Here is a 57,671-nt window from a genome sequence, read left to right on the forward strand (position 1 = left end):
TGCGTTCCGCCGAGTTCCTTGACCTCGTTGAAGTCGGCGGCATACTCGGCGCTGTCGAGCGCGGGCGGCGGTGGCGGGCGGAACTGGGCGATGGTCGTCAGCGTGAACGGGCGGATCGTCGGCCAGTGGCGGTTGATCGGGTCCTTGCCCCGGAACCGGCCCGGCGTTTCCCGCGCCGCGTAGCCGGGCAATGACGTCGCCCGGCCGTCAGCCGCGCGGCGTTCCAGGTGCGCCGCCGCCGACGCCTTGCCAAGCGCAATGCCGCGTGCCCTGGCGGCATCGTCGGGAAGCGCCGCCATGAAGCGTTCGTGGGCCTCGCGGTACTGGTCGGCACGACCGGGAAAGAGCGCGCGCAGCACCTCGTAGGCGGCACTGCCCGCGGCCGCGTCGGCGGAGGCGCTCCCGTCGGGCCGCTGCGGCGCATACTGGAACGGCCGGTAGCGCCGGTCAATCGCCATGACGGCGTCGTACATGGCCAGGTGCAGCGTCGCCATGTCGGCCGGGAACGCGGCATATTTTTCCGCCTCCGTCGTTGCCGCCGCGGCCTTCGCGGTGACGGTGGCGGCGCCGATATCGTGCCAGTGCGCGATCGCATTGGTCTTGTCGGCTGCCAGGATGACGCGCTGGCCGCCGGAGGGCTGGGCGTTGGCGGGGAAGGAGGCCGTGATCGCGACGAGGGCGGCGCACAGGCACGGGAGGATGGCATGCATGGTCGTTCCTTTCGATGGCAGGGCGGGGCAATTCGCGCGTGACTTCTCCGCGCAAGATCAATGGCGATAGTGCACCCGTTGCGCCATGCGCGGTGTCATCGGTTGTCGTCGATCTGTATCGAACTGTACGGGCGGATGGTGTGCGATGGCGTGCCGGCCGGATGGCGGCGATTCCCTGCATGAGTTCTCAGGCGGACACCGGAATGCATCGCTTCATTTCGACCGTATCGCGGCGGTGTCCCCGGCGTCCGCGCACCGCCCCGATGGCGGCATCAGCGGCACTATGACGGTGAAGCTGCTGCCCTTGCCGGGGCCCGGGCTGTCCGCCGTGACGCTGCCGCCATGCAGTTCCGTCAGGCGCTTGACCAGCGACAGGCCGATACCAAGGCCGCCTTCGGTCCGGTCGGGCGTCAGCGCGGCCTGGGAGTAGGGGTCGAACACGCGGGCAAGCATGTCGCCGGCGATGCCGATGCCATTGTCGTCCACCGTCACGGAGGCCCAGGCGCCGTGGGTTGCCAGGCGCACGGCGATGGTCCCGCCGGGGGGGCGTGTACTTGGCCGAATTGTTCAGCAGGTTCGACAGGATCTGCACCAGCCGCTTGACGTCGCCGCAGATGTAGACCGGTTCCGGGGGCAGGTCGACCCGGCATGCGTGTTCCTTGCGTGCGATCAGCGGCTGCGCCTGTTCCAGCGCGCCGGCGACCGGCGTTCGCAGGTCGAGCATGTGCCGGTCGAGTGCGATGCGGCCGCTGCTCAGGCGCTCGATGTCGAGCAGGTCGTTGACGATGTCGACCAGATTGCCCGCCTGCGCCGCGACGATGCCGCCGATCCGCTGCCGGTCTTCCATCGTTTGACCGCCTCCGTGGCGCAGCACCTCGGCTGCGGCGGTGATGGGGGCGAGGGGATTGCGCAACTCGTGGGCGAGGGTCGCCAGGAAGATGTCCTTCCTGTCCTGCTCGGCGCGCAGGTCGCGCAGGGCGCCCTGCAATTCGCGCTCGGCGTTGAAGCGGGCCACGTCGGCGGACGAGAGCCGCAGCGCGAAGCGCCACATGATCAGCAGGAACAGCACGATCATCGTCCACACGAACAATGGCAGAGTCGTTTCCGTGTCATGCAAGCCATGGTCCGCAGCGATCACCGCGATCGTTCCCGCCGCGACGGGAACCACGAAGGCGGAAACGAGCAGGCGGCGCGAGATGGCGGCGCCCGGCAGGTTGCCCGTCACAGCCGCCATCAGGCCCCGGCGCGGATGGGCGAACAGGATGCCCAGCGCGAGCAGGATCGCCTGGGCCGTGGTCGGGATCGATGTGCCGCGGCCCGGCAGAAGCTGGAACAGCACGGTGTCACGGAACAGGTAGCCGCCGAGGTTCAGCACCGCCAGCATGCAGACCGCCAGGGCAATGCCCTGTGCCACCATGAGCCGTGTGCGCGTGGCCGACAGCAGCAGTGCGCTGCCCAGCAAGAAGAACATGAAGGCGGTCACCGGCGAAGGCAGGCTGGCGGGGAATTCATGGCCGCTTTGCGCGAGCCTGAACGGCCCGGGCGCGGCCCCGGCCACGTAGCAGATGCCGATCGCGACGCAAAGCGCGATCACGAGCGCTGGAAAGAAACGCGCCAGGCCAGTCCGCTTCGGCCAGCGCCAGTGCACCCACAATCCCGCGGCGGCCAGCAGCGCCAGTATCGTGGTGGCGGGCACCATCGCTGGCAGGCCCGATGCGATCGAAACAAGAATCCGCGCGCCGCTGATCCAGCCCGCCAGGTTCGCCAGGCCGATCAATGCGCAGAGCACCACCACGACGGGCGGCACGATCACGCGCGGCACGCCGGTCGCCCGCTCATCCTTGCGCTCATCCATGCTTTACCCGTGGCGCGGCGCATTGCCGGCCACGTGCTCCCCGATCAGCGTTCGTCATGCCAATGCCATGCCCTGCCAGGTCGAAACCGTCATGTTAGCGACGGCTGCCGGCACGTACTGTTCGCACGGCTACATAGGGAACGAAAAGGCGGGCACCCGCCCGGCGTTAAAGCCGATCAGTGCGCCGCTTCCGGCGCCATCACGGGCCCGGCCGGCAACGCGGCGATACCTTTCGGCTGGTTCACCGTCAGCGACGTGACATAGCTGGCCGACGCATACGCCTTGCCGGCACGCTCGCCGCCAGCCTTGTCCGTGTGCTTCGTCTCCAGCACATAGGTGCCGCGCCACGGCAGGTCGAACTGCACCGCACCCTGGGCATCGGTCGTTGCTTCCTTTGCCCAGCCGCTCGGCACGGTGGCGTTCACGGCCACCTTCGGCAGCGGCTGGCCCTTGTAGAACACCTTGAACTGGCCAGCTTTGCCGGTGGGAACGATATCCAGCGCCAGCTTGGGCTGCTGGGCCGCGAAGCTGGTCACCAGCCGGGCGGCGGGGATCCACACGTGCGTGCTGACAGTGCCATCCTTGGTGGTTTCCCACGACGGGTAATTGGCTTCCTCGGCCACGATCGATTCGCCGGCGGCCGGGGTGCCGGACAGCACGAAGCCCCTGGCGGTCTTCTCGGCGGCCAGTGCGCGCTCGCCCGAGGCGCCGATCAGCGTGGCGGTCGGGGCCACGAACTTGTCCAGCAGGCCGGGCGTGGTTTCCCGCTGGTTCAGGGCGAATTCGCCGAACTGCAGCTTGACGATCTTGCCATCCTGCTCGAGCCAGACATGGTGGGCCTGGGCGGCCGGAGCGGCCAGGATGGCGAGGGAAAGCAGCAGTTTGTTCATGGGTGAGGTTTGGCGGTTGATGATGAGCATTGCATTGTAATGCGAATCATTCGCATCCGCAAACCAGGGAGCTTGTGTTTGCCGGCATAGGGGATGCCGTTGCCGGAAAATGTTTGCTGTGCAGGCAAAAACCGGGGTCAGTCCCCTCGTGACGCCAGCGGTGAACGACACTGCCGACACTTACCGGGGACAGACCCCTGCGACGCTGACGATGTTTGGTGTCGGACATTTTTTCCGGGAGCTTCATCCGGAAAATGTGTCGGACACCGGTTCTCCGCAGGAAATCGGCAACATCACGCATTGGTGTCTGTCACCGATTTTGATCTGCAGGCAAAACGGCGATCGGGTCAGCAAGCGGTTGGCTTGACCCGTTCCACTTCGAGGCCGAACAGCGGGCGGAGCCGTGTGCCGACGACATTGCCCAGGAAGGCCACCACGAGCCACAGCCAGCCATGCAGGCTGCCGGAAACGATGCCGCTGAAATACGCGCCGATATTGCAGCCATAGGCCAGCCGCGCGCCGTAGCCGAGCAGCAGGCCGCCGACGATCGCCGCGACCAGCGAGCGCAGGGGGATGCGCCACACTGGCGCGTAGCGGCCGGCCAGCGCGGCGGCCAGCATCGCGCCGAGCACGATGCCGATGTCCATCACCGACGTCACGTCCCGCCACACGGGCGCGGCCAGCGCGGCGGCGTTCTTGCCGGTGGACCAGTAGGTCCAGCTGCCGACGTCCACGCCGAGTAGCGCGGCGCCCTTGGCGCCCCACAACGCGAAGGCGGACGTCACGCCCCACGGCCGGCCGGACAGCGCCAGCGTGGCGAAATTGAGCAGCACCAGCGCGACGGCTCCTGCGACCAGCGGCCAGGGGCCGTGCAGCCACGGCGATGTGTGCGCCGGTTGCGTGTGCGACGCAACGAGCTTGCCGTGGCGGCGCTTTTCAACGACGACCGTGATGGCCGCGATCAGCGCGAAGACGAGCCAGTTCAATGCCAGCGCCGGCGCCAGGCCCAGCGCCTTGACGGCGGAAATCGGTTCGAGCTGGGGCATCGACGTCCAGAACGGCATGTGCGCCGTGCCGATCAGCGAGCCGGCGATGAAGGCGACGAGCGTGACGATCATTCGCGTGCTGCCGCCGCCCACCGTGTACAGCGTGCCGGACGCGCAGCCGCCGCCCAGCTGCATCCCGATGCCGAAAATGAAAGCGCCCACGATCACGGACGTACCGGCCGGTGACACGAGGCCGGTCACGGGATTGCCGAACAGGGACCCTGCCGCGAGGGCGGGGAAGAATAGCGCCACGCCGATGGCGAGCATCAGCATCTGCGCGCGCAGGCCGGCGCCGCGGCCATCGGCGATGAACACGCGCCAGGCGGACGTGAAACCGAATGCCGCGTGGTACAGCGACACGCCGAGCAGCGCGCCGACCACGTACAGCGCGGCCTGGTTCGGACCCACCGCCTGGGCGAGGAACCAGGCGCCGAGCACGATCAGGAAGAGGGCAGCGCCAAGCGGTTTCGGATTGATGGCCGCGCGGCGGGAAAGGGGCATGGAAGCTGAATGGGTCATGGTAAAGCCATTGGGAAATCACATAACCCGTTATTTTCGCTGCTTTTTTTGTTTCGTGCAGCCCACCGCCGGAAGATGGAAATACCGGCAATGGCCGGAATGTCACTTCGAGAAGATGCGCACGTCCACGCAGCGGCGGCAGCAGATCCGGTTGCGCACGTGGGCACCGAACAGCAGCAGGGCGCCGGCGACGCTCACCGCCGCCTCCGCGCCGTGGCCATAGCGGGGTTCGACGACGAACATGGCAATGGCCAGGCAGGCCAGGCCCGCGCCGCCGAGCAGCGGCACGGCCAGGCGCCGGTGCGCCCGGTAGCCCGGCCCCAGCGACAGGACCGCCGCCCCCAGCGCGACCGCGAGCAGCACTTCGTGCGCGTGTTCGTCGCTGGCCCAGCTCATGGCGGGCAGCACGGCCAGCAGCACCGGCATGGCCAGGCAGTGGATCATGCAGAGGGTGGAGGCGAACAGGCCCGCGGCATCGGCCGCGCCGGTCAGTTTGTTCATGGCATTCCTTTCGTTGTCACGGGTCAGAAGAAGTAGCGCAGCGAGCCCTCGGCCTGCAGGCGCGGCACCGTCGACACCAGCAGGCCCGCGGCCGTGCCGTAGGCGATGTCGCTGGCGAACCTGTGCGGCTGCGCCACCAGCGACAGCGAAGCCTGCACTTTTCCGACGTCATAGCCGGACTTCAGCGTGTAGCGCACGTAGGTCGGCATGTCGCGCCGCATGGAGGGCGTGCCGGTGTAGTAGGGGTTCCCGGCCGTGACATACACGTCGCCATTCACCGTGAGCCTGCCGGGGCCGAGTGCACCGCGGTACTGCGCGCCGGCCTTCCACGTGTGTGCGGGCACGGACAGCAGCGCGCCCGCGCCCGGTGCGGGGTTGTCGATGCGGGCGCGCAGGATGCGACCGTAGCTGAGGTAGGCGCCGAGCGCGCGGCCCGGCTGCCAGTTCACGTCGAATTCGTAGCCACGGCGCGTGGTCCGGCCGGCGGGCAGGAACACGTCCGGCGCGGTGTTGACAATCTCGTCGTCATTGCCGATGTCATACACGGCGGCGCCCACGTTCCAGCCGGCGGCCGGGCGGGCGCGGATGCCCAGGTCACGCGAGCGTACCTTGCTCGGGTCGATGTCCGCATTGATCCGGCCGCCCGGCGCGCCCAGCGGGCCAAGGCTGCCGCTGGCGCTGATCTGTTCCGCGGCCGGCGAGCGGAAGCCCTGCGCCACGTTGGCGAACACGTCGAGTCCGGGCAGCGCGCTCCACGTCGCGCCGTACTTCGGCGTGAAGGCTCCGCCGCGGTAAGCAGTCGACGCGGCCGGCAGCTTGCGGTTGACCACGTCGTAGTCGAAACGGTCGTAGCGGGCGCCCGCGTGCAGTTTCAGCGCCGGCATCATGCGGTACTGGACCTGCGCGAACGCGCCATAGGTCAGCAGGTCGAGCTCCTGGTTGTTGACGTAGTTCGCGGTGGGCTGGCGGTCCCGGTACTGGCGGCGCAGCGCGTCGCCTTTGTCGCTGCGGGTCTCGGCGCCGACCGTCAGCACGGCCTTGTCGCCGAAGGTCCACGTGTTGCCCGCGCGGCCGCCATGGATCGTGCGGTCGTCGTAGCCGAAGGTGTGGAGCGTGGCGCTGTTGGCGATGGCGCGCCCCCGCCTGAAATCCTCGGCATACACGGTGGCGAACCAGCCGCCCGCGCCCGTCGGCTGGCGGTTGAAGACGAGCGTGCCGCGGTGGGCGTCGCCAAAGCCGGGCAGGCCGAACTGCGTGGCATGCGGGTCGAGTCCTGCTTCCAGCGCCGGCAACGACAGGTAGCCGGCGCCGGCGTAGTCCGACCGGTAATAGCTGGCGCGCACGCTGTAGATGCCGTCGCCGATCGTCGTCGACAGCTTCCAGAACAGGTTCGTGCGGTCGTTGCTCGCGCCGTGGCGGAACCCGTCGCTGCGATAGCGGTCCGCGACCAGCAGCGAGCGCACGGCGCCATGGTCGCTGGACAGCGTCAGCGAAGCGCGCCTGCCGCCGTAGCCGGCCAGCGTGATCGCCGCACTCGACGGCGTGGCGGCGCCGCCTTCGCGCGTGGCGATGGCGATGGCGCCGGCGCGGTTCTGGTCGCCGAACAGCGCGGAGACTGGGCCCTTGATCACGTCGATGGTGTCGATCATGTCGGCCGTCATCCATTCCAGGAAAGCCGGGCCGTGGCCGGCACCGCCCTGGCTGGACGGAATGTTCTGCGGCACACCGTCGATGGTGATCGCGGTGTCGGCGCCGTGCGTGCCCTGCGTGGCGAAGCCGCGCATGCGAAAGCCGTTGCCCGTGTCGCCCTGGTCGATATTGTTGGCCACCACGCCGGGGATGCGCTGGAACACGTTCGAGATGTCGCGGCCGATGGCCAGCGTGGCGATGTCGTCGGCCGTGATCGTGTCGACTGTGGCGGGCAGCGCGCTGGCTGCGACTGAAGGTTCCATGCGGCTTTCGCCTTCCTTGCTGCCGCGGATTTCCACGACCTGGGGCACGTCCAGTGGCTCCTCCGCTGCGCATGCGATGCCGTGGAAGGCGCAGGCGATGAACACGGCGCGTGGCAGGGCGTGGGTGGGCAGGCGGGTGGAGATGGCGCGGCGCGGCAGGGGAAGCAAGATGGGACTCCGGAGGGTGGCAGGCCTGTACTATACGATAATGAGAATGCATTATCAAGTTAACGAAAAGGGTGTCCACCAATGCAAACGGCGACCCGGAGGCCGCCGTTTTGTTCGTTCATCGTCTGGGTATGACTCGACGCTGGCCAAAACCGGGGTCAGTCCCCTTGATCAGGGGCAGCGACGCCGATCGTGCCACCGACTGGCGGGGACAGACCCCTGTAGTTCGGCCGCCGTTTGCAACATCATGCAAACGGCGGCCAGAGGAGAATATGCCGGTCAGATCGGTGCGAGGCGGCCCGTGCCCAGCAATGCCAGCAGCACGATGCCGAGCACGATGCGGTAGATCACGAACGGCATGAAGCCGCGGCTGCTGACGATCTTCAGGAAGCCGACGATCACGCCGTAGCCCACGAAGAATGCCACCACGGTCGCCAGCGCCGTCGGGCCGGGTGCCACCGGGCCGGCCACGCCCCACGTCTTGACCAGCTGGTAGCCGCCGGAGGCCATCACGGCCGGAATCGCCAGCAGGAAGGAGTAGCGCGCCGCCGCCTCGCGGGTATAGCCCATCAGCAGGCCGGCCGTGATCGTGCCGCCGGAGCGGGACACGCCGGGGATCAGCGCCATCGCCTGCGCGAAGCCGAACAGGATGCCATCGCGCCACGTCATGTCGCCAAGAGTCAGTCGCTGCTTGCCGATGCGGTCGGCAACGCCCAGCAGCACGCCGAATGCGATCAGCATCGTCGCCGTCAGGTACAGGTTGCGCAGGTAGGTTTCGATGGCATCCCGCAGCAGCAGGCCCAGGAATCCGATGGGGATCGAGCCGATGATGATCAGCCACCCCAGGCGCACGTCGGGATCCTTGCGGACGGTGGGGTCGGTGAGGCTGCGCAGCCAGGCGAGGGCGATGCGGGCGATGTCCTTGCGGAAGTAGAGCAGCACGGCGAGTTCGGTGCCGATCTGCGCGATGGCGGTGAAGGCGGCGCCCGGATCCGTGCCGGAAGGCAGGAACGGGCCGATGATGCGCAGGTGGGCGCTGGAGGAAATCGGGAGGAATTCGGTCAAGCCCTGTATGAGTCCCAGAAATGCGGCTTCGAGCCATCCGATCGATGTTGCGGTCATGCGATGTTCATCCTGTCATGTCAAAAGTTCATCATGATAAACAACATTGCCTTGATTGCAGCAAAAATAACACCGGAAACGAGCACGGCCGATACCGCGGCGGTCACAAGACCGGCCACGATCCACAATCCGTCGCGCTCCAGGATGCCCAGCGCCAGCATGCTGATGGCTGCCGCGGGCAGCATGTTGCCTAACGGAATCGGCAGCAGCACCACGATCGCCAGCAGCAGGCAGACCAGGCCGACGAGGTATTCCATCGGCGGCAGCGCCCAGGCGCTGCCGCGCGGGCGCAGCATGCGTTCGGCCCGCTGCAGCCACGGAATGATGCGGCCGATCAGCGCCTGGAAATCGGTGCGCGCCATCGACCGCGTGGCGATGAATGCGGGCAGCCAGGGCTTGCGGGCGAACGCCAGCTGGGCTGCCAGGATCACCAGCGGCGCACCCAGGATCGCCGACGTGCCGGGCAGCGTCGGCAGCACGTTGGGGCAGGCGAACACGAACAGCAGGGCGGCCAGCGCCCGGTCGGCCAATGCCGTCAGCAGGTCGCCGATCGAGACGCGTTCGCGCGCGACGTCGTCGGCGAGCTGGCGCAGGATCTCGGACAGGGCCGGACCACCGGAATGCTTCGTCATGCGAAGGCCTCCCCGGTGTCGGCGGTGGCGATCCTGCGGATCGACACCTTGACGATGCGCCGTTCCTCCGCTGCCAGGATCTCGTAGCGCAGGCCGTCGATCTCGAGCGCCTGGCCTGTTTCAGGGAAGCCCTCGAATCGGGCCAGCAGGAAGCCGGCCAGCGACGCATAGTCGTCGTCCTCGCTGACGAGCGCCGAGGTCTCCAGCACCTGTTCGAGCAGGTGCAGGTCCGCGGCACCATCGACTTCCCATTCGCCCGGCGCCTTCGCCCGGATGGCCAGCTCCTCGTCCTCGTCGGGGAATTCGCCGGCGATCGCTTCCAGGATGTCGACCGGCGTCAGCAGACCCTGCACCACGCCATATTCGTCCGTCACCAGCACCACCTGGCCGTGCGCGCGTTTCAGCGTTTCCATCGCCTTCAGCACGCCGGCCGTGTCGGGCAGCACGATCGGCGCGCGCATCTTGCCGGCGGCCGTTTCGTCGATCCGCCCGCGCAGCAGCAGGTCGCCGATCAGGTCCTTCGTGCGGGCGATCCCCGCCACCTCGTCGAGCTGGCCGCGGCTCACCGGCAGCCGGCTGTGCGGTGTCTGCTGCAACTGGCGCAGGATCGTGGCGGCATCGTCGTCGAGGTTCACCCACGACATCTCCGAGCGCGGCGTCATGATCGAACGCACCGAGCGGTCGCCCAATGTCAGCACGCCGCTGACCATGTTGCGCTCCTCGACCGCGAAGGCTTCGCGTTCCGCGGCGGGCTTGTCGCCCTGGTCGGCCGAGGCGGCGTCCGCGCGCTTGCGGCCGCCCATCAGGCGCAACACCGTGTCGGCGGTGCGGTCGCGGAACGGCAGGCGCGCCTCGTTCTTCAGGAAGTTACGGCGCGCGAACTGGTTCAGCGTTTCGATCACGATCGAGAAGCCGATGGCCGCGTACAGGTAGCCCTTCGGAATATGGAAGCCCAGGCCTTCGGCCATGAGGGACAGGCCGATCATCAGCAGGAACGACAGGCACAGCACCACCACGGTCGGATGCGCGTTCACGAAACGCGTCAGCGGCTTCGAGGCCAGGATCATCACGCCGATCGAGATGACCACGGCCGCCATCATCACGGCCAGGTTGTCGACCATGCCGACGGCCGTGATCACCGCGTCGAGCGAGAACACGGCATCGAGCACCACGATCTGCGCCACCACGGCGCCGAACCCGGCATACACCTTCGAGCCGGTCTGGACGTGCGTGATGCCTTCGAGCCGTTCATGCAGCTCGATCGTGGCCTTGAACAGCAGGAAGACGCCGCCGGCCAGCAGGATCAGGTCGCGCCCGGAAAAGTCCTGCGGGCCGACCGAGAACAGCGGCGTGGTCAAGGTGACGAGCCAGGACACGATCGTCAGCAGGCCAAGGCGCATCAGCATCGCCAGCGACAGGCCGATGAGCCGCGCCTTGTCGCGCTGGTGGGGCGGCAGCTTGTCGGCCAGGATGGCGATGAAAATCAGGTTGTCGATGCCCAGGACGATCTCCAGGACGACAAGCGTCAGCAAGCCCGCCCAGATCGCCGGGTCGAAAAGCCATTCCATTTGATAAAACCTCGTGTAGACAACATTGTTGAAGGCGCGCGGTCGCAACGGGCGACGGCGTGGCCGGAATCGGAAAAGTACAGCCGCGCGCATGGCGCAGCCACGCTCATGCGCTGGGCGGCGGTTTTATCGGGGGCAGGGGATCGAGTCCGCGTCGGGGTGGCAGGGGCAGGGTGGCCGCCCGCTCGAGCGGGAAGGCCGCAGGCTGGCGCACGGCGCCATGCACGGTATCGTGGAAATCCATGCCCGCGGGCGGTTCGTCCGGATCGATGTCGAAGACGATGTCATCGACGGCCAGGTCGGGCAATGCGGCAAGCGCATCGGGCGACGCGGCAACGCCAGGGTGCGCCGACGGGAACGAAGTCGACGGGAACGAAGTCGACGGGAACGTCATCGACGACACCGACATCGACAGCGCGAGGACATTCAGGGGGAACAGCAGGGCAAGGAAGATGACGAATAATCGTCTCATAAACATAACGTTACACGGAACGCGGCAAGTGTACCACGCATTCATCGGCCGGTTCGCCCGCACGGCTTCGGGTACGATAGCGCCGGGGCGCGCAACCGGCACGCCCTACCGGTCCAGAATCGTTACGCGTTTTTCAAGAGGCAGCATGGCAGTCATCCAACCCAGCGAAGTCGAGTTCACCGCCATCCGCGCCCAGGGGCCGGGCGGGCAGAACGTCAACAAGGTCTCGTGCGCCGTGCATGCGCGCTTCGACATCGCCGCGTCGTCGCTGCCGGAACGGGTGAAGGAGCGCCTGCTGGCGCTGCGCGATACGCGCATCACGCAGGAGGGCGTGCTGGTCATCAAGGCGCAGGCGTCGCGCAGCCTGGAACAGAACAAGGAAGACGCGCTGCGCCGCCTGCAGGAACTGGTGGACGCGGCCGCGCACGTTCCCGTGGTGCGCCGCGCCACGAAGCCGACGCGCGGCTCGCAGCTGCGGCGCGTCGATGCCAAGGTGCGCAGCGGTAAGATCAAGGCCCTGCGGGGCAAGGTCACCGACTGACCATCAGGAAAAGTCGGTGACCGGCGGTCAGCCCGCGTCGGCCTTGGTGGCCTTGGTGGCCTTGGGCGCCTTCACGGGCGCCACGAACGCCAGTGCTTCCTCGAACGATTGCAGCACCATGTCCACCCGTTCGGCCACCTGCGTGGCATCGGCCGCCACGCCATCCTCGCGCGGGCGGATCGTCACCAGCGGCACGTCGGGCAGGTTTTCGCGCAGCGCGGCGACGGCCTCGCTCCATTCCGTGAACGGCGTATCGACCGGATAGACGACGAACACCGTCGACACCAGGTGCTCGGCATCCGGCCGCGTTTCGTCGTCGTCGTCGTCCAGCATGATGCTGCGCGCGTCGATGCCCCCTTCGCGCAGCGCCAGTACCAGCAGCTCGGTGCGGAACTCCTCGCGGATGTTGGAGAAGCCCACGCTCAGCACGATCGAGCGCGCCGGTACGTCGAGCGAACCCTGCCACCGCCCCAGCCGTTCCTCGCGCAGGTGCCGCAAATGCGCGCCCACACTCTCGTTGAGCATCGACACGTTCAGGCGGCGCGCCCGTCCGGACGCCTTGCCGGCGCCCAGCGTGTCCGCCACCAGCGCGATGGTGGCGCGCAGGCGCTGTTCCTGCGCATTGTCCGTGTGCCCGCTGCGCAGGTCGCCGATGGCCATCGCCAGCCCGGGCAGCATGACCTGGTCGCAGTAGCGGGCCAGCGTGGACTTGCGCAGGAAAATGCGGGCATCGCCAATGATCGCGGCGGCGTCGCCGGACAGCGCGCGCAGGTAGAAACGCTGCGCCGCGCTGGCGTTCGGCATTTCGGCCAGCAGGATCGTGACCGGTTCGAGCACCTTGATGTAACGCCCGGCCACGACAAGGCACAGCGTCAGCGGCGTGGCCAGCAGCAGGCCCACCGGTCCCCACACGGCGCTCCAGAACAGCGCCGACACGATCACGGCCAGCGGCGACATGCCCGAGCTGTGGCCATACACGCGTGGCTCGATCACATAGGCCAGCACCACTTCCAGTGCGACGAACAGGCCGAGAGCCACGAGGGCGAGCGTCCAGCCCGGATCGACGGCCGCGGCGAACAGCGCGATCGCGCCGCCGGCGATCAGCGCGCCGATGTAGGGCACGAAGCGCAGCACGGCGCACAGCGCGGCCCACAGCACGGCATGGGGGATGCCCAGCAGCCAGAGGATCGCGCCGATGACGGCGCCGAACACGATGTTGACGACGAACTGGGAAAAGAAGAAGCTGGATACGCCCTGCGCCGCGTCCTCCAGGCCCTTCAACGTGCGACTCACTTCGCGATTCCCGGCCAGGCGAACGAGCCGGTCGCGCAGGTTTTCCTGGTCGAGCAGGACAAACACCAGCAGCACCAGCACGAGGCCCACCGCGCCGAGCGGCCCGGAAACCACGCCGATGGCCCGCGTCAGCGAATCCTGCGTGGACGTGGGCTCGCGGATCACCACCGGCACCGGCTGCGTGGTGCCGCGGCGCGCGCGCAGCGAGTTGTTGGACTGCGCCGTGCCGGGCACGCCTTCCAGCAGCTCCGTCGGCAGCCGCGCCAGAGGCCGTTCGGTGAGCACCTGCACTTCCTTCAGCTTGGCGCGGATTTCTGCCCGGTATTGCGGCAGGTCGGTCGTCAGCGCGAACAGCTGGGCCACCAGCACCACGCCCGCCCCGACCAGCGCCGAGATCGACAGGCCCAGCGTGACGAACGTGGCCGTGGTGCGCGGCACACCCAGCGCGACGATGGCGCGGATCAGCGGCGCCAGCGCCAGGCTGAGCACCAGGGCCAGCGTGATCGGTTGCAGCACTTCGCGGCCGAAGTGCAGCAGCGCGATCCCGCAGAGGATCGTCAACAGGAAATTGGAAGAGCGTTTCGGGAGCATGTGGAGCGGGGTCGGGAACGGGCTTTACACATCCGGCCGCGGGCGGTGCGGCCAAACGGACGAGTTGGACATTGCGGGATGATAGTGCACTTTCTCGCTGCCGGGCGCGTTTGCCCGCATCGACACGGCGGCGGGCGCCATTCTGTGCCCACGCGCCCGCCCGCCGGGCTTGCAAAACATGCAAGCAGGCTGCATTGATGACGACGGCCGACGGTGTGCGACGGGCTTTTGCATGCCAACCCAGCTTGGCCGCAAGCCGGGTGCTTCTCATACTTCCACTGCGCACTATCTGGTGCATGGCTGGCTGACCTAGACGGAAAAGCGCTATCGGCCCGCACGCGTGTCAGCCGCACGCACCTCCTGCGTGGGCGGAAACGAACGTGTGGCTAACCGCGCGCGCAAGCGCAAGCCAGGCCGTTCCACACCGAGGTACAGCACGCCGGCCACGAGGAGCGATGCCGCGCCGAACACCGCCAGGGCGAGCGCCGGTGGCCACGCGTCCAGCCCGGGGAGCAGGCCGCCGAGCCAGGCATACACGGCCTTGTGGGTCAGGTAAAGGCTGAACGCCAGCGTGGCCAGCAGGCCGCTGCCCGGCACCCGCATGGTGCCGAACCACGTTCGCTTGCCGGTTACGCCTCCGAGCAGGCACGCGCAGCCCAGCGCGACCAAAGGAAACAGGAATGGGGCGCCGAAGGCACCGGCGGGTTCGATAAGCGTGCAGGCCGCCAGGAGGACGGCGCCCGCCGCCAGCAGCAGCGGGGCCTGCGCCTGCAGGCGGTGCCACCATTCCGGACGGAAGGCGCGGACGGCGGCCAGCATCACGCCGGCCAGCAGGCCATCCAGGCGCGCATGCGTGGACATGTAGATCAACGTGATGTAGTTGCACATTGCCGTGGCGGCGTCGCCAGCCGCGAGCGGCGGTGCCACGCTGGCATGCCAGGACCACGCGCGCAGCACCATGCCGGCGACGATGATCCCGATCGCCGCGATGGCCAGCGCGCGCGGACGCCCCGCCAACAGCCATGCGCAAGCCGGCAGCAGCAGGTAGAAGTGTTCCTCCACGCACAGCGACCACGCATGCGAAAAGGCGGTCCCGCGCTCCCAGTCGGGTGCGAGGTTGACCGTAAAGGTGAGGAATTTCCACGGCGCCTGCAGGCCGCCGGCTTCGCGCCATTCCGGCAGCAGCACATATAACGCCAGCACCGCGTAGTAGGCCGGCAGGATCCGCAATGCCCGGTCGAGCAGGTACTTTCCCCAGCGCGGCATCTTTCCCTGCGCGAGTTCATGCAGGATCTTCCAGCCGATCAGGTAGCCGCTGAGCACGAAGAACAGGTCGACCCCCATCCAGCCATGTTCGACGAGCGCCGGCAGCGCGATGCCGTGGCTGCTGGCGTGGTACAGCATCACCGCGCCGATGGCGGCCGCGCGCAGCAGGTCGATGCCGGGTTCGCGCGGGTCGTGACGATGCCGGTACGGCAGGCTGTAAGGCACGGCTGATGGCATGGTTGATGACGGGTGAACCGGCCTGCAAACTTGGGAGACCGATTATAGTCAAACCGCCAGGGGCAAAGTCCACGTCAATCCAGGTAGTCCGCATACTCCCGCTGCGCATAGCCCTTCAGCTTCTGCCAGGGCAGCTCGCGCGTGAGGCCCGCCGCGACCTTCAGGTCCGTGCGATGGTAGAAGGTGCCCGCCTTGTCGCCGCTCTCGATCACGAGGGGGAGCTGCTTAGTGTCGTCCCACAGCACGCGCTCGTACAGGCCGTTGCGTTCGCGCTCGCGCCAGCGCGCGCCGGGCACGGCGGAAGCGCGCTTCGACACGGCCATCGATGCGAGCCCTTTGGTATCGAGCAGATGATAGGCGTGATCCCACGACCCGTCGAAGCCCACGTTGTCGAACTCGCCCGGCGGGATGGCGATCACTTCCTTCGAATGCGCGTCGACATAGGCGAGGCGCAGCTTGCCGCCTTCCATGGCCACGTGGCGCGGCAGCGTGACGGGATTGAAGTGCTTGTGCCCGACGCTCTTGCGCGCCGCCACCTTGTGCGCCCCGGCCTTGGCGCCATGGCCGTGGTCATCGCCTTGGCCATTGCCATGATGACCGTGGCCGTCGTCATGGCCCTGCATGGCCAAGGGCAGCACGCGCGCGGTCCACACGTGGCCGGCGCGGCGCAGCATCGTTTCCTCGTAGCGCGCTTCGCGCGTCACGCCCTCCGCGGTCACGACCTTGCTGTAGCGGCTGATGCGCAGGTCGACGTCGGCGCCGGCATGGGCGCAGCCGGCCGCGACCAGGGCGCCGGCGATCAAAAGAAGGTATTTCATCTGCTTTCCCGAAATGACAGGAAGCGGGCCATGCCCGCTTCCGAAGTTGCTGCGTGCCCGCAGGCCGCGATTGACAATTAGATTTACAGGCCGGAGGCGGCCTTCAGCAAGGTGAATACCTTCGTGTTGTCCAGCGTGCCCTTGAACGTCTTCGCGCCGGCGCCGGTGGCAAACAGCTTCACGTCGCCGCCGCCGTGCGTTTCGCTGGACAGGCGCACGCCGGTCTCCTGCAGGTAGTTGTCGGCCAGCACAGTGGTGCTGTCCAGGTTCGCGCGCACATTCGGCCGGTTCGGGCCGTTGCCGAACACGAGCGTGGTGTACGTGTTGCCGTCGGCATCGCGGTTCGGCTGGTTGTCCCGGTAGCCGCGGTTGATGTCCAGGATCGGGTTGCCGCGCTTGCCGTAGCCATTGATCGTCAGCGTGTGGTCATGGTCGGCGGTCACGACGATCAGCGTATTGGCCAGCGTGGGGTCGGTCTGCTTCGCCTTGGCCAGTGCCGCCTTGATGGCGTCGTCGAACGCGATCGTGTCGGTCAGCGCGCGCTTGGCATTGGTGCCGTGCAGCGCGTGGTCGATGCGGCCGCCTTCCACCATCAGGAAGTAGCCGTTGGTGTTCGATGCCAGCAGGTCCATTGCCTTGACCGTCATTTCGGCCAGGCTTGGCTGGTTCGCCCCTTCGCCGACGGGCGGCGTGGCGGTGCGGTCCAGCTCATATTCGAGGTGGCTGCGGCTGCTGTACAGGCCAATGAATTTCTTGCCGGGTGCCGCCGCGTTCATCTCGGTCTTGCTGGCCGCCACCGTGTAGCCCCTGGCGGCCAGTTCCGCCAGCAGGTTGCGGCCATCGGCCCGCCCGGCCGCGTTGGTGCCCGCCGCGAACGGCGTGAAGTGATTGCGCCCGCCGCCCATCAGCACGTCCACGCCGTCGCCCAGCGCCGTGTTGAAGCCGGCACCGCCCGGCACCAGCTGGGCCGCGATCGCATATTGCGCGTTGCGGTTGCAGATGTGCGACCAGGCGGAGGCCGGCGTGGCGTGCGTCAGTTCCGTGGTCGTGATCGTGCCCACGGCCTTGCCCCTGGCCTTGGCCAGTTCCAGGATCGTCACCGCCGGCGTGCCGTTGCCGGCGGCGCAGTTGTTGACGCCGAGGTTGCCGTTGGCATCGCGGCCCGGATTGGTGGCCACCGTGTTCGACGACATCGAGATGACCTCGTTGTTCATCTTCACACCGGTCATGTAGGCGGCCATCGATGGCGCGCTGTCGGTGGTCTGCGCATCGTTGGAGAAGGTCTTGATGCGCGCGGTGCGTTCCAGCGTGTCCATCGTGAGGCTGCCGTCTTCGCCATACTTGAAGATGCGGGCGGCGGTGATGGTGGACGGGCCCATGCCATCGCCCAGGAAGAAGATGATGTTCTTCGCCTCGCCGGCGGCGTGCGCGGCGGTGAAGGAGAGCGCCAGCGCGGCGCCCAGCAGGGTACGTTGCAGCAGGGTGGGGTTCAGCAAGGTTCGTTTCATGTTCGTGTCGTCGTATCGGTTGTTCTTGGCTTACAGGCCGGCGGCGGTCTTCACCAGGCTGAAGACCCTGGTGTTGTCGATGGTGCCGGTGAACGTGTCGGCGCCCTTGCCGATGGCGCCCAGGAACACGTCGGTACCGCCGTGCGTTTCGGCACCCACGCCCATGCGCACCGCCGCTTCCTGGTGGTAGGTGTTGGCGCTGGTGGCGTTGTCGTCCAGGGCCACCTGGCCGGCGCGGCTGGCCTGCATGCGGTTCTCGCCGTTGCCGAAGCCGATGATCGTGTAAGGCGCGCCATCGAGATCCTTGTCCACTTCGCCCGTCACGTAGTTCTTCACCACGCCCAGCACGCCGGCATTGCCGGCCGCCGTCTTGCCCGTGCGCTTCGCATAGCCGTTCAGCACGAGCGTGTGGTCATGGTCGGCCGTGACGACGATCAGCGTGTTCTTCAGGTCCGGGTCGGTGACCTTGGCCTTGGCGATCGCTGCCTTGATGGCGTTGTCGAAGGCCACCGTGTCCTGCAGCGCTTTTTTCGCCGTGGTTTCATGCAGGGCGTGGTCGATGCGGCCGCCTTCCACCATCAGGAAGTAACCCTTGCCGTTGCGGGCCAGCACGTCCATCGCCTTGGTCGTCATGTCGGCCAGGCTCGGTTCCTTGGCCGGGTCGCGATCCAGGTCGTAGCTCATGTGGCTGGACGTGAAGAGGCCCAGCAGCTTGTCGGTCTTCGTGCCGTCGATGGCAGCGAACTCGGTGGCGTTGCTGGCGTAGGCGTAGTTCTTCGCCTTCAGTTCCGCGGTCAGGTCGCGGCCGTCGGCACGCCTGCCGCCATCCTTGACAGGCTTGAAGAACTGGCTGCCGCCGCCCATGATCACGTCCAGGCCCGTGGTGCCCAGGGCGCTGTTGTAGCCGGCGGCGCCCGGCACGAGGGCCGCGGCGATGTCGTTTTCCAGGTCGCGGTGGCAGATGTGGCTGTACGTGGCGGCCGGCGTGGCATGCGTGACGCGCGCGGTCGACACGACGCCGGTGCCCAGGCCCTGCGCCTTGGCCAGTTCCAGCAGCGTGGTGGCCGGCTTGCCGTTGTTCGCGCCGCAGTTGTTGCCCAGCCGGTTGCCGGCGGCATCGGTCACGGGATCGACCGCGCGGGTGTCCTGCGACATGGAGATGACTTCGTTGTTCATCTTCACGCCGGTCATGTAGGCCGCCATCGACGGCGCGCTGTCGGTCACCTGCGCATCGTTCGAGAACGTCTTCACGAAGGCCGTTTCCGGCAGCGTGTCCATCGTCAGTTCGCCATCCTCGCCGACCGAGTAGATACGCGCCGCCGTCATCGTGGTCAGGCCCATGCCGTCGCCGAGGAAGAAGATCACGTTCTTCGGGGCGGGCACGTCGACGCCGGGCGCCGGCGTTGGCGTGAAGATGTCGGAGGTCTTGTCGTTGTCGCTGCCGCAGGCGGACAGCAGCGCCATGCTCAGGCCGGCGATGAAAATGGACTTGCGGTTCATGTGTTGGATCGGCTGTTGGAAAAGCCGCAACTTTAATCATGCAAGATGACCGCATGATGACGGAGCGATCATGCCGTGGTCCCGAACTGGCCATCGACGGCTGGATTCATGAACCGGGTTCATAAGCCCATCCAATTCCCGCCCCGTTTTTCCTCTGTCTTCGCCATTACCATGCAAGGCCCCGGCAACCAGACAAGGAACCCCATGACCGTCAAAGCCCATGCCGCGCGAGCCGCCGACCAGCCATTCGAAGCAAGGACGCAACACGGTGGCCCCGCGGTGGGCGCCGGCAGCGCTGCGGGCACCATGCCCGGCCAGCCCGTCGAGAAACCCGCCGCCTGGGGCGCGGTGTACGCGATGGCGCTCGGCGCCTTCGCCCTCATCGCTTCCGAATTCATGCCCGTCAGCCTGCTGAGCCCGATTGCCGCCGACCTGCGCATCACCGAAGGGCAGGCCGGCCAGGCGATCGCCATCTCCGGCGCGTTCGCGCTGCTGACCAGCCTGTGCATCGCGCCGCTGGCCGGGCGGCTCGACCGCAAGACCCTGCTGCTGGCACTGACCGCGCTGATGATCGCCTCGGGCACCATCGTCGCGCTGGCGCCGAATTATCCGGTGTTCATGGTTGGCCGGGCACTGATCGGCGTGGCGATCGGCGGCTTCTGGTCGATGTCCGCCGCCACCACGATGCGGCTGGTGCCGGACCGCGACGTGCCGCGCGCGCTGGCGATCCTGAACGGCGGCAACGCGCTGGCGGCGATCGTGGCCGCGCCGCTCGGTTCCTTCCTCGGTTCCCTCATCGGCTGGCGCGGCGCCTTTTTCTTCGTCGTGCCCCTCGCCGCGATCGCACTGGCGTGGAAGTTCGCCAGCCTGCCATCGATGCCCGCGCAGGGCGCGGCGCGCGGCAATGGCGTGCTGCGGCTGCTGAAGCAACCCGCCGTGGCGCTCGGCATGGCCGGTGTCAGCCTGTTCTTCATGGGGCAGTTCGCGCTGTTTACGTACCTGCGGCCGTTCCTGGAAACGGTCACCGGCACCAGCGTCTCGATGCTGTCGTTCATGCTGCTGCTGCTCGGTGCCGCCGGCTTCGTCGGCACGACGCTGATCGGCGGGATACTCAAGCGCAACCTGTTCCGCACGCTCGTCGCCATTCCCGCGATGATGGCGGCGATCGCCGTGGCGCTCGTTGCCTTCGGCGCTTCCACGGTCGCCACGTCGCTGCTGCTTGCCGCGTGGGGCCTCGTCGCCACCGCGGCACCGGTGGGCTGGTGGACGTGGCTGGCCAGGACGCTGCCGCACGACGCGGAAGCGGGCGGCGGCCTGATGGTGGCGGTGGTGCAACTGGCGATCATGCTGGGCGCCACCGTCGGCGGCCTGCTGTTCGACGCCAGCGGCTACCAGGCCACGTTTTACCTGAGCGCCGTGCTGCTGGTCATGGCCACCATCGTGGCGGCTCTCGCGGCACGCACCGCCAAGCGTTACCCCTTGTAGCGGATCGCGTCGATCACTAGCCCCAGCGCGCGCGACGAGTGGCGCCGGCTCGGGTAGTAGGCGTGCAGGCCAGGGAAGGCCGGGCAGCATTCGGGCATCACGCTGACGAGGGCTCCTTCCCGCACATGGCGGCCCACGAGGCTCGCCGGCAGGAACGCCAGGCCCACGCCGGCCAGCGCGGCATCGCGCATCGGGTAGACGTTCGTGAACACGGCCTGGCCGCGCACGCGCGCTTCGACCGGCTGTCCATCGTGCAGCAGTTCCCATGCATACAGGCCGCCGCTGCCGGACAGGCGCAGGTTGACGCAATTATGTTTCATCAGGTCCTGCACCGAGGCCGGCACGGGGCGCCGCGTGAAATAGGCGGGCGATCCCACGATCATCATCTGCTCGTCCGCGGCCAGGCGCACGGCGATCATGTCCTTTTCCACCTGGTCGCCGTGGCGCACGCCGATGTCGTAGCGCTCCGCCGCGATGTCGACCAGGCGGTAGTCGGAACTGATTTCCACGTGCAGGTCAGGGTAGAGCGGCAGCAGCGGCGCGATGCGCGGCCAGAGCAGCGAGTCCACCACATGGTCGATCGCGGTGATCCTCACAGTGCCGGACGGCTTGTCGCCCAGGTCGCTGATGGCCGCCAGTTCGGCCTCGATTTCTTCCAGCCGCGGCGCCACGTTCTGCAGCAGCCGCTCGCCGGCCTCGGTCGGTGACACGCTGCGCGTGGTGCGCGTCAGCAGGCGCACGCCCAGCCGGCCCTCCAGCGCGCGCACGATGTGGCTGAGCGCGGATTGCGTCATGCCGAGCTTGGCGGCGGCGCGCGTGAAGCTGCGTTCGCGGGCAACGGCCAGGAAGACAAGGATATCGTTGATGTTGTCGCGGGCCATGGGGGACGGTATCGGCAGGGCGGTTGCCGATGATACCAGTCCCTCAATGACGCTGCTTATTGATGATGTGCCGTCATGGAAGTGCCCGCCGGCCGGTCCTTCAGGAACGTCTGCCCGTTGACCAGCCATGCCACGCCGAACGCGGCCACGGCACACGTTTCGGGCCAGAACACGGATTGCCCTTCCAGCGCAAGGCCCATGAAGGCGATCGCCACGAACGACAGCAGCATGACGGCGCCGCAGATCTTGTACACGGCCCGCCGCCTGAGCGCTTGCCGGTTGGTCGGCGCCGCACCGGCGCCGAAGCGGAAGTACACGAGGTAGAACGACAGCACCGCGAACGTGATCGCGAAGGCCAGGTGGTAGCCGAGAATGCCGTGGTTCGAATAATGGGCCTGCGTGCCCAGGTCCGGATAGCGGGCCAGCAGTTCGGCCGCATACGTGGGGTCCATCGGGAACAGCGCCGCGCCGATCGCCGCGAGGCCGGCGATGGTGGCCACGATATTGTCGAGCAGGTGGGAAGTGCGGTAGCACGCCAGCAGCACCCCGGTCAGCACGGTCGTCGCCACGAAGATGTCGCGCATGCTGGTGTAGTAATAGGCGCTGATCGAATCGGTGGTGCGGATGCCTTCGAGCAGCAGGCCGCCGCCGCGCACGGCCAGCGGCATCAGCAGGCCGGCCCACCCGATGGTGTTGCGCAACGCCTTGTAGGAAACGATATAGTCAGTTTCTACATGATCATTCTTTACCGCATGCATGCTCTTCTCCGCAACGCTGAAATGCCGATAGCTCCATTGTAGGCAGCGTGACAAAGTGTGCATTTTTTTTCGTTCCTGCGGTGCCGCGCTGTGCCGGCAGCCAGCGATTCGCGGGGCGATTCCGGCCACCGCCGCAAATTCGGCCGATCGATCGGTTGATTGATCGGCCGATTGATCGGAGCGTGGCTCGCTTTCCTTTTAAAATCGGCGTTTTCACTACGGAAGGCTTGCCATGCTGAAATCCATCGCGGGCGCGCTTGCCCTTGCCACCGCCACCATCGCGCCGGCGGGCGCCGAACCGGCTGGAGCGGCTGAAGCGGCGGGGCCGGTGAAGATCCTGATCGTCAGCGGCGGCTGCTGCCACGACTACCCGCAGCAGCGCAAACTGCTGGAAGAGGGCCTGAAAAGCCGCATGGCCGCGCAGGTCAGCCACGTTTTCCACGATCCCAAGCCCGGCGAGAAAGCCACGCGCCCCGCGCTGCCGATCTATGGCAACCCGGACTATGCGCGAGGCTTCGACGTGGTGATCCACAACGAGTGCGCGGCGGACGAAGACAGCGCCGCGGCCCTGGACGCGGTACTGGCACCGCACCGCGCGGGCGTGCCCGCCGTGAACCTGCACTGCGCGATGCATTCCTACCGTTCGGGGGAGTGGAAGAAGCCGGTGATCGCCGGCGCCCCGAACGCGCGCTGGTTCGAATTCACCGGCATCCAGTCCAGCGGCCATGGCCCGCAATCGCCGATCCGGCTGACGGCGGCGAACACCGGCCACCCAGTCGCCGCCGGCTTCCGGCCCTATACCACCGCCAGCGATGAGCTGTACAACAACCTGGCCACGTTCGACGTCACGCCCGTGCTGCTTGGCGTGCAACCCCAATCGCAGGTAGCGGCGGACCGCGACAAGACATACACGGTGGCGTGGACGCACCTGTATGGCCCGAAGCGCACACGCGTCTTCAGTACCACGCTGGCCCACAACGAAGCCGTGATGGCCGACCCGCGCTACCTCGACCTCGTGGCCAGGGGCGTGCTGTGGGCGGTGGGGCGGTTGTAACGCATGCCATGCTCCCCGCCCAAGTTCTGGCCAGTGGCCGCGGAGCAGCAGGGGTCTGTCCCCGCCAGTTGTCGGCACTATCTAAGTCGCTAGTGCTGATCAAGGGGACTGGGAGGAGAGATGGCATGCATGCCATCTCCGCTGCGCAGGCGGGAGCAGTGCTCCCGAAACCCCTGCTACGCCCCCGGTTTTTCGCCAGCACTCCAGCAATGCAAGCAAAGACGGGCGGAGTAGTCGCAGCACCGTAAATCCCATCGTCGACCAAAAACAATTCTTCCCGCCTCCGTTGTGGAAACGCTACCACTATTGCCATGAAATCGCTTTCACAAAAACCAACTCTCCGCTACTATCGTCGTCGGTACGTAATTACATAACAACAACGATTGGAGACCCATGAATACCACCGAAGTATTCCTGCTGGCGATGCTGCTGATTTTCGTCGTGCCATTCCTGATCTGGCGCGTCGGCAGGACCGATTATTTCGCACCGCTGGCCATCGTGCAGATCATCATGGGGATCGTCCTGGGCCCGGGCGTGCTGGGCATGGCGATGCCCGAGTTCCATAGCTTTGTCTTCACGCCCGACGTGATCAAGACGCTCAACGGCATCGCGCTGTGGGGCGTAATGCTGTTTGTGATGCTGGCCGGCATCGAACTGGACCTGAAAAAGGTGTGGCAGTACCGCGGCGAAAGCGCCACCACGGCCGGCCTGTCGCTGGGCATGCCGCTGCTGTTCGGCTGCGGCGCGGCCTGCCTGCTGCTTGCCTATCCAGGCTGGGTCGGGCCGAAGGCGGCCACCTGGCAATTCCTGCTCGGCACCGGCATGTCCTGTGCGGTGACGGCGCTGCCGGTGCTCGTGCTGCTGATGGAAAAGCTCGACATCCTGCGCCAGCCGATGGGCCAGCGCATCCTGCGTTATGCCAGCCTGGACGACGTGGCCATCTGGGGCGTGCTGGCGCTGATCATGCTCGACTGGGAGCGCGTGGGCAGGCAGGTCGGCTTCCTCGTCGCATTCGCCGTGCTGACCATGCTGTACCGCCGCCTGATGGTGCGCCTGTCGCGCAGCGACCGCTGGTACGTGGCGCTGATCTGGCTGGTGGCGTGCGGCTTTGGCGCCGACTGGGCAGGCCTGCATTTCATGGTCGGCGCCTTCCTTGCCGGTGTGGTGATGGATGCCGACTGGTTCGGCCAGGAAGAACTCGACAACCTGTTCAAGAACGTGCTGCTGGTGATGATGCCGGTGTTCTTCCTCAGCACCGGCCTGAAGACGAAGTGGGACATGGGCGGCTACGCGGTGTTCTTCGTGGGCGGCGTGCTGCTGCTCGCATCGGTGGGCGGCAAGCTTGCCGGCGCCCACATCGCCGGGCGCATGCTGGGCTGGAAGCCGGGCGAAGCATCCATCATCGGGTGGCTGCTGCAAACCAAGGGCCTGATCGAGATCATCTTCGCCAACATCCTGCTCGACAAGGGCATCATCACCAGCGAAACGTTCACCGCGCTGCTGCTGATGGCGGTGGGCAGCACGATGCTGACGATTCCCGTGGTGCACCCCAAGCTGAACCGGGCGCAGAACCGCGACCTGGTCGGTCAGGCCAGTTCCTGAAGGAGACAACCATGGCACGCAACGGACTCACGAAACAACAGGTCAGGGCGGTGCGCGACCAGCTGCTGGCGGCGGGGCGTTATCCGTCGGCCGACGCGGTGCGGCATGCGCTGGGCGACACCGGTTCGAAGTCGACCATCCACAGGTACCTGAAGGAGCTGGCGGGGGAAGACCCGGCGGACGTCGCGCGGCGCGACGAGACCGAACACGCGCTGCTGGCGCTGGTCGGGCAACTGGCCGAGCGGCTGCATGCGGATGCCGAAGGCAGCGTGGGCGCGCTGCTGGCCGAACGAGATCGCGCCTTGCGCCGCAAGGACGAGGAGCTGGCGGAACTGCGCCGCACGGTGGCCGTGCTGGCCGCCCGCGTGGCCGCGCTGGAAGGCCAGGGTGCTGCCGGCGTCGCGGCAGGCGGCCAGCGCGCGCTGCATGAACGCGTGATACAGGAACGAACGACACAGCGCAGCAGCCGCATCGAAGGGTTCGGCGATTTCGGCACGCTGCTGTCGAACTCGCGCTGCGGGCACCGCGACAGTTCGCCGTTCAGCATCCTGCTGGCCGGCGGCCGCTCCGACGTGCTCGATCCCGGCAGCGACTGGCCGGAACCCCTCTGACAGCGGACGTCAGCGCGAAGGCGCGATGCGTTCCAGCTTGCGGTCGAGCGCATCGGAACGCACGTCCAGGTTGCGCTCCGCCTGCTGCAGCTTGCGCTCGCTGGCATCGTCGATGGCGATGCCGCCCGGCGGCACGATGCGCGGTGTGATCACGACGATCGTCTCCGTCGTCAGACCGCCATCGTCCGTGCTGGAAAACGCCTTGCCCACCACCGGCAGGTCGGCCAGGAACGGCACGCCCTGGCGGCGATACGTGCGGCTGCTCTTGATCAGGCCCCCGATCAGCACGGCCTGGCCATCGTTCGCCACCAGCTGCGTATTGACCTCGGTGGTCTTCTTCGACGGAATGCCGGCCGATACCGTGCCCGAACTGACTTCCGGGCGCACCTTCATCACGATGCGGCCATCGGCATCGACGGACGGCGTCACGCGCAGGATCACGCCCGTATCGAGGAACTGGATCGATTCCGACGTCACGTTGTTGATCGTCGTCGTCAGCCGGTAGCCCAGCTGGTCGCCCACATTGGTCGTGGCTTCCTGGTCTTCCAGCGCCAGCAGGCGCGGCGTGGCCAGCGTGTGGACGCGGCCCTTGTTGCTGAGGGCGCTCAGGTAGACTTCGATATTGTTGTTGATCACGCCCAGGTAGAAGAGCGGGCCGCCACGGGTGGCGAAGCCCGTCGTGCCCACCATGTCCGGTCCATTGCTGTTGAAGACGCGCGACCAGTCGATGCCGAAATTCTCGGCCTGGTCCAGCGTGATCTCGAGGATCTTCGCTTCGATGAGGATCTGCTGCGGCGCCACGTCGATGGCGCGCAGCGCCCGCGTGGCGCGCTCGATGCCGGCCGCGGTCGATTCGATCACCACGCTCTTCGTTTGCTCCAGCACCGTCACGGTGCCCAATGCACCCACCTGGCGCGCCAGGATTTCGCCCACCTTCTTCACGTCCGCATAACGCACTTTCAGCGATTTCACCTGCGTGCCGGCGGCATCCTTGCCGCCCGCCTTTGGATCGGCAATGAGGAAACCGCCGGGCCGTTCGCTGACCGTGTAGCCACCCGCCTCGGCGATTGCGTGGACGGCTTCGCGCACGGTCAGGTCATACAGGTTGATCGACACGTTGCCACCCACGCCGCGCCCCAGCACGATGTTGATGCGCGCCGTGCGCGAGATCATGTTGAACAGCTCGGCGATGGGCGTGTCGCGGAACGTGTACGACATCACCGCAGTGGCCGCGGTGTCGCCAGTTGCGGTGGCCGCGGGTGCCGAAGCCGCGGCGGTATGGCCGGCCAGCAGCGCGCACAGCATGGCCAGGACGATCGGTCGGTGCCGGAGTTTCATTCGGTTTCCTTGTCACGTGGGCGGTCCTGCCCGGGTTCGCCCATCACGAGCAGTTCTCGGCGGCCGCCACGGGCCACCAGCACGCCGCGCGCATCGATGCGCAGCACGGTGTAGCCGGGCGCTTCGTCGCCCACCGCCACCACGTCGCCATCGATGTTGGCCAGCGAGCGGGCGCCGTTCAGGATCAGCGCGCGCAGGCGCAATGGCGGCGGCGGTACCGCCGCTGCCGCCTGGGCTGCCAGTGCCGCCGCCGGCACGGCCGGGGCGGGGCGGGCGAACGGATCGCGCAGGTCCGCGCCCAGGGCGGGCAGCGCGGGCAATCCGGCAAGCAGCAGGAGCAATGTCGAAACGGATTTCATGGCGTGATTGGAAGGCCGTAGATGGCCAGTTGCAGCGTGACCTCGCGCTGTGCGCCGGCCTCGCCGGGTTGCATGTCCAGCTGCACGATGCCCACGGCGGGCTGCGTACGCTCGATGTCGTCCAGCCACAAATGGATGGCGGTGTAAGTGCCGGTGGCGGTGATGTCGACGGTCTGCTGGCGCAGGCCCGCCGCGGCCTGTTCGGCACCCTGCGACGCCGAGGATACATCCACGCCGGCCCGCTTCGCGCTGCCGCTCACCGCGCCGATCAAGGCGAGCGGCGTGGGCGTGGTCTGCATCATGGGCGTCGGGGCAGGCCTGCCGGCTGCCGCCAGCGGCGCGTTGGCTGCGCGCATGGTGGCCGTGGCGGCGTTTGATGCCTGCAACGCTGTCACGGCCGCGCGCTGCTGCCGCCATGCCGCGAGCGGCGCACGCAGGCCCGCGCTCCACGCCAGCATCGCCGCGATCGCCACCACGCCGATACACAGAAGGTTCAGCTGGCGCGCGGGCATCGCCGCCAGCGCGGCGCGAAGGCGCTCGTTCATGGCAGGTCCTCCCATTTGAGCGTGACGACGGCGTGGAATCCGACTTCCCCCGCGTCGGCGGCGCCGCTCGATTGCAGCTGTACGGTGGCCACGCCGGGCGCGCGGCCGAGCCGTGCGAGGAAGGTGGTGACGGCTTCGTAGTCCAGCGCCTGCCCCGCGAGTTCGACGGTGCTGCCGGGCGGCACAGGAACGGCCGGTGCAGCGGACGGTGCAGCGGCCGGCTGCGCGCTGCCCGAGCCAATGGCGGTGCCGCCGACCGCCTGCAGGTCGCGGCGCAGCACGATGCCGGTCAGCCAGGCATCTGGCGGTAGGGCACCGTCGATGGCTTGCGCGAAAGCGGCCAGTTCGCCCTGGCGCCGCAGCGTGCGCAGCAGCGCATCCTGCCGCGCATGGCGTTCATGTTCTTCGCGCAGGGCGGCCTCGCGCGCCTGGCCGGCCTGTGCCTGCGTGGCCGTGGCCCGCAACTGCGCGGCCTGCCGGTCGAGCGCCGCAACCTGCCAGCGCAGCCACCCGCTGCCCGCCGCGCCGGCGAGCACCACGATGGCCAGTGCGACCGCCGTGCGGCGCAGCGCGTGGCGCACGCGGATGCCGTCGCGCCAGCTGCGCGGGATCATGTCGATATCAGCCACGCAGCCCTCCGCGCAGGGCCAGCCCCGCCGCCAGCGCTAGCGGCGTGGCCAGTTCGGTGGCGCGGGCCTCCGGCAAGGCGTGCTCGAAGGCGCCCAGCGGATTGAGCAGGTGCACCGGCACGTCGATCAGTTCGCCGATGCGCGCATGGATGTCCGGATAGCGCGCCAGGCTGCCGTTCAGGTAGATGCGGCTGATCGAACTGCCGCGCGTGCGCGATGCCACATAGACCTGGGTGTGCGCCAGTTCGTCGGCCAGTGCCCGGCAATCGGCGTGCAGGATCTCGCGGATGGCCTGGCCCAGCTCGTCCTGGGCATTGGCGCGGCCGCCGATGCCATGTTCCCGCAACAGATGCGTGGCCGTGTCGGGCGGCAGGTCGAGCGCCGTCGCGAGGCTGCGCGCCAGGCGCTCTTCGCCGAAGTCGATCTCGCGGTCGAGCATCAGGCGGCGCCCCCAGATCACCGTGAGGTAGCTCTTGCGGGCGCCGAAATTGAGCAGCGCGACGGATTGCCCGACCTCGTTGCCGTGCATGGTGCCCAGCAGCCGGCTGATCGCGGTGGGGCCGATGTCGAGCGCCAGCGGTTCCAGCCGGGCCGTTTCCAGCGTGGCCAGGTAGGCCAGCACGCGCGTCTGCAACGCCGCCGCCACGAGCACCTGCCGTTCGGTGCCGTCGGCATCGGCGCCGCGCACCTGGTAGTAGTCGAGCACGTGATCGGTGGCGGTGCTGCCGAGTTGCTCGGCGGCCGCCTTTGCCACGGCCTGCGCTTCCGGCTGGCCCGCGGCGAGGTGCACGGTGAGCGGCAGGATGCGCACGTCCGCCGGCGGCAGCGCCGATACCACGCGGCGGCCCTGGAACGGCGCCGATGCCAGCGCGGCGTCGACGAAGCGGGCCAGCCGCTTCGGCGCGGCAAACAGTTCGCCGCGCGGCAGCGGGTAAGGCACCGAGGCCGCGGCTCGCAGGTGCCAGCGCCCGTCGCGCACGTCCGCCTGCACGAGGTTCAGACGGCGGGCCGCGAAGTCCGCGCCGATGGGGCGGACGGCGGGCCGCTGGGCAGGCCGGGAGAACAATGCGGTCAATCGGCTCATGGTGTCAGCAAGCCTTTGCGGTGACGACCCGCAGCACGGGGCGCTGCGCGGCGCCGGCATCGAAGCTGTAGAAATTGGCGGACTGCCCCGGATTGGCAAGGCGCAGCAGCATCCCATAGTTGGCCAGGCGACCCGCCACCCAGCCGTCGACAAGTGACGTGACGTCCCACGAATACCTGCTGGCGCCGGCAACCGTGGTCGCGGCGGCGGCGATATCGCCGAAGTCGCCACCCGTCCAGCCCACGCCGGGCCGCGCGATGCGCCAGGTTGCGTTGCTGTCCCAGCGCGTCGTCATGCGGTGGACGCCAACCGGGCGGGTAACGGCGCTCGAACCATTCTGCGTCAGTGTCAGTGTCGCGGCCACAACGCGCATGTCGGCCGAGATTTCGCTGATGGGCCAGTAAAGCAGTGCATAGGCGCGGTCCGAAACAAGTGACAGGGTGTCATTCGCACCGTCGGCCATGAGGCGCGACGCGTCGATCGTTATATCCAATGCCGCCGCGGTCAGGTCCCGCGTTTCCGTTTTCGTGAAATCGACGATGTCGACTTCCTTGCGCTCGATCGTGCGGATCGTGTCGCCGCCAATAGTGCCGGTCGCCACGATATTCAGACGCTTGGAGGAGGCCTTGGCGACAGTTGCCCGGATGGTGCCCAGCCCGAATGCGGTCAGTGGAACGTCTTCGCTCATGCAGCCCGCCGCCTGGTTGCCCCACCTTGCCGCTGCCACCGCCGCTTCGGCGAGATAGCCAGCGGCCCGGCTCTCATAGTCGCCCTGCACGGCGATCGCATCCATGCTTGCGGCGCGGTTGACGCCGAAGGCCAAGGCGGCCATCGTGGCAAGCAGCAGCGCCACGATTAGCAGCAAGGCGCCGGACTGGCGGTTGTGTCGCGGGCTTGCCCTCATGGCTGCTCTCCGTCGGGCGTGCGGGGTCCCACGCGAACGGTGCGCGTGCGCGTTACCGTGGTGCCCTCGGCGCTCAGTGTCAATGCGATGGCCAACAGCGGCCGACCATCTACCACCTCGGGCGCCGATAGCTCGAAAGCCGCGACGTTGGAGGCGATGACGCTGCTGATGCCCGCTTTCCTTTCCACCAAGTCGGTACCTGTCAGCGTGTAGGTCACGGGGGCCAGCCAGCTTGCCGGTGCCACGTCGGTAACGGCTTTCGCCTCGGGCGTATCGGCTGCCGTGCGTGCGATGCGGCCCAAGGCAAGGCGGGCATTCTCGTTGAGATCGAGCGCCGCGCGCGTGATGCGCGCGCTGTCCGCGCCAGTGCGCAGCAGGTCGGCCAGCGGCAGCACGAGGATCGCTGCGATGGCCAGTCCGGCCAGCAGTTCCACCAGCGTGAAGCCGGTCTGCGCCTGTCGTTCGCTCATCGCGCCACCAGCGTAGTCAGGGGAAACTGGTTGCCGGCGTTCGTGTCCGCCAGTCGCACACCCACGTAAAGCAGATTGTCGCCGGCGTTACGAGTGCCCAGCGTGATCGTACTGTCATTCCCATAGCGTGCGATGAACACGCTGACCGCCGGGCATGCGGTGGTGGCATCCGTGGAATAGCTGGACGCCGTCGTCAGCGTGCGCGCCGCCGCCAGCAGCCGGTGATAGGGTTCGGCCAGCACCGTTTCCATCCGCGCGCTCACGCAATCGAGGTCGCGGCCCGCCTGCGCCGTGTTGCCAGGGGCGGCAAGGGCGTCGCGCAAGGCGTTCGCGGCCGGCACGAGGCAGACGGACAGCAGCAGCAGGGCCACGACGGCTTCCACCAGCGTCATGCCGGCGGCTGCCCGCTGCATGGGGCTGGAAGGAAACGATACGGACATGTTTTTTGGAGACTGGGTTCAGGATGCTGTCACGCGGCCAGCCGCGTTGACCGCGACCGTGCGGGTGGCGTTGCCCGTGCCGAGCACGATCGTGCCGGATTGCAGCGGCTGCGCCCGCACGGTGGCGCTGCCGGTGCCGCGCACCGGATTGCCGGCGCCATCGAAGGCAACCGACATTGCGGTCCCGCCGGCGGCAAAGACAAAGCTGCACCGGGCGAGGGCGACATGACCGCCCGCCGGCGCGGCAGCCAGCGCTACCGCATACGGCTGCCGGTTGCCCGGATGGGGAACCATCTGTTCGGCCAGGCTTGCGCCATCGGCACCGAGGCCGAACACGCGCACCTGGTTCCGTTGCGGTTCGCAGGTGAACATCCGCCATTCGCCGGTGCGCAACGCTTCATCGCGGGCGAACCGCAATGCCAGCACGACTTCGCCGGCGGCGGCATCGGCACGCGATTCGTCGACCGGCTGGGCTGACGGAATCGCCACCATTGCGGCGATCGACAGCACCGCGCAGACGGCGAGCATCTCAGCCAGCGTGTAGCCGCGAGGTGCCGGCCTGCTCACAATGGCGATTATCAGTGTGCCGAGTATGCGCGGCCATTCGGGTCATTGGCGGAGTTGTTCACGATGAACTGGCCCGTACCGGCGTTGTAAGCCCAGCCAGTTCCATTGGCGGCAGGAGCGATTGCGTTGGCATTGTTGGTGAAGACGACCGCCGCCGATCCGCTGACCGGTTCCGCCGGAATGCCGCGCGTAAGGTAGGGGCCGAAGCGGTACTCCCCGCCAGCGAGACGGCAGGTCTGCCCGGCCGCGTTCGAGGCGAATTGCAACTGTTCCTGCATGGCCAGCAACGTTCCGGCTTCACCGGTGCCGCCATTGCCCGCTGCGCAATTCGCACCGCCGGTCGACGCATGGATGCCAGGGCGCACCATGCCGGTGTGCTGCAGGCGATATTGCTCGATCGACGTGCGGATGCTGGTCAGGTTGGTATCCAGTGCCGCCAGCTGGGCATCGACCGTGGAAGCCGAAAACTGCGGAATCGCAATCGCCGCCAGGATCGCCAGGATGATGACGACGATCAGCAGTTCGATGAGGGTAAAGCCGGCCGCCGCCGCGCGCTTGAAAGTCTTGGACATGGTGTGCTCTGTGATGGAAAAGTCATCTTGGATGACTTTATGAGTAGAAATACGTAATTCCATAGAGTAACACGAAGATATTGCCTTGCAGACTCAAACTTTCGATTGCTTACTCTATCTGTCGTGCATCCGAAACACTTCAACGCGCCGCGCTTGATAGTTTGAAAATAGGCAGGATCAATGAGCTCACGATGGTCCCCACCATCACGCCCATCACCAGCAGCATCACGGGTTCGGCCAGCTTCGACAGCCGCGCTAATTGGCGGGTCAGTTCGCGGTCATAGGAATCGGCGATGCGGCCCATCACGCGGCCGAGCGTGCCGGTGGCTTCGCCCGTGGCGATCATCTGGCGCACGGCGACGGGCACGAACGGGCTGTTGTTGAAACCACTGGCGATACCCTTGCCCTCGGTGACATCCGTTTCCAGGTCGAGGATGAAACGCTGCACGTCAGCGTTCGTCACCACCGCGCGGCAGGCTTCCAGCGTGGCCAGGATCGTCACGCCCCGTTCCAGCGAAATGCCCATCACGCGCAGCAGCCGGGTCATGTAGATCTTGGCAAAGATATCTTTCAGCAGCGGAGCGCGCAGTTTCAGGCTGTCGAGCTTTTCCCGCACGTCCGGCCGGCGGGCCAGCAGCCAGCCGCCGCCGCCCAGCAGCGCCACGGCCGCCGCGACGAGGGCGCCATGCTGTGTCAGCGTGTTGCTGACGGCGAGCAGCACGCGCGTGGTCCACGGCAGCTGGTCGTGGATCGATGCGAACAGCGCGGAAAACTTGGGGAACACGGAAACGAGGATGAACAGCACCACGGCGCCGGAAAACGCCATCAGGAACAATGGGTAGGAGAGGGCGGAGACCAGCGTGGCGCGCAGCCGTTCCTCATTCTCGTCCATCTCCACCAGCTGGGCCAGCACCTCGCCCATGAAGCCGCCGGCCTCGCTGGCCGCCACCAGGTTCACATAGGTGACCGGGAACAGCGGATGTTTCGCCAGCGCGGCGGAAAAGCGCTCGCCGGCCAGGATGTCGTCGGAAATCGTGCCGATCATTAGTCGCAGTTGCGGGTGGTCGGTCTGCTGGAGCAGCGACTGCAGCGCCGCGTGCAGCGGCACGCCCGTTTCCAGCAGCAGCGCCAGGCGTTCGGTGAACAGCACGCGCTCGCGCACGCCGGGCGCCCGCTCGCCGAGCGTGATGCGCAGCGTGGCCCTGGGCTGGCCGGTGGAAACGGGCGGGTCGAGTTCGATCGGCATCGGAATAATCAGTGCGCAGGCGTTACAGCGAATGCACCACGCGGGCGATTTCTTCCGGCGTGGTGTGGCCTTCGAACGCGCGCGCCATGCCGTCGGCATACAGGTCGTGATGCCCCGTGGCGTTCACATGCGCCGCCAACTGGTCCTTGCTGGCATTCGCCACGATCATGCGCTGCAAGTCATTCCCCACTTCCAGCAATTCATAGATGCCCATGCGGCCCTTGTAGCCGGAGTCGTAGCATGCCGGGCAGCCGCGCCCGCGCATCAGGCGCAGGTCGCCCTTGCCCCGGTAGCGGTAGGCGGCCGCCGCTTCCGGCGTGGCCAGGTAGCTGGTGCGGCACCCCTGGCACACGCGGCGCACGAGGCGCTGCGCCATCACGCCGATCAGTGCCGACGACAGCAGGTAGGGCTCCACGCCCATTTCCACCAGGCGCGACACGGCGCCCAGCGTGTCGTTCGTGTGCAGCGTCGTCAGCACCAGGTGGCCGGTCAGCGCGGCCTGCACCGCGATCTCGGCGGTCTGGCGGTCGCGGATCTCGCCGATCATGATGATGTCCGGGTCCTGGCGCAGCACGTGCTTGAGGATCTTCGGGAACGTCAGCCCGATCGCATCGTTGACCTGGTTCTGGTTGATGATGTCGAGCTGGTACTCGACCGGGTCCTCGATCGTGACGATGTTCTTTTCGATGCTCTTGAGATGGCTGATCGCCGCATACAGGCTGGTCGTCTTGCCGCTGCCGGTCGGCCCCGTCACGAGGATCAGCCCGTGGCTGCGGCCCAGCAGGCGCTTGAACGCCGTGACTGCGCCATCGTTCATGCCCAGCTTGTCCACGTCGAGGATCGACTGGTTCTTGTCGAGCACGCGCAGCACGACTTTTTCGCCGTAGATGCCCGGCAGCGACGAGAAGCGCAGGTCGACGGTGCGGCCCTGCGTGGCCACCTGGATGCGGCCATCCTGGGGCAGCCGGCGCTCGGCGATGTCGAGATTGGCCATCACCTTCAGGCGCGAGACGATGGCCGGATGCTGGTCCACCTTCGGCGCCATCACTTCATACAGGATGCCATCGATGCGCAGGCGGATGCGCGCGCGGTTGCGCGAGATCTCGATGTGGATGTCGCTGGCGCTGTCGCGGATCGCGCGCTGGATCACGGCGTTGACCATGTTGATGATGGGGCTGGCGCCGGCCATCTCGTCGATCTGCGTGTAGTCGTCGGGGATCGTCGATTCGATCAGTTCGAGGTCGCTGGCCTCCGTGTGCACGAACTCGGGCAGCGTGCCGCCATATGCTTCGTCGGCCACGCGGCGGATGTCGGCCGGTGGCGCGATCGCGATGCGGATGCGGCAGCCGGTGCGGGTGCGCAGCTCGTCGATGTGGTGGATGGCCTGCGGGTCGGCGCTGGCCACCGTCAGCGTATCACGCACCTGGAACAGCGGCAGCACGTTCAGGCGGCGCGCGGCATCGCGGTCCAGCAGCGCCAGCGCCGCCGGGTCGTACAGGCCGGCGCGCAGGTTCACGTAGGGCAGGTTCAGCTGGTCGGCCAGCGCGGCATACAGCGCCGCCTCGCTGATCCACTTGCGCTCCACCATGATCAGGCCCATGCGCTTGCCGGTCTGCTCCTGCAGGCGCGCCGCCTCGGTCACCTGCTCGGGCGTGGCGGCGCCCCGTTCGACGAGGATGTCGCCCAGCTTGCTGCCCGGTTCGCGCGCCCGCCGGGGCGCCACCGTGCGGGCGTCGAACGGCGGCAGCTGCTCGTGCAGCCCGGTGGCGGCGAGGATTTCCTGCAGCAGCGGGTTCGGGTAGGCCAGCTTCAGCCAGCCGCCCAGCGCCGCCAGCCGTTCGGCCATGTCGGCCATCATGCCCAGCGCGCGGCCGGACAGCAGCGGCACCTTGCCCAGGTCGACCACGATCGACACCTGGTGCTGGCCGATACACTCGTTCAGCGCCGCCTGCAGCGCGCGCACGGCCTCCTCGGCCACGAGCGCCGTCACCGGTGCGAGATACGTCATCGCACCGATGCGGCTGCGGGTGATCGTGTCTCCGCCGGTCAGCGCGCTGGTCAGCCCGCCGGTGACCCCGCTATTCATGCGGCCGTGGTCTCCGGCAGCGTGTCGCGCGAGATGCCGAATGCGGCGATCCAGTCCGGCTCGGCGAGGCACAGTCCGGCGAAGGCGTCGACGACGGCCGGGTCGAGCTGCGTGCCGGCCACGCGCGCGATCTCCGCCATCGCCACCTCGTGGCTGCGGCCGGCGCGATAGGCGCGCGAGCTGGTGATCGAGTCATACGTATCGGCCACGGCGATGATGCGCGCGTTGTACGGGATATCGTGGCCTTCCAGGCCATGCGGGTAGCCCGTGCCGTCGTACTTTTCCTGGTGGTGCCGCGCGCCCGGCACGGCCCCCTTCAGCCGGTCGATGTGACGCAGGATCTCGTAGCTGCGCTCCGGGTGCACCATGATGAAGGTGAACTCGTCGCGCGTGAGGCGCCCCGGCTTGCACAGCACCGCGTCGGGAATGCCGATCTTGCCCACGTCGTGCAGCAGCGAACCCCAGAACAGGTTGTCCAGTTCGCGCGGCGGCAGGCGCAGCGCGCGGCCGATCTCCATCGAGATGTGGTGCACGCGCTCGGAGTGGCCGCGGGTGTACGGGTCCTTGGCTTCCACCGCCTCGATCAGCGCGGCTGCCATCTGCTGGTTGAACTTGCTCGTTTCAGCCAGCATGCTGTGCATGCGCGACAGGCTCGACAGATGGTTGGCAAGCACCTCGCCCAGCTTGCGGTCGCTGTTCGTGAAATCCGGCTTTTCGGCGTGGTTCAGCAGCACGAGGATCGCCACCACGGATTTATCCTGGAACACGGGGCAGCACAGGATCTTGAACGGCATGTCGGTGAAGATGTAGGCGCGGCGCGGGTCGTTCGCATCGTTCATCACGATGGGCTGGCGCGACGAGTGCGCGAAGCGGTACAGGTCGCCGCGCATTTCCACGAGTACCAGGTCGAGGTTGTGGATCGGCGCGGACAGGTTGGTGGCCGACACACACAGGTTGTCGCCCGGCTTGATGAACGCGGCAACGTCGGCGTTCATGTGTTCTGCCCAGCTTTCCAGCAGGTTGCCGAACATGTCTTCGCCGCTCGTCATGTCCTGCACCTGGCGGTCGATCGCGTAGACGAGGTGCAGTTCCTCGTAGCGGTCCGACAGTTCGTCGGCCATCGCGTTCAATTCGCCGTGCGTCACGTAATCGTCGCCGATCGACGCGGCGATATCTTCCAGCGCCTCGGCCAGCGCATCCCATTCGAATGGCGCGTCGGCCGCGCCATCGACACGGGCCACGCGCACCGCCAGCCAGCCGAGCCGCCGGCCCTTCGACATGACCGGCTGGTACAGCAGGGTCGCGTCAGGCGCGTCGTGCCGCTGCATGCCTTCGCCATCGGTCTGCCATACGAAGCCCTCGGGGTTCAGGTGCAGCAGCCATTGCTCCAGGTCGGTGTGCCCCGGCGCCGTCCAGCATGGCACGCCGGCGGCATCGCACACGGCCAGCGCCTGGTCGGCGCCGGTGATGCGCTGCAGCCAGCGGGCGTGGCGGGAATGATCGAGACTGGACAGGAAACTACGGGGCATGGCTGGACTCCGGCAAATTGCTCGCTGCCGCCAGGGCAGCGAAGTGGCGCCCCAGCCGCGCCACCAGCTGGCGCGGACTGAGGGGTTTTTCTAGGAATTCGGTGTTGGCGACGGCGCGCGCCCAGGCGCGTTCGTCGAGCGCCGTCATCGACGTCATCACGAGGATCAGGAACGGGTGGTCCGGGTAGGTGCTGCGCGCCAGCGGGCACAGGGTGCGGCCGTCCATGCCATCCATCTGGATATCGCTGATCAGCACATCGGGCAGGCGCTGCGCCATGGCCGCGAGCGCGGCGTGGCCGTCGCCGGCCGTGGCCACGCTGTAGCCTTCACGTTCGAGCGCGAGCCGCAACACGCGCAGCACGTGCGGCTCGTCGTCCACCAGGAGAATGTGATGTTGGGTCATAGGACTGCCGCGCCGGCCGGGACAGGCGCGCTTTTCAGGTGAATGGAGAACGTGCTGCCGACACCGGGTTCGCTGTCGACGGCGATGCGGCCATGGTGCAGTTCGACGATCTGCGCGGTCAGGTACAGGCCCAGGCCATGGCCGCCACGGGCCACCGGCGCGCCGCTTTCGCTGACGCGGTAGAACTTTTCAAAGATGCGGTCGCGGTCCGGCGCGGCGATGCCGATGCCGGTATCGCGCACGCTGATGACGATCTCGTGGCCATCGTTGCGCGCGGCCAGCGTGACGCTGCCGCCCGGGCGGTTGTACTTGATCGCGTTCGTCAGCAGGTTGTTCAGCGCAATGCGGAACAGGTCCTTGTCGATGGTGACGGCATCGAGGTCGCGCGGCAGGTCGAGGGCCACGTGCAGGCCCTTGCCCTCGGCGCGCGGGATGGCCTGGTCATAGGCGTCGCGCAGCATGTCGTCCAGGCGCACGCGGTTGCGCTCGGGGCTCATGCTGCCCGCATCGAGCTTGCTTACGTTGAGCAGGTTGCCGACCAGCGCGTTCATCCGCTCGATCTCGTCCTGGATCACGTTCAGCGATTCCACGCGCAGGCTTTCCTCGTCGGCATCGGCCAGCATCTCGGCATACATGCCGATCACGTTCAGCGGCGACTTCAACTCGTGCGACACGTGGGCCACGAAGTCGTTGCCGGCCTGGCGTGCCAGTTGTTCACGCGTGACGTCGCGCAGCACGACGAGCGTGCCGAACGACATCGCGCCATGTCCGCCACTGAGCGGCTGCGCGGTGGCGCACAGCTGGCGGCCTTCCACGTTCGCCGGCGCGAACTCCACGCTCTGCGGGCGGGCCCCATCGCGGGCGGCACCGCTGTAGCGGGCCAGCAGCGTGCGCAGCGCCGTGTCGCGGCACCAGTCGTCGACCGGCTTGCCCAGCAGCGCATCGGCGGGAATGCCGAGCAGCGGTTCGACCTTGCCGGAGACGAAGGTCACGTCGCCGCCCGGATCGAGCATCAGCAGGCCGTCCGGCAGCGAGTGCAGCGCGGCGTTCAGTTTCTTGCTGCCGTATTGCAGCAGGCGGTTGTCGGCGGTCGATGTGCGCGCGCCCAGTTCCAGCCGGGCGACGCGCTCGCCGGCCTGCGCGAGATAGCCCTGCATGCCAGAGACCAGTTCGCGCATGTCGTCCACCCGGCTTGACGGCTGATCCGGCGCGGCGAGCTGGCGCAGCTGGTCGTGCAGGCCGGCCAGCGGCGCCATCTCGCGCTTGATCACCAGGTAGATCACCGGCACCACGAGGAACATCATCAGGGCCAGCAGCGCCAGGAACGACACGTCGCGCGCCAGGACCGCGAAACGCGGCTGCTGGAAACCCACGCGCACGAAGGCGGTGCCGCGGCTGCGGTCGGTCATCGGGCCATAGAATTCGCGCAGCACGGGGCCGGCCGCGGAAGGGGGCAGTTCCCGCTCGCCGAAGCCGCTGGCCGCATCCGGCGGCAGCGCCACGCGCGGCGTCATCGTGCCGCGGCTGGCCACTTCGGCCAACGTGCGGCCATTCGCGTCCGTGATCGCGGCATAGGCGAAATTGCCATCGTCATGGTAGGCCAGCAGGGCATTGAGCAGGCCGGCCGTCTTGCCGTCATCGAGCTGCGCGACGGGAATGCCGCTCAGCGACTTCGCCAGCCCCACGCCTTTCACGCGCACCTGCGCCGCCTGGCTGTCCTGCTGGCGCATGACGAGCAGCGTGACCACGAGCGTGATCGCCGCGAGCGCGCAGGCGATCAGGATGATGCCAATACGGTTGAGCTTCATGTCGGGAGATATGGGAATGGAGTACGGGCGGAATTAACGCCATGCAACTATAGAATGAAAGTTGCATTGAGGCAAATCAAATCATCGGGATGGTGCACGGATACAACGGCCGGAAGGATTGCATGGTCAACCGGACAAGCTTTTACCTTCGTTGTGACAGTGTGCGAGTTTTCAAGCCTTGCCCGACTGCTATCCTTGCCGTTTTTGCAAGCCGCGCTATGCCTGCCTGGCGCCGGGCGTCATCGACTGCCGCAATGCGCCGGATGACAGCATATTGAATTGACCATCACCGAAAGGAGTCTCATGCAGCACCACCTTCTTATCCTCGCCGTCGTTGCCACCACCACGCTGACCGCTTGCGGCAGCAAAACCGATGCAAATGAAAAGAACTTCGGCGCGGCCCTGACCCAGTATTTCGACAAGAAGGGCGAATTGTGTCTCGATACGCGAAAATGGCCAGTGGACATATCGGAGTCGGACCTGCGCTTCCAGAAGGACATGCTGCACAGCAATCTCAACCGCATGGCGGCGCTGGAAGCTGCGGGGCTGGTCAAGAGCCAGGACATCGAAGTGGAGGGAAAGAGCTGGGATGGCAAGCCGAATGGACGCATGTTCAAGATGAAGCGCTACGAACTTGCCGATGCGGCAAAGCCATACATGAAGGAACGCGACGTCAAATCCATTGGACTCAACGGCAGCACCACCGTCAAGCAGGTCGACCTTTGCTGGGGCAAGAAAGCGCTCGACAAGATCGTGAAATGGGAAGGACCGATGAGCTTCGGCGAATACAAGGAGGCGAACGTTGTCTACACCTACAAGATCGACGATGCCGCCGCCTGGACAAGGACACCCGCCGTGCAGGCGGCTTTCCCGGCTGTCAAGATGCTGCTCGATGGCGCAGGCAGCAAGGAGAGCAAACACGGCGTGAAGCTGACCAGCGAGGGCTGGGAATCGCGGGGCCTGGACTGATCGCGCAGCGCATCTCCAACGCATCCATAACAGTCGCCAGCCCGGCACCGCGCCTCCTGGAACGCGGGCGATTCAGTGCCGGTCGTTCTCTCCCTTCGGCGGCTGCGCCAGCACCCACATGAAGTACAGCGCCTTCGCCGCCTTCGCCCGGGTGACGACGGCTTTCGGTTCCAGCAGCCGCCCGTTGGCCATGCGCCCGCGCGCGATGCCGGCTTCGGAGCGGATCAGGCCCAGTTCATAGGCGTCGCGCAGCTTGGCGACGTACGCCGGCAACACCGCCGCCGTATCCTCCAGCTGCGCCCAGCGCACGAGCGGGTAGTACATCGCCCCCTGCGCACCGCTGTCCAGGTTCGGGTCGTAGCCGGGGCTGCCGGGCAGGATGGTCTTGCCGTTGTAGTCGGTCATGTACGCCGGCTTCGCCGTGAACTTCGCATGGTAGGCGTCGTGCAGGATGGCGCCCATCGTTTCGCGCGTGAGCGGGCCGTCGGTGTAGCGTGGCCGCGCCGCGTCGGGCAAGGCCATCACCTTCTTCAATGCCGCGACGAATTCTCCCGCCGCCATCGGCGATTGCGGGCTGAAATTGCCTTGCGCATCCTTGCGCAGCGCACCCAGTTGCAGCAGCTTTTCAATCTGGTTGCGGTAGTAGGCGCCGTCGCCACCGGCGATATCGTTCGCGATCTCCGGGTAGATCGCGGACCAGTCGTTCGCCGCCACCGCCGCGCGCACGTCGCCGTCCAGTTGCGCCACGATGCCGGCTGCCACCTTGTCGCCGGCCGCGGCCAGCCGCGCGAGCTCCGTCACCACCAGCCGCGCGTACTGCTTCGACAGGGCTTCCTTGTAGTGCGTGCCGTCGATCTTGTTGGCCGGGTGGCCATTGGCGTAGCTGCCATCGTTGGTCTTGCCCGGCGTTTCGCCGGCCTCGATCGACATCACCATCGCCGTGATGGCATCCACGCCGGCGGCGTTGTAGTACGCCACGCTGCGCGCGTTCAGGTCCACCACGGTCACGCCCAGTTCGGCACCGAGCTTCTTCATCAAGTCGGGGAAACGGCGCTTGCTGAACGAATTCACGTACGGCTCGCCCGCCTTCTGGGTGCCGTTCACCCGCGACATCGGCGTGACGAACACCGGCACCATGCCGCGCGCGCGGATCGCCGGCAGGTACACCGAGCGGATCATTTCCTCGTACATCGCCTCGGTGGCACCTCGGCCGTAGCGTTTCGCCTCGTCGGTACTTTCATCGTTGTGGCCGAACTGGATCATGACCACGTCGCCCACGCGGCCCGCCATCAGCAGGTCGTTCAGCCGCCCTTCGGCATATGCGTTGCGGAACGAGCGGCCGCCCATCGAGTAATTGAGCACCTTCACTTTCGCCGGATCGAACAGGCTGTCGAACACCTGGCCCCAGCCGCTCATCGGCGCCTCGTCGAACGTGTAGGTCTTCACGGTGGAGTCGCCCAGCGTGAACAGCGCCGGGCGCTCCCCGGCGGCGCGCTGCTGGGGAGCGATCGGCGCGAGCACGATCTCCGCCACGCCGACCGGCACGCCCGCTTTTTTCGGCTCGATCTCGATGTCGATGAAGTCGCGCCCGTTCACGTAGCGGTAGGACCAGTCGCGCCCTTGCGCCGTCACGCGGGTCCCGTTCGGCATCAGGCTGGCCGCATCCCAGAATCCGGGGGAAACCAGCCGGCTGGTCTGCATGCCGGTGATCGACACGGTCGTGTCGGCGGCGTCTGACGTGGTGCGTACCTTCACTGCATACGCGCCCGCCGGCGCCTTGATGCGGAACGCCATGCCGAAATTGTTGTAATGGTCGGTGGCGGCGTTGGCATCGATGACCGCTTCGGTGATCGTGCAGCCGTCGCTGCCGCAGCGGATGCCTTCCGTATGCACGGGGCGCACGGGCAGGGCGGCCGTCTGGTTGACGAAGCCATGGCCAGCGGCGGCGTCATACAGGGGCGCGTGGCCGTTCCACTTGACCGCCACCGCGCCCGGCGCAGGGCGGCCGGTGAAGTCGAAGCGCAGTTCGCCCGGCTGCGCCGCGGCCGCCACGGCTGGCACAGCCATGCACGCGGCGAGCATGAATGAAACGCCGCACCGGCGCCGATGATTTTGCATGAACATCCGGATTTCTCCCGTTTTTCTCACGCTTAGGGCTGTGCCTTCCTCGGCCCGTAGTGATACGTCTTCACCTTGTCGGTAATGACCACGTCCGGGTTGTTCAGCAGCTTGATCATCTCGAACCCGGCCAGCAGCACGGGCCCGTAGCCGGCCATCGCATTGATGCTGGTGGGCCGGTTGTAGTAGTACACGTGGTCGCTGGCGAACGTGGTGGCCGTCACCCCGTCCACCACGCTGCCGTCCGGCTTGATGCGCGCCGAGATGCCGGCCCATCCCGCCTGGGCGATGGAGCCATAGGTGGTGGGGCTGATCCAGCCCTGGTTGATCGCATGCGCCAGCGCGTAGACGAACATCGCCGTGCCCGAAGTCTCCAGGTAGGAGTCGTGCCGGTCCAGCATCTGGTGCCACATGCCTTCGCCGGACTGCTGCTTGGCGATGCCGCGCAGCGCGCGCCGGTGCTGCGCCAGCACCTTTTCGTAGCCGGGGTGGCTCTTCGGCAGCACGTCGAGCAGGTCGGACATGGCCAGCACCGCCCAGCCGTTGGCGCGGCCCCAGTAGAACTCGGGCGCATCGGGATTGTTCTGGTTCCAGCCATGCGTGTACAGGCCGATCTGCTTGTCGAACAGGTATTTCGAGATGCCGAGAACGTTCTTCACGGCGTCATCGTAGTAGCGCTTTTCTCCCGTCATGCGGCCCATCTCGGCCAGCGCGGGAATGCTCATGTACATGTCGTCCGCCCACACGGACCACGCCTGTGGGCGGTTGCGTGCCAGCGTGCCATCCTTCAGCCGCACCTGCTTGTTGTGCACCCAGTCTGCAAGGGTGGCGATGACGGGCGACATGTCCGGCCCGATCTTTTCCAGCCGCGCGCGCACCAGCGCCGCGCACATCGAGCCCGAATCGTCGAGCGCATGGGGTTTTACCCAGCGCGCAAAGCTGTTCGCGCGGCCCAGCTTGAACTGCTTTTCCTGTTCCGTGAAATAGCCAAGGCGCTGGTAGAAGAAGTCGAGGTGGCGTTCCGTCATCGCCGTCCACTTCGGATCGCCCGTCACGCGGCGGCCCAGCATCAGGCCCGCGTGCATCACGCCCATCTCGTAGTTCATGATGCCGAAATCGTTCGGCGACGGTTCCACGACCGCGCCGGTGACCGGCGCGCTGAAATCGGTGACCGGCTGGCCCGTGGCCTTGTCGACGATGCGGCTCGGCGTGGCGCGGTCGATGAAGCCGCGCACGACATCGAGCTGCGCGGTGATCTCGGCCACCACGGGCAGCTTGTACGGCACCGGGTAGGTGCCTTCCAGCGGATCGTTGAGGTTCTTGTTGTCCGGATTGCGGTACGGGCCCGCGGCGTGCGCGGTCGTTGCCGCCAGCGCGGCCAGCAGGATGCACAGCGTCAGCTTCTTCATTTGCTCACCCGGAAGTAGTCGGCATCGAGCCAGGCGCCGGAAGGCGCCAGCGCATCGCTGGCGCTGTAGAAGCCCATTTGCGCGCCCACCCAGTGGCCCTTCGTGGCGGCGAAGGGCGCCCCCGCGTCGACGAACCGCTTGCCATCCACGCTGTACTGGAACCGGGCATTGGCGCCTTCGGCGATCGTCATGCGCAGCGTCAGCGCGGCCGGCGCTTTCGGCAGCAAAACGGTGGCGCTTTCCGTGCAGCGCGGCTTGAACGGCGTGCACGTGGTGTACACGAGTTGCAGGTCCTTCCCGCGCTGGTGCAGGCCCAGCGCCGCGTAGCTCTGGCCATTCAGGATCAGCCCCGCGCGGTCGCCATCCTTCGCGCCGCGCAGTTCGATACGCGTCTCGGCGGTGAACGTCGTGGCGGGCAATTTCTGGGTGAGGATGTTCGGCGCGGCGCGCACGAATTCCTTCGATGCCGGCACCGCCTGCACGGGCAGGCGCAGGTGGCCGGAACGGGCGGCCAGCGAATACCAGCCATCGCGTGGGTTGGCGTTCCACTGCCACTGCAGGCCCAGCGCCTTGCCGTCGAATTCGTCGGTGGTGGTCGGAACGGAGACAGGCTGGCCCGCCACCGGCTTGTCGTACGTGGCGACCGGGTTGCCCACGCCGGGCTTCGGCCCCTGCTTGCCGATGACCGGCCAGCCGTCCTGCCACGCCATCGGCTGCAGATGCACCACGCGGCCGTAGGCCTTGCGATCCTGAAAGTGCAGGAACCAGTCCTTGCCATCCTGGGCGCGCACCCAGGCGCCCTGGTGCGGGCCGTTGACGGGCGTGTCGCCCTGTTCCATCACGATGCGGTCTTCATAAGGCCCGTCGATGGTGCGCGCACGGAAGACGGACTGCCAACCGTGCTCCACACCGCCGGCGGGCGCAAACACGTAGTAATAGCCTTCGTGCTTGTAGAACTTCGGGCCCTCCAGCGTGCGGTAACCCGGCAGCTTGTCGCCGTCGACGATGACCTTGCCTTCGCTGTCGAGCAGGCGGCTGCCGTCCGGCGCCATGCTGCGCAAGGTCAGCCGGTTGTTGATGCCCGCGCGGCTCTTCGCCCACGCATGCACCAGCCAGGCCTTGCCATCGTCGTCCCACAGTGGCGACGGATCGATGATGCCCTTGCCCGGCAACAGCAGGTGCGGTTCGCTCCACGGGCCCTTGAAATCCGTGGCCGTCGTCACGTACACGCCATGGTCCGGATCGGGATAGAAGATCCAGAACTTGCCGTCGTGGTGGCGCAGGCAGGGCGCCCACACGCCACCACCGTGGCGCGGCGTCGAGAAGTGCGCGACCGGCACCTGTTTCGGCAGGGCGTGGCCCACCAGCTGCCAGTTCACCATGTCCTTCGATTGCAGCAGCGGCAGGCCCGGCGCGCTGTTGAAGCTCGACGACGTCATGTAGAACGTGTCGCCGACGCGCACCGCATCCGGGTCCGAATAGTCGGCATCGAGCACCGGGTTCTGGTACTTGCCGTTGCCGAGATCCGGTACCCACGCCTCGGCGGCATGGCCGGAGAGGGCAAGGAGAAGGAAAGGAACGGCGCGCAGCGTGGTGGTCATCTTCATGGCATGCCTCAGAAGGTGTAGTTGACGCGCACGTTCCACGCGCGGCCGATCGGCTTCGACACGTTCTGCGCGAACACCACGCGCGAACCGATGCGCTGGTTCGACAGCGGCGGGTCTTCGTCGAGCAGGTTGTTGACGCCCAGCGTGAGCTTCAGCTTGTCCGACACATTCCAGTTCGTGGCCAGGTTGTACAGCGTGTAATGGTCGATCTGGTTGAAGTAGGGCTGGCCCGGCTTCTGGTTCGGCTGCGCGTTCGTGTCTTCGTAGTGCGACGTGTAGGCCTGCGTCAGCTGCGCGCCGAACTTCTTGTAGTTCCACGACACGCGCAAGTTGTGCTTCCAGCGGTACACATAGGTATTGGCCGACGTGGACCCGGTGGCCAGCGCGCCCGGCCTGCCCACGCTGTCGACCCATTCGCCGCCTTCGTCGTTCTGGCCTTCGTAGCGGTCGACATAGGTGCCGTCGAGGCCCACGCCGAACTTGCCCCACTGCGTGGTGGGCCAGGTGTAGCTCACGGCGGTATCGATGCCGCGCGTGCGCAGGCCGCCCATGTTCAGGCGCGTCTTGACGATGTAGTCCAGCGTGCCGTCGGCGTTGCGCACGAACAGGTCCTGGTACTGGCCCAGGTTGTCGAAGATGGAATCCTCGGTGATCTGCGCGATCGTGCCTTTCATCTTGATCGACCACCAGTCGAACGACACGGAGAGGTTCTTCACGGGCGAGAGCACGATGCCGGCGGTGAGGGTGCGGGCTTTTTCCGGCTCCAGGTCGGGGTTGGCGCCCTGCAGCGTGACCAGGTTGGTGTTGCACACGCGTGCCGGGTCGAGGTTCAGGCCCGCATAGCGCGGATCGGTGGTGAGGCTGCCGGTGCCGGGCACGGAAGGCGTGGCGCTCGGGCACAGCAGCGGGTCATCCCACTTGCCGGTCGAGGGCGTGCGCGTTTGCGGGGTGCCGTACAGTTCCGGCAGCGTGGGCGCTCGGAAGCCCGTGCTCGCGGTACCGCGCAGCAGCACGGTCTGCGCGGGCTGCCAGCGCACGCTCAGCTTCGGGTTGACGGTGTTGCCGAAATCGCTGAAGTGGTCGGCGCGCACCGCACCCGTCAGCGTCAGCTCTTTCGTCACCGGGGCATCCGCTTCCAGGTACAGCGCGGTGACCTTGCGCTCGCCGCGCGGGTAGGAATTCGGCGTGCCGGACACCTTGTAGGTGACCTCGTTGGCCACCGGGTCGGTGGCATCGCGATAGGTTTCGCGGTGCCAGTCGCCGCCGATCGCCAGCGTCAGCGGGCCGCCCGGCAGGTCCAGCAGCGGGCGGGCGATGTTGAAGTCGGTACCCACGTAGCCCACGCGCGCAACGCGGTAGGTCAGGCCGTCGCGGCGGATGCTGTCCAGGTATTCGGCGCCTGCGGCGTCCTGCGCGCCGAACGGGTTCAGCGTGCCGTTTGTTACGCCCTCGTAGATGCCATCGGTCGCGAAGAAGCCGCTGATCCAGCCCACGGCGCGCTTGCTCTCGGCGGCGGTCACGCCCACGCGGTAATCCCATCCCATGAATTCGCCCTGGTCGGCGATCACCAGGCGGCGCGTGTTCTGGCGGTCATCCGTCCTGGCGGGACCCGCTTCGTCCATGCTCCAGGTCAGCGCCAGGTCCTGGTTCGTGACGCCGGCAACGCCCGGCACGCCGCCGCTGCCACCCGGATACCACTTCGAGGATGGCGTGATGAACAGCGGCTTGCGCACGCCGGGGTTGTACTTGTCGTAGTCCGTCTGGGCGCCGAAGACCTGCGGCGGATTCATCGCCTTGATGAACGATTCCGTGGCCAGCAGCTCCACCGTCAGCAGGCTGTCGCCATGGTGGCGCAGCGAGGCGCGCGTGAACAGCGAAGCCTGCATGTTATCGGGCAGCAGCTGCGGGTACAGGTCCGGGTCCAGGATGCAGGTGCCCACGCCGGCGCCGGTCGCCTTGGACGAAGGAATCGTGTACTGCGCGCCGCCGTACGGGGCAGCGCAGCCGTTGGCGAAATACGGGTTGCCGGTGCGCGTGGTGGGCTTGCCGTTCTGGTAGACGGTAAAGTTGGCCGGCGCCGACGACGACCCGGCCACGGCGGACGTGAACGGATTGCCGCCCAGCTGGGCGATCAGGTTTGGATCGCTGATATTGGGGCGGTCGCTCTGCGCCAGGCGGGCGCGCTGCTGGAAGTCCAGGGCTGCATAGACGTTCCAGCCCTGTTCGGCCAGGTCGCCGATGCCGCTGACGATGCTCACGCGCTGCTGGTCGCCGCCGCCATGGCGCTCCGGTTGCACCCAGCCGCCCGTGACGGTGGTGCCATTGTGCGTGCGCTTCGTGATGAAGTTCACGACGCCGGCGATCGCATCGGTGCCGTAGATCGACGAGGCGCCGTCGCGCAGCACTTCGACGCGCTCCACGGCGCTCATCGGCACCACGTCGACGTTGACGGAGCTGGCACCGACTGCTTCGTTCGGCAGGCGCCGGCCATTGAGCAGCACCAGCGTGCGGTTCGTGTTCAGGCCGCGCATATTGATCATCGTGCCGCCGCCACCGCCGCCGACCGGTTCATTGGTGGAGCCGACCGTCAGCGACGTGGCCACCTCGGACATCGTGGTCAAGCCGCGCGCCACCAGCTCTTCGGACTTCAGCGTGGTGAGGGGCAGGGCGTTTTCGGTCGCCAGCTGGCGGATCGAGGAACCGGTCACTTCCACGCGCAGCATGGGCGAGTCTGCTTGAGGCGTGGCTTGTTGCGCGGCTTGTTGCGCGATTTGCTGGGCGGATGCCGTTTGCGTGAGCGTGACAATGGCAAGGGCGATCGCGGACAACGCGATCCGCTGGGGAATACGGTGCATCTGGTCTCCTGTTCGTTCTTTGACGGTGCTGGTTGCACGGTGGTCAGGCCGCTGAGTATTTGGCCTGACCAACCTTTTTTTAGGATGTCTTAAAATGCATGTTTACGCAAACAGTTTTCTACCGGAGTGCGTTAGGAAATTTACTTTTCGCTCTGTGATGCCCCGGTAGCGCAATCATCCTGACGCTGGCGTTCATGGCCTGACCTGTTGTAAAGTGGTCAGGCCAGAAGCATCGGTGTCTGACACCATTTCCGACGGAAATGGTGTCAGACACCGGTTTTCTTCACCAAGAACAGGAGACGGATGATGGGTCCAAGGATTGCCGCATGCGCGGCCGTGATGGCGGTATCGATATCGGTCGCCGCGGCCGACCAGGTCGTGCGGATCGACGCCGGCGCGCCCGTGCGCACCGCCGGGTCGACGGCGGCCGATGCCTACGTCGAGGCGCGCTTCCGGCCCCTGGCCGGTGAGAAAGGCGACGGCAAGCTGTACGTCGTCGGCCGCTACCAGGACGAGGGCAACTGGTATGGCGCGGGCCTGAGCTTCCAGTCCGCGGCGAAGCGCATGCAGGTGGAGATCGTGCGCATGCACGGCGGGCAGCTGACGCGGTTGAAAGGTTTTGGACGCGCCGCCGCCGCCGATGGCCGGTTCCATACCGTGCGGCTCGAGATGGCCGGCAGCACGCTGGTCGTCTACCTGGACGGCGAGCGCGTCACCAACGTCACCGATACGGCATTGCCGCAGGGTGGCCGCACCGGCGTGGTCGCGAGCGGCACCGCGTTCGAAGCAAGCATCCCGGTCACCGGCGACCCGGCGCAAAAGCCGGCGCGCCTGGCACTGGCCAGGGCACCACAACTGGCGCAGCTGACGCTGGGCGACGGCCCCGCGCGGTTCGAGGCCAGCGCGCTGGGCAGCTACCGCCAGGCCGGCGATCCCGCTGTCGCTGCTTCTCCTTCCACCACACCGGCCGGCAAGCCCGGCACCTTCCTCACCACGGCCAGCCCGCCGACCGCCACCGCGTTCGGCGCCATGCCCTTCCGCTTTACCGCCACGGCCGCGAACCCGGCCCTGGTGCGCGCGGAGGCGGGCGATGGTTTCGTCACGCTGACATCGCTGGCGCCGGGCGCGACGACGGTGACGCTGGCCAGCCTGGACGACCCGAACGTGCAAACGGTTTTCGACGTGCGGATCACGCAGCGCAAGGTGCCGTCGGCCGCCGCTTATGCACTCGGCGGCGCGGTCGCTCCGGCCATCGGCGAGCGCAACGTGCCGTACGATACGCCGCTGCGCCTGCGCTTCGACGCGATGCCCACGCTGGGCACGACCGGCGCGATCCGCATCCACCGGAAGCGCGACGGCGCGCCCGTCGACACGATTCACGCCAGCGGTGAATACGACCAGCTGGGCTATGCGGGCCAGGCATACCGCCGCGCGGTGCGGCTGCAGCCGATCGCCATCGAAGGCCGCAATGCCGTTATCCACCTGCATAGCGCGAGGCTGCAGCCCGATGAGGAATACGTCGTCACCATCGACGACGGCGTCTTTACGGGCAGCTTCAATGGCCAGCCGTTCGCCGGCATCGGCCCGCAGCAGGGCTGGACGTTCCGCACCCGCGCCGCCATCCCGCAGCGCAGGAATCTCGTGGTGGACGACGATGGTGCGGCCGACTTCCGCACGGTGCAGGGCGCCCTGAATCACGCCATGCAGCACGCGGCCCGCACGGCGCCCGTGACGGTGGACATCCGCAATGGCCGCTACCAGGAGCAGCTGTACCTGCGCGGCAGGGACAACGTGACCCTGCGCGGCCAGAGCCGCGACGGCGTGGTGATCGACGCGCTGAACGGCGATGGCCTGAACCCGGGTTCGGGCACGGCCCAGGATGCGCAATCGCCCGGCATCAACGGCGGCCGCGCGATCTTTCTCGTCGAGGATGCCGACATGCTCACGCTCGACACGCTGACGATCCGCAACAGCACGCTACGCAATGCGCCCAACGGCGGCCAGGCCGAAACCCTGTTCTTCAATAGCGAAGGCCGGCTGGTCGCGAAAAACGCCAGCTTCTTCAGCGAGCAGGACACGATCCAGGTGCGCGGCTACGCTTGGTTTTTCCGCACCCTGATCGCCGGGAACGTGGACTTCATATGGGGGAACAACCGTGCCGCCCTGTTCGAGGACAGCGAGATCCGCACCGTGGGCGACAGCGCCAATTCAAGGAACGGCGGTTACCTGCTGCAGGCGCGCACGATGTCCGCCGGCGACAGGGGCTTCCTGTTCGTGAACAGCCGGCTCACGCACGGCCCCGGCCCGACCGGCAACGACGTTCCCGCCGGCGCCACCTGGCTCGCGCGCAGTCCCGGTTACGCGGGCACGTGGGACCACATCGCCTTCATCGATTGCCGCATGGGGGCGCACATCGCCCCCGGCGGCTGGGCCGGGCCGAATGTGAAGCAGCCGGTGCCGAATCCAGCTGTGGCCACGGCTACCGCCGGATGGCGGGAGTTTGGGTCGATGGATCTAAATGGCAAGCCGCTCGATGCGAGCGGGCGGGTGCATGGGCGGGTGTTCGGTGTGGAGGAGGCGAAGGCGGCATATGGCTCGCGGGCGGCGTTCTTTTCCGGATTCGATGGCGGGAAGGGGTGGACTCCGGTGCCGTGACGGCATCTCCGGTCAAGACACGACTTGGTACCAGATACGCGATCGGTTCCTTTGGGAAAGTGCCAGACAGTGGCCCGAATGCATTGCTCCGATATAAACGGGCCTATAATACGGCCATGACCACCTCCGCCCACCCGATCAGGATCGTCGTCGTCGCCTTCGACGGCATCACCCCGTTCCACCTGTCCGTGCCTTGCCTCGTGTTCGGCGCAAGCCTGGGAGCAGGCACCCCCGCTTCGATGTCGAGGTCTGCTCGGTGGATGAGGGGCCGCTGCAGACGGCGGCCGGTTTCGCCATTGCCACGCGGCGCGGCCTGGATGCGCTCGACGATGCGGACATCGTCGTGATGCCGGCCTGGCACGACGACTGTCGCCCTGCGCCGGAAGCGCTGCTTGGCGCGCTGCAGCGCGCTCATGCACGCGGTGCCCGCGTCGTCGGCCTGTGCCTGGGCGCGTTCCCGCTGGCCGAGGCGGGCCTGCTCGATGGCCGTACCGTGGCCACCCACTGGGCCTCGGCGGATGAACTGGCACGGCGACACCCGCGTGTAAACGTCAACGAGGAAGTGCTGTATGTGGATGAAGGCGACGTGCTGACGTCGGCCGGCGTCGCCGCGGGGCTGGACTGCTGCCTGCACCTGCTGCGCCAGCTGTGCGGCGCGGAGGCCGCCAACAGCGTCGCCCGGCGGCTGCTGGTCGCGCCGCACCGCGATGGCGGGCAGGCCCAGTTCATCGAGCGGCCGTTACCGGTTTCCTCCGGCGACGAGCGCTTTGCGCAGGTGCTGGAGTGGGTGACCCGTCATCCGCAGCGCGAGCATGGCATCGACGCGCTGGCCGAGCGCGCCGCGATGAGCCGCCGCACGTTCACGCGGCACTTCCGGCAGGCCACCGGCACGTCGTTCAAGCAGTGGCTGCTGAACCAGCGCATCGCGCATGCACGGCAACTGCTGGAAACGAGCGGCGTGTCGATCGAGGTGGTGGCCCAGGAGGCGGGCTTTGGCACCGCGCTGTCGCTGCGGCAGCATTTCCGCGCCGTGCTGCGCACATCGCCGTCGGCATATCGTAAACAGTTCCAAGCAGGTCCGAGCAGCCCCGGGGTTCAAACGCTCAATTGATTGACCAATGAGGCCCCGTGTCTCGCGGGCAAATGGCTTTATGATCTGGCACTGTCCCATAGACCACATCCAGAAGCCCCGATGCCCAAGACCCTTGCCTCGTTCCGTCGCCGCTGCCTTCCCCACCTCCTTCAATTGAGCCTTGCCGCGCTGGCGTTGCAGGCTGGCGCCCAGGAACTGGGCATTCCACAGGCTTCCGACGCGCAGCAGCGCCAGGCGCAGGCCAATACGGCAGCGAACGCGCCGGTGTTGTTGATGGCGGCCGTGCCGCTGTCGGCGGAGGGGAATTTCAGCGTGTATTCGTCCAGCGATGGCGTCACGTTCACCACGCTCGCTTCCGAAGCGCATGCGGCCGAAGGTGGCACGCTGGCCGATCCGTCGATCGTGCGGCACGATGGCCAGTACTATGCCGTGTATGCGCAGGGCGCGAACCTGGGCATTGCCCGCTCGGCCGACCTGAAACGATGGGAAACGGTGCGAACCGCGTCGCTGGCGCTGGCCGGCGGCACGCCGCCATCCGCGCCACGCTGGGTGCGCGAACCGGGCGGTGCGCTGAAAGTGGTCGTTGCCGCCGGTGCGCAAACCTTCATCGTCGCACCGGATGCCGGCTTTACCGCATGGTCGGCGCCGCAGTTGGCGCAGGGTCTGTCCGGAGGCGCATCCATAGTCGCCACGGAGGGAGGCTATACGGCGCTGGTCCGCAACGCGTCAAGCGGCGCACTCGAAGTGGCCACCGCGCAAACGCTGGCGGGGCCGTGGGCCGTGCAACAGGGCAGCGGGCCAGGCGCATCGTCGGGCGGCCAGTCGCTGGTCAAACTGGCCGACGGCACGTGGCGCGCGTACTTTGCCGATGCCGACAGCCGCCAGTACTGGTTTGCGGACAGCCGCGACCTGCGCAGCTGGTCGCCGAGGACCAAAGTGGGTGGCGTGTCCGGCATGATCGGCGCCGCCTCCGTCATCCCGGAGGAGCGCAAGGCCTTCGCGGCGGCCACGAAGCCGAAAGGCCAGCCGAAAAAAGTATCGTGGGACGAGCATTCGCTGAAGGTGGACGGCAAGCGCATCGTCGTCTGGTCCGGCGAGGTGCACCCGTTCCGCCTGCCCAGCCCTTCGCTGTGGCGCGACGTGATCCAGAAAATGAAGGCGGTCGGCTTCAACGGCATCGCCTTCTATTTCGACTGGGGCTACCACTCGCCGGCGCCGGGCGTGTATGACTTCAACGGCATCCGCAACGTGGAGCGCGCGATCGAGATCGCCGAGGAGGAGGGCATGTACATCATTGCCCGCACTGGCCCTTACGTGAACGCGGAACTGACCGGCGGCGGCTATCCGGGCTGGATGTTCCGCAACCGCGCCGAGGCGCGCACGGACGACCTGGTCTACCTGGCCGCGTCGGACGAGTGGATGACGCAGATTAACGCGATCATCGCACGGCACCAGGTCACGACTGGCGGCGGCAACATCATCGCCTACCAGCTGGAAAACGAACTGGGCAAGGTGGAACCGAAGCACGTGCGCCAGATGGAGCACCTGGCGAAGAAAGCCCGCGCCGATGGCATCACCGTGCCGTTCTTCCACAACGCGGCCGGCCGCCTGCCCGACTGGGCGCCGAAGGATTCCGCGGCGCCCTGGGCGAACAAGGGCCCGACCGACATCTATGCGTTCGACGGTTATCCGGGTGGCAGTTGCAATGTGTTCGCCGATCCGTCCGGGCCGAACAAGGCGCCCGACTGGGGCATCTATGCGCAGCCGGGGCCGAAGGCCGGTTCGCTGACCTCGCCCAAGACCCCGGGCTTCGCCGCAGAACTGGGTGCCGGCTGGTTCGACTACTGGGGCTCGAACGGCACCTACGAGTGCACGGCCGAGCGCCAGGGCAAAGGCTTCCAGCGGGTTTTCTATGGCACCAACCTGATCAACCGGATCACGATCCACAACGTCTACATGACGTTCGGTGGCACTTCGTGGGGCTGGCTGGCGGGGCCGGTCGTCTACACGTCCTATGATTATGGCGCGCCGATCTCCGAAGACCGCGGCCTGCGGCCGAAGGCGCTGGCGCTCAAGCAGCAGGGCATGATGGTGCAGGCCGCCGAACAGGCCCTCGCACAGATGGACAAGGGGCCGGTCATCGCCACGTCGTCGAACAAGGTCAAGGTCTACCACAACGTCAATCCGGCATTGGGCGCGCACGTGCTGCTGGCTGTGCACAGCCCGTCGGACCTGCTGACCGACGACAGCTTCACGTTCGACCTCGCCACGAAGGATGGCAGCTACCAGGTGCCGCTGCGCCTGAATGGCCAGGATGCCAAGATGCTGCTGGCCGCCTACCCGCTGGAACGGCAGCACCTCGTGTACTCGACGTCCGAGCTGCAGACGCATTTCAACAACGGCGAGCGCGACATCGCGCTGCTGCATGGCCGCGATGGCGAAGCCGGCGAAACGGTGCTGCGCTTCACCGGTGCGCCGAAGGTCGAAGTCCTGGCCGGCAAGGTCGCGTCCAGCTTCGATGCGGCGAAGGGCGACCTGAAGCTCACGTACACGCATGAAGGCCTGGCCCGCGTGCGCATCAGCGGCGGCGGCCGCGCGCCGCTGCTCCTGCTGCTGGCCGATGAAAAAACCAGCCAGCAGTTCTGGACGCAGAAGACGCCGGCCGGCCAGGTGCTGCAGATGACGCCGGCCCTGGTGCGCAGCGCCACGCTGGCCGGCGGCAAGCTGGCGCTGACGGGCGACACCACCGCGGCCAGCACGATCGAGATCTGGGGGCCGGCGTTCAATGCCGCCACGTTCAACGGCGAGGCCCTGTCGCTGGCCGCGCAGCCGGACGGCAGCCACAAGGCGAACGACATCAAGGGCCCGGCCGCCGTCAAACTGCCGGACCTGGCGGCGCTGCCGTGGGTGCGGCGCGCCGACAGCCCCGAAGCGCAGCCGGGCTTCGACGACGCAGGCTGGATCAAGGCGGACAACCGTGCCTCGGCCGCGCAGACGTGGACGATGCCCGAGCGCGGCCAGCCCACGCTGGCCATGAGCGACTACGGCTTCCACCATGGTGACGTGTGGTACCGCGGGCACGTGGAGATCAAGGATGCGGGTAATGGCAAACTCGCCAACCAGCTCGAACTGTTCTATGGCGCTGGCGGCGCCGGCATGGCGCAAGTGTGGATCGACGGCCGCTTCGTCGGTCAGCACGAAATGGATACGGGCCGCTCGTTCCCCGAAACGACCGACAGCGTGAAGCTGTCGCTGGGCGCCCTGAAGCCAGGCAGGCACGTGATCGCCGTCATGGTGCGCAACAACTCGCACAACTGGAACCTGATGGCCGACGATTATCACCGCGAGGCGCGCGGGCTGATCTCGGCATCGCTGACGTCGAAAGGCGGCAAGCGTTTCGGCGTGCCGATCGACTGGCGCATCCAGGGCCGCCGCGGCGGCGAAACGCTCGTGGACGTGGCGCGCGGCCCGCTGAACAATGGCGGCCTGCATGGCGAACGGGAAGGCTGGCACCTGCCCGCGACAGGCAAGGCCGCCACCGGCTGGACGGGGGCGAAACCGACCGACGCGCCACCGGCGGCCGGCACCTACTGGGTCAGGACCAGCTTCGATCTTGACCTGCCAAAAGGGCACGACGTGCAACTGGGCCTGGCGTTCGGCGACACGTCGGCACCGCGTTCGAACCGTGAAAACCGGGCACTGATCTTCGTGAACGGCTGGAACATGGGCCAGTTCATCGCCCACATCGGCCCGCAGCGCACGTTCGTGATCCCGCCGGGCATCCTGAAACCGAACGGCCGCAACACGATCGCGCTGGCGGTCACGACAGACGGCAAGAGGGAAAACGCGCTGGAACCGGTGAAGCTCGTCAACCTGCGCACCGCGCGCGGCGGTGTACCGCTCGACGTGGTGGCAACGCCGCAGGACGCACGCCGCTGATATTGCCCGATGCGCGGCCCTGCCTGGGCCGCCGCGATGCCGGGTAATGTGCGCCAGCTAACGGACGGCAGGCAGCGATGGGGCCACCCTGTAACGGAACTCGGGAGGATCCATGGACGCAGGGTATGTGAAGCTGAGCAACGACACCGCGGTAGCGCAACTGGTCACGCGCACGGACCCTACGCTGGCCTGCTGGGCCGCGCTGGTACAGGTGTGGGACGGTATCGAAGGCACGCTCGACGAGACCGACCCGCCTGGCAGCGCGGAGAACGCCACGCCGATGACGACGATGCGGCCATTCGGCTGAGAACCGGCCGTCCACCGGCCCGCAGCCGGCATCCAGCACGGCTGATCCTCTGGCCGAACCTCATCGGCCGGACATCACCGCCGAACCCCGGCACCGATCAGCGCGGCGCCACCTTCGCGCCGCCAAACAACTGCAGCGGTACCGCTTCGGCCATCGCGGCCATGCCCGCGTCGTTCGGATGCAGGTGGTCGCCGCTGTCGTATTTCGCCTGCAGCCGCGTGGGCCGCGCCGGATCGCGCAGGGCGCGGTCGAAGTCGATCACCGAGTCGAACTCGCCGCTCTCGCGCATCCACTTGTTGACGGCCTGCCGCACGGCTTCCTTCGGCGCCGTGTAATAACCGGGGAAGACGGTGCCTTCGAACGGCGTCAGCGTGGCGCCGTGGATGGCGATGCCATGCGCGCGGGCGCGGGCGATCACCTGCCGGTAGCCGGCGATCAGGTCTTCGGCCGACGGGCCTTCCGCGGCCGGCATCGAGCCCGTGCCGGGGTGGCCGATATCGTTGATGCCGATGAGGAGCACCACGTGGCGCACGCCGGTGGTGGCCAGCACGTCGCGGTCGAAGCGGGCCAGCACGGCACGGCCGAACGGCGGCCATTCGCCCGGATCGCGCAGCAGCCGGTTGCCGCCGATGCCGCGGTTGACGATGCCGACCTTTACATCCGGCCGGCCCGTCTGCAGCCGGCGCGCCAGCACGTCCGGCCAGCGCCGGTTCGTGTCCACGGTCGTATTGGAACCGTCCGTGATCGAGTCGCCCAGCGCGACGATCGTGGCGGCCCCGGGCGCCATCACGTCCACCGCCGTCAGGAACGGCCATGACGTGATCGTGCGCTGCGTGGGGAACGCCGCCGTGGCCGTGAAGTTGCCGGGGCCGGACACATAGCTGGTCTGGAACGCGTTGCCATGGACCGTGCTTGCCTGGGCTTCGCCCGGCAGGTGCAGGCTCACGGTCAGGTCCGCACGCGCCGGCACCACCAGGTCCACCGGGTCGGACAGCACTGGCGCGCCCGGCGGGATCACCACGGCTGGCCGGCCGCCGAACGTGAGCGCACGGCCCGTATCGGCAACGATCTCCGCGCCGCCGGCGCGCAGCGCTACGTGCGCCGCACCGATGCGCAGGGGCGCAGTACCCAGTTCGTTCGACAGCCGGATGCGCACCTT

Annotated in this window: 47 protein-coding genes and 1 pseudogene (2 of these 48 running past the window's edge); 11 read left to right on the forward strand and 37 right to left on the reverse strand. The window is 67.3% G+C overall.

The features are described from left to right. From EWM63_RS22595 to EWM63_RS22605, 3 genes are all read right to left on the reverse strand, one after another. Nucleotides 1-710, reverse strand: the 5' portion of a protein-coding gene (locus EWM63_RS22595) for a vanadium-dependent haloperoxidase (RefSeq protein WP_130188542.1). 577 nt of this gene lie to the left of the window's left edge; 710 of the gene's 1,287 nt are visible here — the first part of the coding sequence; its start codon is at nt 708-710; its stop codon lies off the left edge, out of view. Nucleotides 711-897: 187 nt separating this feature from the next. After that, complete coding sequence (locus EWM63_RS22600) at nt 898-2,565, reverse strand: sensor histidine kinase (protein WP_130188543.1); 1,668 nt, start codon at nt 2,563-2,565, stop codon at nt 898-900. Between the two features lie 176 nt (nt 2,566-2,741). Continuing rightward, the gene (locus EWM63_RS22605) at nt 2,742-3,455 is read right to left on the reverse strand and encodes a DUF4198 domain-containing protein (RefSeq protein ID WP_130188544.1); all 714 of its coding nucleotides are present in this window, start codon (nt 3,453-3,455) and stop codon (nt 2,742-2,744) included. Nucleotides 3,456-3,564: 109 nt separating this feature from the next. Here EWM63_RS22605 and EWM63_RS22610 point away from each other — a divergent pair, with 109 nt between their 5' ends. Further along, nucleotides 3,565-3,822, forward strand: a complete 258-nt coding sequence (locus EWM63_RS22610; protein WP_130188545.1) for a hypothetical protein — start codon at nt 3,565-3,567, stop codon at nt 3,820-3,822. On the opposite strand, the gene EWM63_RS22615 is transcribed toward EWM63_RS22610, so the two are convergent. The 7 genes from EWM63_RS22615 to EWM63_RS22645 all read right to left on the reverse strand — a co-directional run bounded on the left by EWM63_RS22615 (nt 3,803) and on the right by EWM63_RS22645 (nt 11,435). Next, nucleotides 3,803-5,002 carry a YeeE/YedE family protein gene (locus EWM63_RS22615; protein ID WP_371861116.1) on the reverse strand — a complete coding sequence of 400 codons (1,200 nt, stop codon included), beginning with the start codon at nt 5,000-5,002 and terminating at the stop codon, nt 3,803-3,805. The genes EWM63_RS22610 and EWM63_RS22615 overlap by 20 nt on opposite strands. A gap of 120 nt (nt 5,003-5,122) precedes the next feature. Next, a complete protein-coding gene (locus EWM63_RS22620) occupies nt 5,123-5,521 on the reverse strand; it encodes a MerC domain-containing protein (RefSeq protein ID WP_130188547.1) in 399 nt (132 codons plus the stop codon). A 23-nt stretch (nt 5,522-5,544) separates the two neighbouring features. Further along, nucleotides 5,545-7,641, reverse strand: a complete 2,097-nt coding sequence (locus EWM63_RS22625) for a TonB-dependent receptor (protein ID WP_229487442.1) — start codon at nt 7,639-7,641, stop codon at nt 5,545-5,547. 279 nt (nt 7,642-7,920) lie between these two features. After that, a complete protein-coding gene (locus tag EWM63_RS22630) occupies nt 7,921-8,763 on the reverse strand; it encodes an undecaprenyl-diphosphate phosphatase (RefSeq protein ID WP_130188548.1) in 843 nt (280 codons plus the stop codon). 20 nt (nt 8,764-8,783) lie between these two features. Then, nucleotides 8,784-9,395 carry an exopolysaccharide biosynthesis protein gene (locus EWM63_RS22635; protein WP_130188549.1) on the reverse strand — a complete coding sequence of 204 codons (612 nt, stop codon included), beginning with the start codon at nt 9,393-9,395 and terminating at the stop codon, nt 8,784-8,786. After that, complete coding sequence (locus EWM63_RS22640) at nt 9,392-10,963, reverse strand: TerC family protein (protein WP_130188550.1); 1,572 nt, start codon at nt 10,961-10,963, stop codon at nt 9,392-9,394. The genes EWM63_RS22635 and EWM63_RS22640 overlap by 4 nt, the downstream gene beginning before the upstream one ends. A gap of 106 nt (nt 10,964-11,069) precedes the next feature. Further along, nucleotides 11,070-11,435 carry a hypothetical protein gene (locus EWM63_RS22645; protein WP_130188551.1) on the reverse strand — a complete coding sequence of 122 codons (366 nt, stop codon included), beginning with the start codon at nt 11,433-11,435 and terminating at the stop codon, nt 11,070-11,072. A gap of 145 nt (nt 11,436-11,580) precedes the next feature. On the opposite strand from EWM63_RS22645, the gene arfB reads away from it, so the two are divergent. After that, entirely contained in the window at nt 11,581-11,976 is a 396-nt protein-coding gene (gene arfB, locus EWM63_RS22650) for an alternative ribosome rescue aminoacyl-tRNA hydrolase ArfB (RefSeq protein ID WP_130188552.1), read from the forward strand. Nucleotides 11,977-12,003: 27 nt separating this feature from the next. Here arfB and EWM63_RS22655 read toward each other — a convergent pair whose 3' ends face one another. The 5 genes from EWM63_RS22655 to EWM63_RS22675 all read right to left on the reverse strand — a co-directional run bounded on the left by EWM63_RS22655 (nt 12,004) and on the right by EWM63_RS22675 (nt 19,189). Further along, the gene (locus EWM63_RS22655) at nt 12,004-13,860 is read right to left on the reverse strand and encodes an AI-2E family transporter (protein WP_130188553.1); all 1,857 of its coding nucleotides are present in this window, start codon (nt 13,858-13,860) and stop codon (nt 12,004-12,006) included. A gap of 324 nt (nt 13,861-14,184) precedes the next feature. Then, nucleotides 14,185-15,363 carry an acyltransferase family protein gene (locus EWM63_RS22660; RefSeq protein WP_130188554.1) on the reverse strand — a complete coding sequence of 393 codons (1,179 nt, stop codon included), beginning with the start codon at nt 15,361-15,363 and terminating at the stop codon, nt 14,185-14,187. Nucleotides 15,364-15,437: 74 nt separating this feature from the next. After that, complete coding sequence (locus tag EWM63_RS22665; RefSeq protein ID WP_130188555.1) at nt 15,438-16,181, reverse strand: hypothetical protein; 744 nt, start codon at nt 16,179-16,181, stop codon at nt 15,438-15,440. Nucleotides 16,182-16,264: 83 nt separating this feature from the next. Further along, on the reverse strand, nt 16,265-17,689 hold the full coding sequence (locus EWM63_RS22670; RefSeq protein ID WP_130188556.1) for an alkaline phosphatase: 1,425 nt from the start codon (nt 17,687-17,689) through the stop codon (nt 16,265-16,267). 30 nt (nt 17,690-17,719) lie between these two features. After that, nucleotides 17,720-19,189 (reverse strand): alkaline phosphatase, encoded by a 1,470-nt coding sequence (locus EWM63_RS22675; RefSeq protein WP_130188557.1) that lies wholly within the window; start codon nt 19,187-19,189, stop codon nt 17,720-17,722. 306 nt (nt 19,190-19,495) lie between these two features. Here EWM63_RS22675 and EWM63_RS22680 point away from each other — a divergent pair, with 306 nt between their 5' ends. Then, nucleotides 19,496-20,674 carry an MFS transporter gene (locus EWM63_RS22680; RefSeq protein ID WP_130190550.1) on the forward strand — a complete coding sequence of 393 codons (1,179 nt, stop codon included), beginning with the start codon at nt 19,496-19,498 and terminating at the stop codon, nt 20,672-20,674. Here the strand turns inward: EWM63_RS22680 and EWM63_RS22685 are convergent. After that, entirely contained in the window at nt 20,662-21,555 is an 894-nt protein-coding gene (locus tag EWM63_RS22685) for a LysR family transcriptional regulator (RefSeq protein WP_130188558.1), read from the reverse strand. The two genes, EWM63_RS22680 and EWM63_RS22685, sit on opposite strands and share 13 nt — an antisense overlap. Before the next feature lie 56 nt (nt 21,556-21,611). Further along, nucleotides 21,612-22,313 (reverse strand): DUF998 domain-containing protein, encoded by a 702-nt coding sequence (locus EWM63_RS22690; RefSeq protein WP_130188559.1) that lies wholly within the window; start codon nt 22,311-22,313, stop codon nt 21,612-21,614. Nucleotides 22,314-22,545: 232 nt separating this feature from the next. On the opposite strand from EWM63_RS22690, the gene EWM63_RS22695 reads away from it, so the two are divergent. The 3 genes from EWM63_RS22695 (at nt 22,546) to EWM63_RS22705 (ending at nt 25,580) form a co-directional block, all read left to right on the forward strand. After that, on the forward strand, nt 22,546-23,367 hold the full coding sequence (locus tag EWM63_RS22695; RefSeq protein WP_130188560.1) for a ThuA domain-containing protein: 822 nt from the start codon (nt 22,546-22,548) through the stop codon (nt 23,365-23,367). 393 nt (nt 23,368-23,760) lie between these two features. Further along, a complete protein-coding gene (locus EWM63_RS22700; protein ID WP_130188561.1) occupies nt 23,761-24,969 on the forward strand; it encodes a cation:proton antiporter in 1,209 nt (402 codons plus the stop codon). 11 nt (nt 24,970-24,980) lie between these two features. Next, nucleotides 24,981-25,580: a DNA-binding protein gene (locus EWM63_RS22705; RefSeq protein WP_130188562.1), complete on the forward strand. Its 600-nt coding sequence runs from the start codon at nt 24,981-24,983 to the stop codon at nt 25,578-25,580. A 9-nt stretch (nt 25,581-25,589) separates the two neighbouring features. Here EWM63_RS22705 and EWM63_RS22710 read toward each other — a convergent pair whose 3' ends face one another. The 15 genes from EWM63_RS22710 to EWM63_RS22780 form a co-directional block, all read right to left on the reverse strand. Continuing rightward, on the reverse strand, nt 25,590-26,918 hold the full coding sequence (locus tag EWM63_RS22710) for a type II secretion system protein GspD (RefSeq protein ID WP_130188563.1): 1,329 nt from the start codon (nt 26,916-26,918) through the stop codon (nt 25,590-25,592). Beyond that, a complete protein-coding gene (locus EWM63_RS22715) occupies nt 26,915-27,277 on the reverse strand; it encodes a hypothetical protein (protein ID WP_130188564.1) in 363 nt (120 codons plus the stop codon). Before EWM63_RS22715 ends, EWM63_RS22710 begins: the two co-directional genes overlap by 4 nt. Next, complete coding sequence (locus EWM63_RS22720; protein ID WP_165390892.1) at nt 27,274-27,822, reverse strand: GspMb/PilO family protein; 549 nt, start codon at nt 27,820-27,822, stop codon at nt 27,274-27,276. The genes EWM63_RS22715 and EWM63_RS22720 overlap by 4 nt, the downstream gene beginning before the upstream one ends. Then, nucleotides 27,819-28,451 carry a PilN domain-containing protein gene (locus EWM63_RS22725; protein ID WP_130188566.1) on the reverse strand — a complete coding sequence of 211 codons (633 nt, stop codon included), beginning with the start codon at nt 28,449-28,451 and terminating at the stop codon, nt 27,819-27,821. The genes EWM63_RS22720 and EWM63_RS22725 overlap by 4 nt, the downstream gene beginning before the upstream one ends. Beyond that, a complete protein-coding gene (gene pilM / locus EWM63_RS22730; protein WP_165390893.1) occupies nt 28,444-29,535 on the reverse strand; it encodes a pilus assembly protein PilM in 1,092 nt (363 codons plus the stop codon). Before pilM ends, EWM63_RS22725 begins: the two co-directional genes overlap by 8 nt. 4 nt (nt 29,536-29,539) lie before the next feature. Continuing rightward, on the reverse strand, nt 29,540-30,439 hold the full coding sequence (locus EWM63_RS22735) for a DNRLRE domain-containing protein (protein WP_130188568.1): 900 nt from the start codon (nt 30,437-30,439) through the stop codon (nt 29,540-29,542). Then, nucleotides 30,436-30,909, reverse strand: coding sequence for a PilW family protein (locus EWM63_RS22740; RefSeq protein WP_130188569.1), 474 nt, complete (start codon nt 30,907-30,909; stop codon nt 30,436-30,438). Before EWM63_RS22740 ends, EWM63_RS22735 begins: the two co-directional genes overlap by 4 nt. Further along, nucleotides 30,906-31,349, reverse strand: coding sequence for a prepilin-type N-terminal cleavage/methylation domain-containing protein (locus EWM63_RS22745; protein WP_130188570.1), 444 nt, complete (start codon nt 31,347-31,349; stop codon nt 30,906-30,908). Before EWM63_RS22745 ends, EWM63_RS22740 begins: the two co-directional genes overlap by 4 nt. Nucleotides 31,350-31,367: 18 nt before the next feature. Beyond that, nucleotides 31,368-31,916 carry a pilus assembly FimT family protein gene (locus EWM63_RS22750; RefSeq protein WP_130188571.1) on the reverse strand — a complete coding sequence of 183 codons (549 nt, stop codon included), beginning with the start codon at nt 31,914-31,916 and terminating at the stop codon, nt 31,368-31,370. An 11-nt stretch (nt 31,917-31,927) separates the two neighbouring features. Continuing rightward, nucleotides 31,928-32,551, reverse strand: a complete 624-nt coding sequence (locus tag EWM63_RS32965; RefSeq protein WP_130188572.1) for a prepilin-type N-terminal cleavage/methylation domain-containing protein — start codon at nt 32,549-32,551, stop codon at nt 31,928-31,930. 76 nt (nt 32,552-32,627) lie between these two features. Further along, entirely contained in the window at nt 32,628-33,734 is a 1,107-nt protein-coding gene (locus tag EWM63_RS22760; RefSeq protein ID WP_165390894.1) for a type II secretion system F family protein, read from the reverse strand. A 22-nt stretch (nt 33,735-33,756) separates the two neighbouring features. Then, the gene (locus tag EWM63_RS22765; protein ID WP_130188574.1) at nt 33,757-35,820 is read right to left on the reverse strand and encodes an ATPase, T2SS/T4P/T4SS family; all 2,064 of its coding nucleotides are present in this window, start codon (nt 35,818-35,820) and stop codon (nt 33,757-33,759) included. Beyond that, nucleotides 35,817-37,349, reverse strand: a complete 1,533-nt coding sequence (locus tag EWM63_RS22770) for an HD domain-containing phosphohydrolase (protein ID WP_130188575.1) — start codon at nt 37,347-37,349, stop codon at nt 35,817-35,819. Before EWM63_RS22770 ends, EWM63_RS22765 begins: the two co-directional genes overlap by 4 nt. Next, nucleotides 37,339-37,752 (reverse strand): response regulator transcription factor, encoded by a 414-nt coding sequence (locus EWM63_RS22775; RefSeq protein ID WP_130188576.1) that lies wholly within the window; start codon nt 37,750-37,752, stop codon nt 37,339-37,341. The genes EWM63_RS22770 and EWM63_RS22775 overlap by 11 nt, the downstream gene beginning before the upstream one ends. Next, the gene (locus EWM63_RS22780; protein WP_130188577.1) at nt 37,749-39,560 is read right to left on the reverse strand and encodes a sensor histidine kinase; all 1,812 of its coding nucleotides are present in this window, start codon (nt 39,558-39,560) and stop codon (nt 37,749-37,751) included. The genes EWM63_RS22775 and EWM63_RS22780 overlap by 4 nt, the downstream gene beginning before the upstream one ends. A gap of 303 nt (nt 39,561-39,863) precedes the next feature. On the opposite strand from EWM63_RS22780, the gene EWM63_RS22785 reads away from it, so the two are divergent. After that, entirely contained in the window at nt 39,864-40,529 is a 666-nt protein-coding gene (locus tag EWM63_RS22785; RefSeq protein WP_130188578.1) for an SEN1982 family lipoprotein, read from the forward strand. 72 nt (nt 40,530-40,601) lie between these two features. Here the strand turns inward: EWM63_RS22785 and EWM63_RS22790 are convergent, their stop codons facing one another. The 4 genes from EWM63_RS22790 to EWM63_RS22805 form a co-directional block, all read right to left on the reverse strand. After that, on the reverse strand, nt 40,602-42,596 hold the full coding sequence (locus EWM63_RS22790) for a GDSL-type esterase/lipase family protein (protein ID WP_207221135.1): 1,995 nt from the start codon (nt 42,594-42,596) through the stop codon (nt 40,602-40,604). Nucleotides 42,597-42,679: 83 nt separating this feature from the next. Next, complete coding sequence (locus tag EWM63_RS22795; protein ID WP_130188580.1) at nt 42,680-44,056, reverse strand: glycoside hydrolase family 88/105 protein; 1,377 nt, start codon at nt 44,054-44,056, stop codon at nt 42,680-42,682. Beyond that, nucleotides 44,053-45,663 (reverse strand): glycoside hydrolase family 43 protein, encoded by a 1,611-nt coding sequence (locus tag EWM63_RS22800; RefSeq protein WP_130188581.1) that lies wholly within the window; start codon nt 45,661-45,663, stop codon nt 44,053-44,055. Before EWM63_RS22800 ends, EWM63_RS22795 begins: the two co-directional genes overlap by 4 nt. 8 nt (nt 45,664-45,671) lie before the next feature. Continuing rightward, nucleotides 45,672-48,518, reverse strand: a complete 2,847-nt coding sequence (locus EWM63_RS22805; protein ID WP_130188582.1) for a TonB-dependent receptor domain-containing protein — start codon at nt 48,516-48,518, stop codon at nt 45,672-45,674. Nucleotides 48,519-48,821: 303 nt separating this feature from the next. Between EWM63_RS22805 and EWM63_RS22810 the strand changes: the two genes are divergently transcribed. The 4 genes and pseudogenes from EWM63_RS22810 to EWM63_RS22825 all read left to right on the forward strand — a co-directional run bounded on the left by EWM63_RS22810 (nt 48,822) and on the right by EWM63_RS22825 (nt 56,512). Next, complete coding sequence (locus EWM63_RS22810; protein WP_130188583.1) at nt 48,822-51,173, forward strand: pectinesterase family protein; 2,352 nt, start codon at nt 48,822-48,824, stop codon at nt 51,171-51,173. 116 nt (nt 51,174-51,289) lie between these two features. Next, nucleotides 51,290-52,284, forward strand: a pseudogene (locus tag EWM63_RS22815) (GlxA family transcriptional regulator). An 81-nt stretch (nt 52,285-52,365) separates the two neighbouring features. Then, a complete protein-coding gene (locus EWM63_RS22820) occupies nt 52,366-56,205 on the forward strand; it encodes a beta-galactosidase (RefSeq protein WP_130188584.1) in 3,840 nt (1,279 codons plus the stop codon). A gap of 112 nt (nt 56,206-56,317) precedes the next feature. Then, nucleotides 56,318-56,512 carry a hypothetical protein gene (locus EWM63_RS22825; RefSeq protein WP_130188585.1) on the forward strand — a complete coding sequence of 65 codons (195 nt, stop codon included), beginning with the start codon at nt 56,318-56,320 and terminating at the stop codon, nt 56,510-56,512. 97 nt (nt 56,513-56,609) lie between these two features. Here the strand turns inward: EWM63_RS22825 and EWM63_RS22830 are convergent, their stop codons facing one another. Continuing rightward, on the reverse strand, nt 56,610-57,671 hold the 3' portion of the coding sequence (locus tag EWM63_RS22830) for an SGNH/GDSL hydrolase family protein (RefSeq protein WP_229487444.1). 219 nt of this gene lie beyond the right edge of the window; only the last 1,062 of its 1,281 coding nucleotides appear in the window; its start codon lies beyond the right edge, outside the window — the gene reads right to left on this strand; its stop codon occupies nt 56,610-56,612.

The sequence above is a fragment of the Pseudoduganella lutea genome, assembly GCF_004209755.1.
In the GTDB taxonomy this organism is placed as follows: Bacteria; Pseudomonadota; Gammaproteobacteria; order Burkholderiales; family Burkholderiaceae_D; genus Rugamonas; species Rugamonas lutea.

Coding starts and splice junctions, on each gene's coding strand:
- EWM63_RS22600 (WP_130188543.1), bottom strand. CDS start 2,565: ATGGATGAGCGCAAGGATGAGCGGGCGACCGGCGTGCCGCGCGTGATC.
- EWM63_RS22605 (WP_130188544.1), bottom strand. CDS start 3,455: ATGAACAAACTGCTGCTTTCCCTCGCCATCCTGGCCGCTCCGGCCGCC.
- EWM63_RS22610 (WP_130188545.1), top strand. CDS start 3,565: ATGTTTGCTGTGCAGGCAAAAACCGGGGTCAGTCCCCTCGTGACGCCA.
- EWM63_RS22615 (WP_371861116.1), bottom strand. CDS start 5,002: ATGCCCCTTTCCCGCCGCGCGGCCATCAATCCGAAACCGCTTGGCGCT.
- EWM63_RS22620 (WP_130188547.1), bottom strand. CDS start 5,521: ATGAACAAACTGACCGGCGCGGCCGATGCCGCGGGCCTGTTCGCCTCC.
- EWM63_RS22630 (WP_130188548.1), bottom strand. CDS start 8,763: ATGACCGCAACATCGATCGGATGGCTCGAAGCCGCATTTCTGGGACTC.
- EWM63_RS22635 (WP_130188549.1), bottom strand. CDS start 9,395: ATGACGAAGCATTCCGGTGGTCCGGCCCTGTCCGAGATCCTGCGCCAG.
- EWM63_RS22640 (WP_130188550.1), bottom strand. CDS start 10,963: ATGGAATGGCTTTTCGACCCGGCGATCTGGGCGGGCTTGCTGACGCTT.
- EWM63_RS22645 (WP_130188551.1), bottom strand. CDS start 11,435: ATGAGACGATTATTCGTCATCTTCCTTGCCCTGCTGTTCCCCCTGAAT.
- arfB (WP_130188552.1), top strand. CDS start 11,581: ATGGCAGTCATCCAACCCAGCGAAGTCGAGTTCACCGCCATCCGCGCC.
- EWM63_RS22655 (WP_130188553.1), bottom strand. CDS start 13,860: ATGCTCCCGAAACGCTCTTCCAATTTCCTGTTGACGATCCTCTGCGGG.
- EWM63_RS22660 (WP_130188554.1), bottom strand. CDS start 15,363: ATGCCATCAGCCGTGCCTTACAGCCTGCCGTACCGGCATCGTCACGAC.
- EWM63_RS22665 (WP_130188555.1), bottom strand. CDS start 16,181: ATGAAATACCTTCTTTTGATCGCCGGCGCCCTGGTCGCGGCCGGCTGC.
- EWM63_RS22670 (WP_130188556.1), bottom strand. CDS start 17,689: ATGAAACGAACCTTGCTGAACCCCACCCTGCTGCAACGTACCCTGCTG.
- EWM63_RS22675 (WP_130188557.1), bottom strand. CDS start 19,189: ATGAACCGCAAGTCCATTTTCATCGCCGGCCTGAGCATGGCGCTGCTG.
- EWM63_RS22680 (WP_130190550.1), top strand. CDS start 19,496: ATGCCCGGCCAGCCCGTCGAGAAACCCGCCGCCTGGGGCGCGGTGTAC.
- EWM63_RS22685 (WP_130188558.1), bottom strand. CDS start 21,555: ATGGCCCGCGACAACATCAACGATATCCTTGTCTTCCTGGCCGTTGCC.
- EWM63_RS22690 (WP_130188559.1), bottom strand. CDS start 22,313: ATGCATGCGGTAAAGAATGATCATGTAGAAACTGACTATATCGTTTCC.
- EWM63_RS22695 (WP_130188560.1), top strand. CDS start 22,546: ATGCTGAAATCCATCGCGGGCGCGCTTGCCCTTGCCACCGCCACCATC.
- EWM63_RS22700 (WP_130188561.1), top strand. CDS start 23,761: ATGAATACCACCGAAGTATTCCTGCTGGCGATGCTGCTGATTTTCGTC.
- EWM63_RS22705 (WP_130188562.1), top strand. CDS start 24,981: ATGGCACGCAACGGACTCACGAAACAACAGGTCAGGGCGGTGCGCGAC.
- EWM63_RS22710 (WP_130188563.1), bottom strand. CDS start 26,918: ATGAAACTCCGGCACCGACCGATCGTCCTGGCCATGCTGTGCGCGCTG.
- EWM63_RS22715 (WP_130188564.1), bottom strand. CDS start 27,277: ATGAAATCCGTTTCGACATTGCTCCTGCTGCTTGCCGGATTGCCCGCG.
- EWM63_RS22720 (WP_165390892.1), bottom strand. CDS start 27,822: ATGAACGAGCGCCTTCGCGCCGCGCTGGCGGCGATGCCCGCGCGCCAG.
- pilM (WP_165390893.1), bottom strand. CDS start 29,535: ATGAGCCGATTGACCGCATTGTTCTCCCGGCCTGCCCAGCGGCCCGCC.
- EWM63_RS22735 (WP_130188568.1), bottom strand. CDS start 30,439: ATGAGGGCAAGCCCGCGACACAACCGCCAGTCCGGCGCCTTGCTGCTA.
- EWM63_RS22740 (WP_130188569.1), bottom strand. CDS start 30,909: ATGAGCGAACGACAGGCGCAGACCGGCTTCACGCTGGTGGAACTGCTG.
- EWM63_RS22745 (WP_130188570.1), bottom strand. CDS start 31,349: ATGTCCGTATCGTTTCCTTCCAGCCCCATGCAGCGGGCAGCCGCCGGC.
- EWM63_RS32965 (WP_130188572.1), bottom strand. CDS start 32,551: ATGGAATTACGTATTTCTACTCATAAAGTCATCCAAGATGACTTTTCC.
- EWM63_RS22760 (WP_165390894.1), bottom strand. CDS start 33,734: ATGCCGATCGAACTCGACCCGCCCGTTTCCACCGGCCAGCCCAGGGCC.
- EWM63_RS22765 (WP_130188574.1), bottom strand. CDS start 35,820: ATGAATAGCGGGGTCACCGGCGGGCTGACCAGCGCGCTGACCGGCGGA.
- EWM63_RS22770 (WP_130188575.1), bottom strand. CDS start 37,349: ATGCCCCGTAGTTTCCTGTCCAGTCTCGATCATTCCCGCCACGCCCGC.
- EWM63_RS22775 (WP_130188576.1), bottom strand. CDS start 37,752: ATGACCCAACATCACATTCTCCTGGTGGACGACGAGCCGCACGTGCTG.
- EWM63_RS22780 (WP_130188577.1), bottom strand. CDS start 39,560: ATGAAGCTCAACCGTATTGGCATCATCCTGATCGCCTGCGCGCTCGCG.
- EWM63_RS22785 (WP_130188578.1), top strand. CDS start 39,864: ATGCAGCACCACCTTCTTATCCTCGCCGTCGTTGCCACCACCACGCTG.
- EWM63_RS22790 (WP_207221135.1), bottom strand. CDS start 42,596: ATGGCTGTGCCAGCCGTGGCGGCCGCGGCGCAGCCGGGCGAACTGCGC.
- EWM63_RS22795 (WP_130188580.1), bottom strand. CDS start 44,056: ATGAAGAAGCTGACGCTGTGCATCCTGCTGGCCGCGCTGGCGGCAACG.
- EWM63_RS22800 (WP_130188581.1), bottom strand. CDS start 45,663: ATGAAGATGACCACCACGCTGCGCGCCGTTCCTTTCCTTCTCCTTGCC.
- EWM63_RS22805 (WP_130188582.1), bottom strand. CDS start 48,518: ATGCACCGTATTCCCCAGCGGATCGCGTTGTCCGCGATCGCCCTTGCC.
- EWM63_RS22810 (WP_130188583.1), top strand. CDS start 48,822: ATGATGGGTCCAAGGATTGCCGCATGCGCGGCCGTGATGGCGGTATCG.
- EWM63_RS22820 (WP_130188584.1), top strand. CDS start 52,366: ATGCCCAAGACCCTTGCCTCGTTCCGTCGCCGCTGCCTTCCCCACCTC.
- EWM63_RS22825 (WP_130188585.1), top strand. CDS start 56,318: ATGGACGCAGGGTATGTGAAGCTGAGCAACGACACCGCGGTAGCGCAA.